This window comes from Streptomyces sp. NPDC005752, assembly GCF_040630715.1.
GTDB lineage: Bacteria > Actinomycetota > Actinomycetes > Streptomycetales > Streptomycetaceae > Streptomyces.
The window spans coordinates 57,672-98,122 of sequence record NZ_JBEXYB010000031.1; the positions used below are offsets into that span (position 1 = coordinate 57,672).

At 70.8% G+C, this 40,451-nt stretch carries 38 protein-coding genes (1 of these 38 only partly in view); 15 read left to right on the forward strand and 23 right to left on the reverse strand.

The window, feature by feature from the left end; genetic code table 11:
* The 4 genes from ABZ441_RS24750 to ABZ441_RS24765 all read right to left on the reverse strand — a co-directional run.
* Positions 1-488, reverse strand: partial view of an ATP-binding cassette domain-containing protein gene (locus ABZ441_RS24750; protein WP_358977953.1) — the 5' portion only. The gene continues 373 nt to the left of window position 1, outside the view; the window shows 488 of its 861 coding nt (coding positions 1-488); it begins with the start codon at positions 486-488; its stop codon lies beyond the left edge, outside the window.
* Positions 485-1,534 carry an ABC transporter permease gene (locus ABZ441_RS24755; protein ID WP_358977956.1) on the reverse strand — a complete coding sequence of 350 codons (1,050 nt, stop codon included), beginning with the start codon at positions 1,532-1,534 and terminating at the stop codon, positions 485-487. Before ABZ441_RS24755 ends, ABZ441_RS24750 begins: the two co-directional genes overlap by 4 nt.
* Entirely contained in the window at positions 1,531-2,514 is a 984-nt protein-coding gene (locus tag ABZ441_RS24760; RefSeq protein WP_358977958.1) for a sugar ABC transporter substrate-binding protein, read from the reverse strand. Before ABZ441_RS24760 ends, ABZ441_RS24755 begins: the two co-directional genes overlap by 4 nt.
* Before the next feature lie 235 nt (positions 2,515-2,749).
* Entirely contained in the window at positions 2,750-3,511 is a 762-nt protein-coding gene (locus tag ABZ441_RS24765; RefSeq protein ID WP_358977960.1) for a GntR family transcriptional regulator, read from the reverse strand.
* A gap of 93 nt (positions 3,512-3,604) precedes the next feature.
* On the opposite strand from ABZ441_RS24765, the gene ABZ441_RS24770 reads away from it, so the two are divergent.
* Positions 3,605-4,609 carry a Gfo/Idh/MocA family oxidoreductase gene (locus ABZ441_RS24770; RefSeq protein ID WP_358977962.1) on the forward strand — a complete coding sequence of 335 codons (1,005 nt, stop codon included), beginning with the start codon at positions 3,605-3,607 and terminating at the stop codon, positions 4,607-4,609.
* Positions 4,610-4,634: 25 nt separating this feature from the next.
* Here ABZ441_RS24770 and ABZ441_RS24775 read toward each other — a convergent pair whose 3' ends face one another.
* From ABZ441_RS24775 to ABZ441_RS24785, 3 genes are all read right to left on the reverse strand, one after another.
* The gene (locus tag ABZ441_RS24775) at positions 4,635-5,054 is read right to left on the reverse strand and encodes a PaaI family thioesterase (protein WP_358977964.1); all 420 of its coding nucleotides are present in this window, start codon (positions 5,052-5,054) and stop codon (positions 4,635-4,637) included.
* Positions 5,055-5,150: 96 nt separating this feature from the next.
* A complete protein-coding gene (locus ABZ441_RS24780; protein WP_358977966.1) occupies positions 5,151-5,891 on the reverse strand; it encodes a response regulator transcription factor in 741 nt (246 codons plus the stop codon).
* Positions 5,888-7,105 (reverse strand): histidine kinase, encoded by a 1,218-nt coding sequence (locus ABZ441_RS24785; RefSeq protein WP_358977968.1) that lies wholly within the window; start codon positions 7,103-7,105, stop codon positions 5,888-5,890. The genes ABZ441_RS24780 and ABZ441_RS24785 overlap by 4 nt, the downstream gene beginning before the upstream one ends.
* Positions 7,106-7,249: 144 nt before the next feature.
* On the opposite strand from ABZ441_RS24785, the gene ABZ441_RS24790 reads away from it, so the two are divergent.
* A complete protein-coding gene (locus ABZ441_RS24790) occupies positions 7,250-7,453 on the forward strand; it encodes a hypothetical protein (protein WP_358977970.1) in 204 nt (67 codons plus the stop codon).
* Here ABZ441_RS24790 and ABZ441_RS24795 read toward each other — a convergent pair.
* Positions 7,443-8,363 (reverse strand): DMT family transporter, encoded by a 921-nt coding sequence (locus ABZ441_RS24795; protein WP_358977972.1) that lies wholly within the window; start codon positions 8,361-8,363, stop codon positions 7,443-7,445. The genes ABZ441_RS24790 and ABZ441_RS24795 overlap by 11 nt on opposite strands.
* Positions 8,364-8,586: 223 nt before the next feature.
* Here ABZ441_RS24795 and ABZ441_RS24800 point away from each other — a divergent pair, with 223 nt between their 5' ends.
* Positions 8,587-9,231 (forward strand): TetR/AcrR family transcriptional regulator, encoded by a 645-nt coding sequence (locus tag ABZ441_RS24800; protein WP_358977974.1) that lies wholly within the window; start codon positions 8,587-8,589, stop codon positions 9,229-9,231.
* A 12-nt stretch (positions 9,232-9,243) separates the two neighbouring features.
* Here ABZ441_RS24800 and ABZ441_RS24805 read toward each other — a convergent pair whose 3' ends face one another.
* Complete coding sequence (locus tag ABZ441_RS24805; RefSeq protein ID WP_358977976.1) at positions 9,244-9,867, reverse strand: dihydrofolate reductase family protein; 624 nt, start codon at positions 9,865-9,867, stop codon at positions 9,244-9,246.
* Positions 9,868-10,048: 181 nt separating this feature from the next.
* Between ABZ441_RS24805 and ABZ441_RS24810 the strand changes: the two genes are divergently transcribed.
* Positions 10,049-10,885 carry an aldo/keto reductase gene (locus tag ABZ441_RS24810; RefSeq protein WP_358977978.1) on the forward strand — a complete coding sequence of 279 codons (837 nt, stop codon included), beginning with the start codon at positions 10,049-10,051 and terminating at the stop codon, positions 10,883-10,885.
* 44 nt (positions 10,886-10,929) lie between these two features.
* Here the strand turns inward: ABZ441_RS24810 and ABZ441_RS24815 are convergent, their stop codons facing one another.
* The 3 genes from ABZ441_RS24815 to allB form a co-directional block, all read right to left on the reverse strand.
* On the reverse strand, positions 10,930-11,259 hold the full coding sequence (locus ABZ441_RS24815) for a putative quinol monooxygenase (protein ID WP_358977980.1): 330 nt from the start codon (positions 11,257-11,259) through the stop codon (positions 10,930-10,932).
* Between the two features lie 105 nt (positions 11,260-11,364).
* Positions 11,365-12,480, reverse strand: a complete 1,116-nt coding sequence (gene alc / locus ABZ441_RS24820) for an allantoicase (protein WP_358977982.1) — start codon at positions 12,478-12,480, stop codon at positions 11,365-11,367.
* Between the two features lie 2 nt (positions 12,481-12,482).
* Positions 12,483-13,826: an allantoinase AllB gene (gene allB, locus ABZ441_RS24825; protein ID WP_358977985.1), complete on the reverse strand. Its 1,344-nt coding sequence runs from the start codon at positions 13,824-13,826 to the stop codon at positions 12,483-12,485.
* A gap of 335 nt (positions 13,827-14,161) precedes the next feature.
* Here allB and ABZ441_RS24830 point away from each other — a divergent pair, with 335 nt between their 5' ends.
* Positions 14,162-14,962: an IclR family transcriptional regulator gene (locus ABZ441_RS24830; RefSeq protein ID WP_358977987.1), complete on the forward strand. Its 801-nt coding sequence runs from the start codon at positions 14,162-14,164 to the stop codon at positions 14,960-14,962.
* Positions 14,963-15,086: 124 nt separating this feature from the next.
* On the opposite strand, the gene ABZ441_RS24835 is transcribed toward ABZ441_RS24830, so the two are convergent.
* Together ABZ441_RS24835 and ABZ441_RS24840 are read right to left on the reverse strand one after the other, a co-directional pair.
* Entirely contained in the window at positions 15,087-15,767 is a 681-nt protein-coding gene (locus ABZ441_RS24835) for an ABC transporter ATP-binding protein (RefSeq protein WP_358977989.1), read from the reverse strand.
* Positions 15,764-16,840 (reverse strand): ABC transporter permease, encoded by a 1,077-nt coding sequence (locus ABZ441_RS24840; protein ID WP_358977992.1) that lies wholly within the window; start codon positions 16,838-16,840, stop codon positions 15,764-15,766. Before ABZ441_RS24840 ends, ABZ441_RS24835 begins: the two co-directional genes overlap by 4 nt.
* Before the next feature lie 110 nt (positions 16,841-16,950).
* Between ABZ441_RS24840 and ABZ441_RS24845 the strand changes: the two genes are divergently transcribed.
* Both ABZ441_RS24845 and ABZ441_RS24850 read left to right on the forward strand, forming a co-directional pair.
* Positions 16,951-18,144, forward strand: coding sequence for a sensor histidine kinase (locus ABZ441_RS24845; protein ID WP_358977994.1), 1,194 nt, complete (start codon positions 16,951-16,953; stop codon positions 18,142-18,144).
* Positions 18,141-18,773 carry a response regulator transcription factor gene (locus ABZ441_RS24850; RefSeq protein ID WP_358977996.1) on the forward strand — a complete coding sequence of 211 codons (633 nt, stop codon included), beginning with the start codon at positions 18,141-18,143 and terminating at the stop codon, positions 18,771-18,773. Before ABZ441_RS24845 ends, ABZ441_RS24850 begins: the two co-directional genes overlap by 4 nt.
* A gap of 2 nt (positions 18,774-18,775) precedes the next feature.
* On the opposite strand, the gene ABZ441_RS24855 is transcribed toward ABZ441_RS24850, so the two are convergent.
* The gene (locus ABZ441_RS24855) at positions 18,776-19,093 is read right to left on the reverse strand and encodes a DUF5955 family protein (RefSeq protein ID WP_358977999.1); all 318 of its coding nucleotides are present in this window, start codon (positions 19,091-19,093) and stop codon (positions 18,776-18,778) included.
* 190 nt (positions 19,094-19,283) lie between these two features.
* Here ABZ441_RS24855 and ABZ441_RS24860 point away from each other — a divergent pair, with 190 nt between their 5' ends.
* The 3 genes from ABZ441_RS24860 to ABZ441_RS24870 all read left to right on the forward strand — a co-directional run bounded on the left by ABZ441_RS24860 (position 19,284) and on the right by ABZ441_RS24870 (position 25,178).
* Positions 19,284-19,889 carry a nucleotidyltransferase family protein gene (locus ABZ441_RS24860; RefSeq protein WP_358978001.1) on the forward strand — a complete coding sequence of 202 codons (606 nt, stop codon included), beginning with the start codon at positions 19,284-19,286 and terminating at the stop codon, positions 19,887-19,889.
* 254 nt (positions 19,890-20,143) lie between these two features.
* On the forward strand, positions 20,144-21,763 hold the full coding sequence (gene aceB / locus ABZ441_RS24865) for a malate synthase A (protein WP_358978003.1): 1,620 nt from the start codon (positions 20,144-20,146) through the stop codon (positions 21,761-21,763).
* A gap of 136 nt (positions 21,764-21,899) precedes the next feature.
* A complete protein-coding gene (locus ABZ441_RS24870) occupies positions 21,900-25,178 on the forward strand; it encodes a BTAD domain-containing putative transcriptional regulator (protein WP_358978005.1) in 3,279 nt (1,092 codons plus the stop codon).
* Between the two features lie 22 nt (positions 25,179-25,200).
* Here the strand turns inward: ABZ441_RS24870 and ABZ441_RS24875 are convergent, their stop codons facing one another.
* From ABZ441_RS24875 to ABZ441_RS24885, 3 genes are all read right to left on the reverse strand, one after another.
* Positions 25,201-26,067 carry an ABC transporter permease gene (locus ABZ441_RS24875; protein WP_358978008.1) on the reverse strand — a complete coding sequence of 289 codons (867 nt, stop codon included), beginning with the start codon at positions 26,065-26,067 and terminating at the stop codon, positions 25,201-25,203.
* Positions 26,064-27,104: an ATP-binding cassette domain-containing protein gene (locus ABZ441_RS24880; protein WP_358978010.1), complete on the reverse strand. Its 1,041-nt coding sequence runs from the start codon at positions 27,102-27,104 to the stop codon at positions 26,064-26,066. The genes ABZ441_RS24875 and ABZ441_RS24880 overlap by 4 nt, the downstream gene beginning before the upstream one ends.
* Before the next feature lie 108 nt (positions 27,105-27,212).
* Entirely contained in the window at positions 27,213-28,049 is an 837-nt protein-coding gene (locus tag ABZ441_RS24885) for a ThiF family adenylyltransferase (RefSeq protein WP_358978012.1), read from the reverse strand.
* A 138-nt stretch (positions 28,050-28,187) separates the two neighbouring features.
* Here ABZ441_RS24885 and ABZ441_RS24890 point away from each other — a divergent pair, with 138 nt between their 5' ends.
* Entirely contained in the window at positions 28,188-28,946 is a 759-nt protein-coding gene (locus ABZ441_RS24890) for an alpha/beta fold hydrolase (protein ID WP_358978014.1), read from the forward strand.
* Positions 28,947-29,090: 144 nt separating this feature from the next.
* On the opposite strand, the gene ABZ441_RS24895 is transcribed toward ABZ441_RS24890, so the two are convergent.
* Both ABZ441_RS24895 and ABZ441_RS24900 read right to left on the reverse strand, forming a co-directional pair.
* Positions 29,091-29,309 carry a DUF5988 family protein gene (locus ABZ441_RS24895; RefSeq protein WP_205021172.1) on the reverse strand — a complete coding sequence of 73 codons (219 nt, stop codon included), beginning with the start codon at positions 29,307-29,309 and terminating at the stop codon, positions 29,091-29,093.
* A complete protein-coding gene (locus ABZ441_RS24900) occupies positions 29,306-30,031 on the reverse strand; it encodes a 4'-phosphopantetheinyl transferase superfamily protein (RefSeq protein ID WP_358978017.1) in 726 nt (241 codons plus the stop codon). Before ABZ441_RS24900 ends, ABZ441_RS24895 begins: the two co-directional genes overlap by 4 nt.
* A 225-nt stretch (positions 30,032-30,256) precedes the next feature.
* Between ABZ441_RS24900 and ABZ441_RS24905 the strand changes: the two genes are divergently transcribed.
* Together ABZ441_RS24905 and ABZ441_RS24910 are read left to right on the forward strand one after the other, a co-directional pair.
* Positions 30,257-31,324, forward strand: coding sequence for a 3-dehydroquinate synthase family protein (locus ABZ441_RS24905; RefSeq protein ID WP_358978019.1), 1,068 nt, complete (start codon positions 30,257-30,259; stop codon positions 31,322-31,324).
* Complete coding sequence (locus ABZ441_RS24910) at positions 31,321-31,755, forward strand: type II 3-dehydroquinate dehydratase (protein WP_358978021.1); 435 nt, start codon at positions 31,321-31,323, stop codon at positions 31,753-31,755. Before ABZ441_RS24905 ends, ABZ441_RS24910 begins: the two co-directional genes overlap by 4 nt.
* Before the next feature lie 97 nt (positions 31,756-31,852).
* On the opposite strand, the gene ABZ441_RS24915 is transcribed toward ABZ441_RS24910, so the two are convergent.
* Positions 31,853-32,560: a VC0807 family protein gene (locus ABZ441_RS24915; RefSeq protein WP_358978023.1), complete on the reverse strand. Its 708-nt coding sequence runs from the start codon at positions 32,558-32,560 to the stop codon at positions 31,853-31,855.
* A gap of 182 nt (positions 32,561-32,742) precedes the next feature.
* Here ABZ441_RS24915 and ABZ441_RS24920 point away from each other — a divergent pair, with 182 nt between their 5' ends.
* A complete protein-coding gene (locus tag ABZ441_RS24920; RefSeq protein ID WP_358978025.1) occupies positions 32,743-34,629 on the forward strand; it encodes a histidine kinase in 1,887 nt (628 codons plus the stop codon).
* On the forward strand, positions 34,581-35,240 hold the full coding sequence (locus ABZ441_RS24925) for a response regulator transcription factor (protein ID WP_358978027.1): 660 nt from the start codon (positions 34,581-34,583) through the stop codon (positions 35,238-35,240). Before ABZ441_RS24920 ends, ABZ441_RS24925 begins: the two co-directional genes overlap by 49 nt.
* 58 nt (positions 35,241-35,298) lie before the next feature.
* On the opposite strand, the gene ABZ441_RS24930 is transcribed toward ABZ441_RS24925, so the two are convergent.
* Together ABZ441_RS24930 and ABZ441_RS24935 are read right to left on the reverse strand one after the other, a co-directional pair.
* Positions 35,299-38,100 carry an AAA family ATPase gene (locus ABZ441_RS24930; RefSeq protein WP_358978029.1) on the reverse strand — a complete coding sequence of 934 codons (2,802 nt, stop codon included), beginning with the start codon at positions 38,098-38,100 and terminating at the stop codon, positions 35,299-35,301.
* Between the two features lie 877 nt (positions 38,101-38,977).
* A complete protein-coding gene (locus tag ABZ441_RS24935) occupies positions 38,978-40,162 on the reverse strand; it encodes a 3-deoxy-7-phosphoheptulonate synthase (protein ID WP_358978031.1) in 1,185 nt (394 codons plus the stop codon).
* Between the last annotated feature and the right edge of the window lie 289 nt (positions 40,163-40,451).

Consider the following 40,451-nt stretch of genomic DNA (forward strand, 5'->3'; position numbering starts at 1 on the left):
TCGCCGCCCGACAGGGTGCCGATGGGCTGGTCGACGTCCCTCAGGTCGATGCCCATGCGCAGCAGTTCCGTGCGGGTCGTCTCGCGCATCCGCCGTACGTCGAGGCGTTTGAAGGGGCCGGAGCCCTTCGTCGGCTCGGAGCCGAGGAAGAAGTTGCGCCAGACCGGCATGAGCGGAACGACGGCCAGGTCCTGGTAGACGGTGGCGATGCCCCGGTCCAGGGCGTCGCGCGGGTTGGCGAGCGTGGTCTCCTCGCCCTCGATCAGGAACGTCCCGGCGTCGTGCCGGTGCAGTCCCGCGATGATCTTGATGAGGGTGGACTTGCCCGCGCCGTTGTCACCGAGGACACAGGAGATCTCTCCGGCGCGCACCTCCAGCGAGACGTTCTCCAGGGCCTTGATGTTGCCGTAGTACTTGCTCACACCGTCGAGCTCGACGAGCGCCGGGCCGGCCGTGTCCCGGGGATCCGGAGCCTGGGTGGCCGTCATTTCGTCGCCTCCGCGCGCTTGCGAACCCATGCGTTGAGCAGGGTGGCCAGGAGCAGCATCGCCCCCAGGAAGAACTTGAACCAGTCGGGGTTCCACTCCGCGTACACGATGCCCTTGCTGGTCATGCCGAAGATGATCGCGCCGATCGCGGACCCGATCGCGGAGCCGTAACCGCCGGTGATCAGGCAGCCGCCGATGACGGCGGCGATGATGTAGATCAGCTCGTTGCCGACGCCCTCCCCGGACTGCACCACGTCGTAGGAGAACAGGAGGTGCTGACCGGAGACCCAGGCGGCGAAGGCGACACCCAGGTAGAGCCCGATGCGGGTCCGGATCACCGGGACGCCGACCGCGCGGGCGGCGTCCGCCTCGCCGCCGACGGCGAAGATCCAGTTGCCGAAGCGGGTGCGGATCAGGATCCAGGTGGCGATCGCGACGAGTGCGGCCCACCACAGGATGGTGACCTTCAGCTCGACGTCTCCGATGGTCAGGTAGGACGCGAAGACTTTACGGGCGGACTCGAAGCCCTCCATGTTCCCGATGGTCTTGGTCGACACGGTGCCGCTGATCAGCTTGGTGAAGCCGAGATTCAGGCCGGTCAGCATCAGGAACGTGCCGAGCGTGATGATGAAGCTCGGGAGCTTGGTGCGGGTCAGCATGAAGCCGTTGAACGCGCCGAAGCCCAGGGTGACCAGCAGCGACACGAACACGCCCACCCAGACGTTGGCGGTCATCTGGTAGCTGAACATCGAGGAGATCAGCGCGGAGCTGGTCACCATCACACCGGCGGAGAGGTCGAACTCTCCGCCGATCATCAGGAGCGCCACGGGGGCCGCCATGATCCCGATGGTGGAGGCGGCGTACAACACCGTGCCCAGGCTGGAGGCCTGGAGGAAGCTGTCGGCGACGATCGCGAAGAAGAGGAAGACGGCCACGGCCCCGACGACCGAGCCGAGCTCGGGCCGGCCGAGCAGCTTACGCAGCGGGGAGGTCCGCAGCAGGCGTTCGTCGGTGCGGGGCGCCGCCGGTTGGCCGGTCGCCGTCATCGGGTTCCCCGATCCGTGTACTCCGCCAGCGCGTCGGCGTCGTCGCGGGTGATGACCTGGGGGCCGGTCAGGACGGGCTGGCCCCCGCCGAGCACGTTCTGGTTGTAGCGGTAGAGCCAGAGCAGGTCGACGGCCTCGTAGCCCTGGAGGTAGGGCTGCTGGTCGACGGCGAAGCCGAGGGTCTTGTCCTGGAGTGCGGTGGCGACGCTCGCGTTGAGGTCGAAGGTGTCGATCTCGGCCTGGCTGCCCGCGGTCCGCTTCGCCTTGACGGCGGCGGCGGCGAAGGGCGCGCCGAGGGTGACGACCGCGTCGATGCTCTTGTCCGAGTCGAGCTTGGCCTCGATGGACGCCTGGACGTCGGGCATGTTGGTGCCGTCGACGTAGAGGTTCTGCATCGTCCCGTCGAAGGTCTTCTTCGCTCCCGCGCAGCGCTGCTCGTGGCCGACGTTGCCCTGCTCGTGCAGGACGCACAGCACCTTCTTGCGCTTGCGCTCGTTGAGCTCGTCGCCGACGGCCTCGCCCGCGATGGACTCGTCCTGGCCGATGTGGGTGAGCGCGCCGAAGGCCTTGGACTCGGCGGATCCCGAGTTCACCGTGATGACGGGGATGCCGGCCTTGACGGCCTTGGCCACGACGGTCTTCATCGAGTCGGGCTTGGCCAGCGAGACGATCAGGCCGTCGACCTTCTTGTCGATCGCGGTCTGGACGAGCTCGGCCTGCTGCTGCCCCTCGTCGTTGTGCGAGTACAGGAAGTTGATGTTGTCCTTCTTGGCCGCCTGCTTGGCCCCCTTCTGGACGATGTCCCAGAAGGTGTCGCCATCACCCGAGTGGGTGACCATGGCGAACGTCCAGCGGGGCGTGTTCACCGCGGACCGGCCCTCGGCGGCCTGCTGGGCGGCGCGTTCCTCCGCCCGCTTGCCGCCGGTGCTGCTGCATCCCGCGAGGGAGGCCGCCAGTACCGTTGCCAGCACGGCGCCCATCGCGCGTACCCCTGTCCGAACCCTTGCCACGACGCCGTGCCCTTCTAGTGCTGCTCGCTGTGCTGCCTGAGCCGGGGACGGCGGACTCGCCGCCCGGCGGGCCAAGTATCCCCGAGGCCTGACCGGCATGGCCCGGCAGGGGCGCGGGCCGCGCCCACACGCCGTTCTAACGACACTGCATGACCGCGTCAACATTTGTGTCCGAACAATCCGACCCGGGCCTCGAGGGAGCGGTTCAGGGACGGACCAGCAGCTGGAACTCGAAGGCGTACCGCGAGGCCCGGTAGACGTGCGAGCCGAATTCGACCGGCCGTCCGCCGTCGTCGAAGGTGGTGCGCTCCATCGTCAGCAGCGGGGCCCCGGAGGGCTCGGCGAGCAGTTCCCCCTCCTCCGCGGTGGCGGCGCGGGCACCCACGGTCTGCCGGGCGCTGTGCAGGGTGATCCCTGAGGCACGCATCATCCGGTACAGGCCTGTCGACTCCAGCCGCTCGGTGCCGAGGTCGAGCAGCCGCACGGGCAGGTGGTTGCGCAGGAGTGCCATGGGCTCGTCGTGCGCGTACCGCACCCGCTCGACGAGATGGACGTCGCCGCCCTCCTCCACGCCGAGTGCGGCGGCGACCTTGGGGGTCGCCGGCTCGACCGTGTTGCGCAGGACCCGGGTCGCCGGCTTCCGGCCGGCGGTTTCCAGGTCGTCGTAGAGACTGCTCAGTTCGAGCGGACGCTTGATGCGGCTGTGCACGACCTGGGTGCCGACACCGCGCCGGCGCACCATCAGGCCCTTGTCGACGAGTGACTGGATGGCCTGGCGGACGGTGGGCCGGGACAGTCCGAGCCGTGCGGCGAGCTCGAGTTCGTTGCCCAGGAGACTGCCAGGTGCGAGCCGTCCCTGCTCGATGGCCGCCTCCAGCTGCAGGGCCAGCTGGTGGTAGAGGGGGACGGGGCTGCCGCGGTCCACGCCCAGCCCCAGGGCAGCGGAGTCGGCGGTGGATTTGGGCACGGCACGGAGCGTACCCCGTACCGTCGCGCCACACCCTTCTATTTGTCAGGACATATAGTTGACAGTGCGCCTGGCGGGCGGCACGTTGGGTCCATGCGCATCGGACTCATCGGCACGGGCCGGATCGGTTCCTTCCACGCGGCCGTCCTGGCACGGCATCCCGCTGTCGCCTCGCTGGTGGTGACGGATCCCGACTCCACCCGGGCCTCGGAGGTCGCGGTGCGGACGGGGGCCACCCCGGTCGCCGGCGCCGAGGAGTTGTTCGGCGCGCGGGTGGACGCGGTGGTGATCGCCTCGGCCACCTCGGCGCACGCGGATCTCATCGGCCGGGCGGCCCGGGCGGGGCTGCCCGTCTTCTGCGAGAAGCCGATCGCGCTCGACCTGGCGGGGACTTTGGGCGCCCTGCGCGAGGTGGAGCGCGCGGGGAGTGTGCTCCAGCTGGGTTTCATGCGCCGGTTCGACGTGGGCTACGCCGCCGCGCGCACCGCGGTGCGCGGCGGGGCCCTGGGCCGGCTGCACACCGTCCGGGCGACGACCTCCGACCCCGCTCCCCCGCCCGCCGCCTATCTGCCGCTCTCCGGGGGCCTGTTCAGGGACTGCCTGGTGCACGACTTCGACATCCTGCGCTGGGTGACGGGCCGCGAGGTGACGGAGGTGTACGCGACGGGCTCGGACGCGGGCCCGGCGATGTTCCGGGAGTCGGGCGACGTGGACACGGCGGCGGCGCTGCTGACCCTGGACGACGGCACGCTCGCGACGGCGACGGCGACCCGGTGCAACGGGGCCGGTTACGACGTACGCATGGAACTGGCGGGCGAGCGGGACCAGATCGCGGTCGGGCTCGACGACCGTGCGCCGGTCACGTCCGTCGAGCCGCAGGGCCCGCCCGCCCCGGCCAAGCCGTGGCCGGGGTTCCTCGAGCGGTTCGCCCCGGCGTACGAGGCCGAGCTGGACGCCTTCCTCGGTGTCGTACGCGGTGAGCTGGCGAACCCCTGCGACGGCCGGGAGGCGCTGCACGCGCTGCGCATCGCCGAGGCGTGCGAGCTGTCGCGCCGGCAGCACCGGCCCGTACGCATGACGGAGATCGCCGAGTCCTGACGGCGGAGTCCGCACCGGCTCGGCGTCAGGCCGGCCGGGCCGGGAGCACCGTCCCCTGGGCCACCGCACACAGGGTCTCCGCCCCCTCGTCGTCCAGGGTGAAGAGGTCGCAGCGCACGACGGCCTGCCTGCGGCCGGTGTGGACCACCTGTGCGCGGGCGGCCAGGGTGCGGCCGCCCGCCGGACGGACGTACTGGATGGAGAAGCCACCGGTCAGTACGGCGGGGCCGAGCGTGGTCCCGGCTGCGAAGGTGAGTGCGTTGTCGGCCGCGTAGGACAGCACCCCACCGTGCAGGAACCCGTTCTGCTGGGTGAGCTCCTCGCGCACGTCGATCTCGAGGACGGCCGCGCCGTCCCCGAACTCGGTGATCCTCGCGCCGACGAGCCCGCTGAACGGCTGGCTGTCGAGAATCTGCTGTGCCGTGTCCGCCGAAAGTTCGGTCATGGCCCCCATCCCACATCACGGGCCCACCGGGAGACGACGCACCCCCGGACCGGCGCCGCCGGCATCGCTCACCCCAGCTTTCCCGGCGCGGCCGTTTCAGGCCGGGCCGGTGCCCCGCGCCTCGCCGTCGTCCCCGGCCTCGTGGAGGAGTCCCGCGTCGTGCACCAACAGGGCAATCTGTACGCGGTTGTTGAGGTCCAGCCTGGCGAGGATCCGGGAGACGTGCGTCTTGACGGTGGCGATGCTCAGATGGAGCTCGGCGGCGATCTGGGCGTTGGAGCTGCCGCGTCCGACGGCCGACGCCACGTCCTGCTCGCGCTCCCCCAGTCCGGCGAACCGTCGCCGGGCGCGGGCCCGGCGGTCCCGGCCGTCGTCCGCCGGGTCCCCTGCCGCGCGGGCCATGAGCCGGCGGGTGACGGCGGGTGAGAGGACGGGCTCGCCGGCGGCGACCCTCAGGACCGCATCGACGATCTGTGCCGGCGGGGTGTCCTTCAGGACGAAGCCCGCCGCCCCCGCGCGGATGGCCCGCAGCACCTGCTCGTCGGCGTGGAAGGTCGTCAGGACGATGACCTCCGGGGCGCCGGGCAGGCGGCGCAGCGCCTCGGTCGCGGCCAGCCCGTCCATGCCGGGCATCCGGATGTCCATGAGCACGACGTCGGGGTGCGACCGTTCGACGAGGGCGGCGACCTCGGTGCCGTCCGAACCCTCCCCGACGATGTCGATGTTCCCGGCACCGCCCAGCATCAGGGTGAGGCCGGCCCGGACGAGCGGGTCGTCGTCGACGATGACCAGCCGGACCGGTCGTGCCTCCGGCGACGGCGGCGTAGCAGTGCTCATGCCGGCCACGGTAGCCGGGCACTGACCGTGAATCCGCCGTCGGACCGGGGCCCGTGCTCCAGGCTGCCGCCGGCCAGGCTCGCGCGTTCGCTGAGGCCGATGAGCCCCTGACCGGATCCCGGGACCGGTTCGAAGGGTCCGTCGGGTGCCGGGTTGACGATCTCGATGCTCAGCCCGTCGCCCGGTCCGCCGGCCACCGTGACCCCCACGGGGGCTCCGGGTGCGTGCTTGCGGGCGTTGGTCAGCGCTTCCTGGGCGATGCGGTAGACCGTTCGCCCGGTGGCCGGCGGCGCCTGGGCCGGGTCGGCGACGGAGTTGTCGAGGATGACCTCCATGCCGGCCGAGCGGGACTCGTCGATCAGGGCGTCCAGCGTGACGAGGGTGGGCTGCGGCCGGTTGCCCTCGTCGCCGTCGCCGGGGGCACGCAGCACGCCGATGATCTCGCGGAGGTCCTGGAGTGCCTCGTGGGCGCTGTCCCGGATGACTCCGGCTGCCCTGCCGACCTCGGCCGGGGGCGCGTCGGGCCGGAACTCGAGGGCGCCGGCATGGACGCTGAGCAGGGTCAGCCGGTGTGCGAGGACGTCGTGCATCTCGCGGGCGATGGCCTCCCGCGCCAGCCGCTGGGCCTGCTCGGCCCGGAGCGCGGCCTCGGTCTCCGCCCGCCGTGCCCGCTCGCGCAGGGTGACGACCACCTGTCGCCGTGACCGTACGACCATGCCCCAGCTGAGCACGAGGAGGATGAGCAGGACGCCGATGACGGTGGAGACGACGAAGGAGGCCGCTGGATCCGGGCGCAGCATGGGCTGTACGGGGGCGACGACGAGGGCACCGGCACCGACGAACGCCACCGGTTTGAAGGGCCGGTGCACGGCCAGGCTGAACATGCCGATCAGCATGGCTCCCGCCGCGACGGGCTCGACGAGGCTGACGACCGTGAGGATCACGGCTACCCCGACCGGCCACCTCCGCCGGACCCAGATTCCGCAGCACGCCGCCGCGCCGGCCAGTGAGTCCAGGAGGACGACCCCGCCGGAGGTCGTGGGGTCGGCTTCGATCGCGGTGAGGGCGGCCACCCCGAATCCGGCGGCGCAGAGGAAGAGCGTGATGTCGACGGCCCAGTCCCGTACGGTCCGGCGTGGTCTGCCCGGGTGGCCGGGCGGCTCGTGATCGGCCAGTGCCGAGGGCAGCAGCCAGGGGTATTCCGTACGGGTCATACCGACAACGTACGCAGCCCGTGGACGGCCCCGGCGCTTTCGTCCCGGGGGCGATACCTAAGTCGCGCGATCCGATACTTCCGTCGGCCGCCCGCAGACCGAAGCCCGACGCGGGCGCCGGGCGGCCGGCTCCAGGCTCGGCCCATGAAGAAATTCGTGGAGACCGCGGGGTTCATCGTGTTCGCGCAGGGTGCCGCCGGGCTCCTCTACGAGTGGACGGGCTGGTTCCGTCTCTGGGCGGTGGTGGCGAGGCTGGACTTCCTGGACGGCTACGGGCTCTTCGTCAGCATCGTGCTGGTCGTGACGGGCACGGCCGTGATGGTCGCGGCGGACTCGATCAGGACGTGACGTCGGCGCGGCGGCGCCCCCAGGCGGTGCCGGCCAGCACGAGCACCCCTCCGATCACTCCCGCGGCGCCGAGGCGTTCGCCCCCGATCGCGATGCCGACGGCCGCGGCCCACAGGGGTTCCGTACCGAGCAGCAGGCTGACGCGTGACGGAGAGGTACGGCGTACCGACCACATCTGCACGAAGAACGCGAACAGCGTGCAGAACACGGACAGGAAGAGCAGCCCCGCCCATTCGGCGGCGCCGAAGTCCGCCGCGACGGTCCAGGGCGCCGCCCCGGTCCCGGGGACGGCGGCCAGGACGGCGAAGACCGCGACGGCGCTGCCGAGCTGCACGGTGGTCAGGGACAGCGAGTCGGCGTCCTGGACCGCCTTGATCCGCGCCATCGCCAGGACGTGGACCGTGCGGGCGAGGGCGGCGAGCAGCATCAGGAGATCACCCGCCGAGGGGCTGGTGAAGCCGCCGCCCTGCGTCAGCAGCACCACACCGGCGACCGAGAGGCCGGCCGCCGCGAGGAAGGCCGACGGCGGCCGGACCCGGGTCACCGCCGCCTCGGCCAGCGGGGTGAAGATCATCGTGAGGCTGATGATGAGACCCGCGTTGGTCGCCGACGTGTGCACGACGCCGTAGGTCTCGAGCAGGAAGATCACGCTGAGTACGAGTCCCAGCAGGCCCGCGCCACGCCACTGCGCGCCGCTCAGCGCCCGCAGTCCGCGCCACCCGGCGAGCGCCAGGGCGGGCAGCACGATCGCGAAGCGGAGCACGAGCACGGCGATGACGGTGTGCGTCGTGGTGATGCCCTTGGCCGCGAGGTAGCTGGCCCCCCAGACGGCGGCGACGACGAGGAGCGGCAGGTCGGTGACCCACGCGCGGCGGGTCGGGGCGAGCACGGGCAGGACGGCAGAGGACACCTGGTTCTCCTGGTTCTCCACAGCGGGAACGATGTGGAGACCTCTCCGGCTCACACGGGGAGCAGTCACCGTATCGAACGGCCGGCCCCCTCGGGAACCTCCGTCCGGAGGGTGACTCGGCCACGTGTTCGCAGGGGTCGTCACTCCTGGAAGCGGCCACGCGGTTGTGCCGGCTCCTCCTAGAATGTCGGTCTTGGGACGCTCGGACACACGGAGTTGGCACATGGGTGGAGCGCGGCTGGACGGACGGGTCGAGCGGGGGAACCAGACCAGGCAACTGGTACTGGGGCGCGCGGTCCACGTCGCCTCGACCGAGGGACTGGAGGGCCTGTCGCTCGGCCGGCTGGCCACGGAGCTGAGGCTGAGCAAGAGCGGCGTGTTCGCCCTCTTCGGTTCCAAGGAGGAGCTGCAGCTCGCAACCGTGCGTGCCGCCGTGGCGGTCTTCGTCGAGCACGTGCTGACACCGACCAGGGCCGCCCAGCCCGGCCTGGGCCGCGTCTGGCGGATGTGCGAGAGCTGGCTCTCCTACTCTCAGCGCCGGGTGTTCAGCGGCGGCTGCTTCTTCTACGCGACCATCGCGGAGTTCGACTCCAGGCAGGGCAAGGTGCACGACGCGCTGGCCTCCACGCAGACCGGCTGGGTCACCTTCGTGGAGGAGACCGTCGAGGGGGCCAGGGTGCGGGGCGAACTGGCGGCGGACACGGATGTCTCCCAGCTGGCCTTCGAGCTCATCGCATTCATGGAGCTCGCCAACGCGGAATCCGTACTGCACAACAACAACCCCGGCTACACCAAGGCCGCGCGGGCCATCCTGGGGCGGCTCCGCGCGGCGGCCACGGACCGTTCGGCGCTGCCTCCGGCCCCCTGACGCCGGTTCCTCTCACGCGCCGGGGTCGAAGCTCCCGAACCGCGCCCGCCCCATCGGCCGGTAGGTGTGGATCGCGACGCCGCTGCCCGTGGTCCGCGCTTCGGTCAGCTCGAAGGCCGTCGGCTTCCCGCCGTCGGGGAAGAGCCGCCTGCCGCTGCCCAGGTAGACGGGGTGGACGAGCAGGTTGACCTCGTCGATCAGGTCATGCGCCATGAGGAACTGTGCCAGGGTGCCGCTGCCGTGGATCTGCAGCTCTCCCTCCTCCGTGCGTTCCTTCAGGCGGGCGACCACGGCCGGCACGTCGCCCGGGACGACGGTGGTGTTCTCCCAGTCCGGGTCCTTCAGGGTCGTGGAGACGACGTGCTTGGGCAGGGTGTTGAGCCGGGACGCGATCGGGTCCTCCGGGTCGGTGACCCTGGGCCAGTAGGAGGCGAAGATGTCATACGTACGCCGCCCGAGCAGGTATGCACCCGAGCGGTCGAAGACCTCGTTGACGAAGGCACCCAGTTCGTCGTCCGCGAAGGGCACCATCCAGCCGCCGTAACCGAACCCACCGGTGGTGTCCTCGTCGGGCCCGCCGGGGGCCTGCATCACGCCGTCGAGGGACACGAACGTCGTGAGAGTCAGTTCGGCCATGGTCCCGCTCCTTCGTCGTCGTCGCCGTGGATGCCGGCAGCCGCGGTCGCCTCCACGCGTACAGACCCCACTGTCGGACGGAACTCACCGGTACGCCCGGTGGAGACCCTGGTGCCGCCCGGCCGCGTCGCGCGCCCCGCCCTACGCTGGCGGGGACCGTACGCGACCGGAAGGCAAGACGATGAGCCGGACACCGACCCCCGTCCGCAACCTCCACGACGGCAGCGCCGTCCCCGCGGTGGGCCTCGGTACCTGGCCGCTCGACGACGAGGCGGCCGAGAAGGCCGTCGCCGGTGCGCTGCGGCTCGGCTACCGGCTCGTGGACACCGCGCTGAACTACGGGAACGAGACCGGCACCGGCCGCGGAATCGCCCGGTCCGGGGTGCCCAGGCAGGAGCTCTTCGTCACCACCAAGGTCCCCGGCCGCCACCACGGCTACGCGCAGACGCTGGCATCCTTCGAGGAGTCGCGGGGCAATCTGGGGCTGGAGTACGTCGACCTGTACCTCATCCACTGGCCGCTGCCGCGGGTGGACAAGTACGTCGACACCTGGAAGGCGATGATCAAGCTCCGCGAGGATGGCCTCGTACGCTCCATCGGCGTATCCAACTTCACGGCGGAACACCTGGACCGGCTGGAGCGGGAGACGGGTGTGCTGCCCGTGGTGAACCAGGTCGAGATGCACCCGCTGCTCCCGCAGGAGGAGCTGCGGGCGGTGCACGCCGCGAAGGGCATCGTCACGGAGAGCTGGAGCCCTCTGGCCCGGGGACGCCAGGTGCTGGAGACCCCGGAGGTGATCGCCGCCGCCGAGGCCCATGGGGTGACACCGGGCCAGGTCGTGCTGCGGTGGCACACCCAGTTGGGGGCGGTACCGATCCCGAAGTCCGCCGATCCCGGGCGCCGGCGGGAGAATCTCGACCTGTTCGGCTTCGAGCTGACCCAGCAGGAGCTGGACCGGATCGGCGCCCGGCCGTCGCGGCGCTTCGGTGGCGACCCCGAGGCGCACGAGGAGTTCTGACGGCGCCGGTCGCGGGAGCGGTCACCGGTCGACGAGGATCAGGGTCACCGGTTGCGCGGGGTGACCTCCGACATCCGGGACCAGTCGTCACCGGGCACCTCGACGTTGACGATCTCGGGGACCTCGCTGACGAGCTCAGACATGGTGTCGATCGCCGTCTTGAAGTGCTCGGAGTTGACGTGCGCCTCGCCCGCCTCCTGCGAGGCGAACGCCTCCAGCAGGACGAACTGGTCCGGGTTCTCGACGCTGTAGGACCAGTCGAAGAAGAGGTTGCCCGGCTCCTGACGGGTCGCGAGGGTGAACTCCTCGACTGCCGGGAGCCAGTTGTCCCGCTCGGCGGTACGCACGGTGAACTTGACGGCGATGAAGATCATGGCGACTCCTGGTAGGGACGGCGGCGTCCGCCCAGCGTCCCATATCCCCTCGGGGCGGGTGTGAACCGGCACACCCGCCCGTGGACCGTGCGCAGCACAGGGGGACTACCCGCCGAGCTCCTCGTGCCGGGCGGCCAGCCGTGCCGCTCCTGTCTCGGTCAGCGTGCCGAAGAGCCGTAGCCGGGAGATCCCTCCGTCCGGGAAGATGTCGATCCGGACATGCGTGCCGCGTACGGGCTCGGGCAGGACGAAACGGTGGTTCGTGTCGGGCTGGAGCCTGGTGCGGGGCAGGACCTCCCTACGCTCCCCCTCCTCGCCGTCGCTGACCGAAATCGCGGCCCAGCCTGCCGCGTTGCCCTTGAGGTAGGCGGTGTCGATCTCGACGGCGCGGATCTCCGACTGCTCGGCCAGCCGGTAGCGGATCCAGTCGTTGCCCCGGTCGCGCCGGCGGCGGGTCTCCCAGCCGTCGTCCATCTTGCGGGAGCGGCCCGGCGCGATGGTGTTGGTGGCCGGGGAGTAGAAGCGGTCGGAGGCGTCCTGGACCTCGCCACCGTTCTCCAGGGCGACCAGGTCGAACGTCCCGAGGGCGGCCAGCCACGCCGGGTCGGGAGCCACTTCGCCGTGGACGCGCAGACGGGCTATGCCTCCGTCGGGGTGCTGGTTGACCCGCAGATGGGTGAAGCGCTGTTCCTCGGCGACCTCGAAGCCGTTGGCCGCGTGGCCGCCGACTGCCGTACGGGGGACGAGCGTTGTCCACTTCACGTCGGGCGCGAGGAGGTCCTCGGGGGACGGGGAGCCTGGCAGCGAGGTCGCCTCGACGGAGACCGACTGCGGGTAGTTGCCGCGGAAGTGCGCGGTGTCGACGACCAGCCCGCGCACCACGCCGGGTGCACCGAGGCGTACGAGCGCCCAGTCGTGGTCCTCGTCGGTGGGGTGCGGCTCGGTGGCACCCGTACCACGCCGTCGGCGGGTCTCCCAGCCGTCCATGATCTTGCCCTTGTGCCCGAAGCGCTCAGGGTCGAACGCCGCGGGTTCCGGCTTCAGCAGGTTCTCGCGCTCTGCGAAGAACTCGTCGTTGGCGGCGATGACGCCGCCGCCCAGGCGCCGGTCGGCGAGGTCCACGAGATGGGTGAACGGGAAGTCGGCGGTCCGGTAGTCGGCGTACGGGTCGCCTCCCCCGTACGGGCTCGCGTCGCCGGTGAAGTGAGGTGTCGCCGTCATGGTCAGTGGTCCCTTTCGAGGAGGCGGCCGGTGGGTTCGGCGAGTACGCCGTCGGACACGATCCGCGTGCCGCGCAGCCAGGTGGACTTGACGACGCCGTGCAGGGTCTTCCCCGCGTAGGCGGTGACCTGGTTGCGGTGGAAGAGCCGGACCGGGTCGACGGTGAACGTCTCGTCGGGGGCGAGGACCGCGAAGTCCGCGTCCCGTCCGGCCTCGATGGCGCCCTTCCGGGTGAGTCCGGCGAGTTCGGCGGGTCCGGCGGACATCCAGCGGGCCACGTCGTCCAGGGTGTGGCCGCGCCGGCGCGCCTCGGTCCAGATGGCGGGCAGGCCCAGCTGCAGTGAGGAGATCCCGCCCCAGGCGGAGGCGAAGTCAGGGGTCTTGAGGTCGGTGGTGCAGGGCGAATGGTCGGAGACGACACAGTCGATCGTGCCGTCGGCGAGCCCGGCCCAGAGCGCATCCTGGTTGGCGGCCTCCCGGATGGGCGGGCAGCACTTGAACTCCGTTGCGCCGTCCGGGACTTCCTCGGCGGTCAGGGTGAGGAAGTGCGGGCAGGACTCGACGGTGACGCGTACGCCCTCCCTCTTGGCCGCGGCGATCAGCGGCAGCGCGTCGCAGGAGGACAGGTGCAGGACGTGGACGCGGGCGTTCAGGCGTCCGGCGTGGGCGATGAGGCCTTCGATCGCGGCGTTCTCGGCGTCACGCGGACGGGAGGCGAGGAAGTCGGCATACTTCCCACCGCTCCTTCGAGGTGCGTCGGCCAGGTGGTGCGGATCCTCGGCGTGCACGATCAGCAGGCCGCCGAATCCGGCGATCTCGGCCATGGCGCGGGCCAGTTGCTCCTGGTCCAGCTCGGGGAACTCCTCGACGCCGGAGGGCGAGAGGAAGCACTTGAATCCGAACACCCCCGCCTCGTGCAGCGGACGCAGGTCCTTCGTGTTGGACGGGATCGCACCGCCCCAGAAGCCGGTGTCGATGTGCGCCTTGGGGGCGGCCACCCGCCGTTTCACCCCGAGGTGCTCGACCGTGGTGGTCGGCGGGAGGGAGTTGAGCGGCATGTCGAGCAGGCTCGTGATGCCGCCCGCCGCCGCTGCGCGGGTGGCGGTGTGGAACCCCTCCCACTCGGTGCGGCCGGGGTCGTTCACGTGGACATGGGTGTCGACGAGCCCCGGCAGCAGGACGTCGTCGCCGAAGTCCTCGACGCGGGCCCCGCCCGGCACCTCGGCGTCGTACGGCAGGACCGCTTCGATCTCCCCGCCGGCGACGAGGACCGCTGCCGCACGGGTTCCCTCGGGGGTGACGACGCGGGTCGAGCGGAGTACCAGCTTCACGTCCGCATCGGACACCTGTGCTCCTCACGCAGAATTCAACGATTTGTTGAAGGAGTCTTCACTCGGGAAAGCGGCCCGTCAAGACCCTCCCGTCCGCCGCACCGGCCGGCGGGCCACACGTCGCAGCTTCGATTAGAGGTTTCCACGAAGTAAAAGTTCATTTTCGACAGGCGGAACGTAGAATGAGCCAGGAGCAGCATCACCGTGCTTCGGGCCGAACGCGGGCCGGACCGCCGACACCGGGACAAAACAGGTCCTGACCGGCAAGGACGCCGCACCGGGAGCAGTGGGCCGATCGGGAGCGGCCCGGTAGGCTGCTGCCTTGCCTCCGCTTCGAAAGGACCGTTGACGTGCCGCCGTCCCACGCCAGCACATCCGACTCCAAGCCCGCCGGTCCCAGCGGCGGCGTGCAGTCCCTCGAGCGCGCCTTCGACCTGCTGGAGCGCATGGCGGATGCCGGGGGCGAGGTCGGGCTCAGCGAACTCTCCGCCAGCAGCGGGCTCCCGCTCCCCACCATCCACCGGCTGATGCGCACCCTGGTCGTGTGCGGCTACGTGCGCCAGCAGCCCAACCGGCGTTACGCGCTGGGCCCGCGGCTGATCCGCCTCGGCGAGTCCGCGTCCCGGCTGCTGGGCACCTGGGCGCGGCCGTACCTGCAGCGCCTGGTCGAGGAGACCGGCGAGACGGCGAACATGGCGCTGCTCGACGGCGACGAGATCGTCTACGTCGCCCAGGTGCCGTCGAAGCACTCGATGCGGATGTTCACCGAGGTGGGCCGGCGGGTGCTCCCCCACTCCACCGGTGTCGGCAAGGCGCTGCTCGCGCACACGCCGGCGGACGAGGTGCGGGCGCTGCTGGCCCGTACCGGCATGCCGGCCGCCACCGAGAAGACGATCACCACACCGGAGGGCTTCCTCGACGCGCTGGAACTGGTGCGGCGCGCGGGCTACGCGGTGGACGACAACGAGCAGGAGATCGGCGTCCGCTGCCTCGCGGTATCGGTGCCGGACTCCCCCACCTCGGCCGCCATCTCCATCTCCGGGCCCGCGGGCCGGGTGACGGAGACCGCGACCGAGCGGATCGTGCCGATCCTTCAGGAGATCGCGAAGGAGCTCTCCGTGGCCCTGGCGAGCAGCGGGCCGACTGCCTGAGGCGGAGGTGTCCGGCCGGATGCGCTCGACCCCGCAACCGATCCGGGCCCGGCGCCGGGCCCGGATCGGTTGCGGGGTTCAGGTACGGCTCCGGGGCACAGGTCCGGGGAGTCGGTCCGCGTCTTCAGACCGGCGCTGATGCGGTCAGGTGGCCGTCCTCCATCGTCACCGCCCCGTCCACCCGGTCCAGATGCGCCCGGTCGTGGGTGACCAGGACGGTGGCCGTCGACCGTTCGCGGGTCAGCCCCGCCAGCAGGTCCAGGACAGCGGCGCCCCTCTCGTGGTCGAGCGCGCTGGTCGGTTCGTCGACGAGCAGCACCGCGGGCTCGTTCATCAGGGCCCGTGCGATGTTGATCCGCTGGCGCTGGCCGCCCGACAACTGGTGCGGCCTGCGGTCCGCCTTGTCGGCCAGGCCGACCGCGTCCAGGAGGTCCAGCGCGCGTACCCGGGCGGCACGCAGCGACCCGCCGGACAGGTGGGTCATCACCTGCACCTGCTCGACCGCGGTCAGGGACGGCAGCAGGTTCGGCTGCTGGAACACGATGCCGATGCGCTCCCTGCGCAGTACGGCCTTCTCCGCGCGGCTGAGTCCGGCGGTGTCCGTGCCCGCCACGACGACCCGCCCGCCGTCCGGGGTGACCAGCGTGGCCGCGACGGCGAGCAGGCTCGATTTGCCGGAACCCGACGGCCCGACGACCGCGGTGAGTGTGCCCGCGGGGACGTCCAGGGAGATCCGGTCGAGGGCGGTGAGCCGGGTGTCGCCGTCGGGGTAGGTGAGGGTGACGTCGGTGAGGGTGAGGGTCATCGGGCGCTCCCGAGTGCGGTGAGGGGGTCGACGGCGGTGATCCGCCGGATGGACAGTGCGGCCCCGAGCGCGCCGAGGATGATCATGACGGCGGCCGGCACGAGGACGGTCGAGGCGTCGAGGACGAACGGCACTGCGCCGTCTCCTCCCCCGACGAACGCGCCGATGCCCGTGGCGAGCGCGGTGCCCGTGCCCGTCCCGGCGGCGAGCATCACGACGGCCTGCCCCAGGGCGTCCCGCAGCAGGTACGGGGTGGAGGCGCCGAGTGCCTTGAGCACGGCGACGTCGCCGCTGCGCTGGATGGTCCAGACGGTGAAGAAGGCCCCGATGACCAGCGCGGAGATGGCGAAGAGGAAGCCCCGCATCAGCTGGAGCGAACCGTTCTCGGCCTGGTAGGAGCCGATCGCGGTGAGGGATTCGTCCAGGGTGAGTGTGCGGGTGCCCGCCGCCTCGTCACCGGCCGCGAGGTCCGCACCGTGCGTCGTCAGGGCGATCACGGTGGCCTGCCGCCCGGTGCCGCTGATGCGCTGCCAGTCGTCGAGCGACGCCCACACCACCGGGGTGTGGCTGTAGGAGGCGTCTCCCGCGACCGCGTCGACGGTCACCTCGGCGGCGCCCAGCCGGACGGTGTCGCCCGCTCCGGCACCGAGGTCGTCGGCGGCCTGCCGGGCGAGCACCACCCGGCCTGCTCCGACCGTCCCGGGTGCGAGCTCCCCGTCCGGCCGGACGCCGAACGCCGAGACGGCGGTCGTGCGGTCCCCGTCGCCGGTGGCGGCGTTCAGGGTCCGGATCCCGAGGGGCTCGGCGGCGGTCACCCCGGGCAGCGCGGCCCAGGTGTGCCAGGCCCTCTCCTCCACGACGGAGTCGTTGAACGCCGCCGACCGGCCGTCCGGCGGGGCCGCGAACGCGAGGCGGTCGGCGTGCAGCCCCGTGACGGCCGAGGTGTTCTCCCTGGCCAGCCCGGCCGTCAGACCGGACAGCAGCCCGACGAGCAGCGTGATCAGCACCACGACCGTGCCCATGAGCGCGAACCGGCCCCTGGCGAATCTCAGATCTCTCCATGCAACGAACATGAATCCAGGCTCGGGCCCAGGGCCCTCGCTCACATCGCGCGCCGGACGGGGCGGACATCAACCTTTCGGTTGACCGGCTCCGCGGTTGTCGCCTCTACGCTGGAACGACCATGGATCCGCGTGCGCACACTCCCGTCACCACCACACTGCGGTTCTGTCTGCACGCGCTGCTGGTGGGCCTGCTGGCACTCGCCGCGACCCGGGCGACGGACGACACCGCGGTGGTCGTCCTGGCGGGAGTGATGGCCACGCTGTACGGCGCGGGCGCGCTGGCCCCCGTCGTACAGCCGCACACCCGGGCCGCCGCCGTGTGGCTGGGCGCGCTGGGCGCGGTCTGGCTGGCCCTGCTGGCCCTGTCGCCCGACGCACTGTGGGTGGCCTTCCCGCTGTACTTCCTGCAGCTGCACCTGCTCCCGGTGCGGTGGGGACTGCCCGCCGTGGTGGTCACCGCGGCCGCCGCCATCACCAGCTTCGTGCTGCACGGCCGGCAGATCACGCCGGGTACGTTCATCGGCCCGCTGCTCGGGGCGGCGGTCGCCGTGGCGACCGTACTCGGATACGACGCGCTGTTCCGGGAGAGCGAACGGCGGCGCGAGCTCATCGAGGAGCTGGTCTCCACCCGGGCGGAGCTCGCCGAAGCGGAGCGTACCGCGGGCACGCTCGCCGAGCGGGAACGGCTGGCCCGCGAGATCCACGACACCCTCGCGCAGGGCCTGTCCAGCATCCAGCTCCTGCTGCGGGCCGCCGAACACACACTCCCGGCCGACGCGCCGGCCACCGCCCATGTGCGCCGGGCCCGCGAGGCGGCCCAGGACAACCTGGCCGAGGCCCGCCGCTTCGTACGGGCGCTGAGTCCGCCCGACCTGGAGCACGGCTCACTGGCGGCGGCCCTGTCCCGGCTGTCGTCCCGCACCTCGGCACCGGATCTCACCGTGCACTTCGCGGTCAGCGGCACGCCGGTGGAGCTGCCGACCCCGTACGAGGTGGCGTTGCTCCGTACCGCTCAGTCGGCGCTGGCCAACACGGTGCGGCACTCGGGGGCGCGGCACGCCGAGATCACCCTCAGTTTCATGGAGACGTCGGTGTCGCTGGACGTCGTGGACGACGGGTGCGGTTTCGACCCCGGGTCATCGGACGGGATGCGGCACGGCCCGGACAGCGGGGGCTTCGGCCTGCCCGCGATGCGCTCGCGGGCCCGTTCGCTGGGCGGCACGCTGAGTGTGGAGTCGGCGCCGGGACAGGGCACGGCGCTGGCGGTCACCCTGCCACTGCCCCTCGCGGACGGAGAGGACACCACCCCATGACCGGCCCGATCAGGCTGCTGCTCGCCGACGACCACCCGGTGGTCCGGGCGGGCCTGCGTGCCGTCCTCGACACCGAACCGGACTTCGAGGTCGTCGCCGAGGCCGCCACCGCCGAGCGGGCGGTCGCCCTCGCCGCGACCGGCGCCTTCGACGTCGTCCTGATGGACCTGCAGTTCGGCGCGGGGATGCACGGATCTGAAGCCACCGCCGCGATCACGGCGGCGGCCGGCGCGCCCCGGGTGCTGATCCTCACCACCTACGAGTCGGACGCGGACATCCTGGCCGCCGTCGAGGCGGGGGCCGGGGGCTACCTGCTCAAGGACGCACCTCCCGAGGAGCTGGCGGCTGCGGTACGCACGGCGGCGGCGGGCCGGTCGGCCCTCGCCCCGGCGGTCGCCCACCGTCTGATGGACCGCATGCGGACCCCCGCCCGGTCCCTGACCAAACGTGAGCTGGAGGTCCTCCAGCTGGTCGGCGACGGGTTGTCGAACCAGCAGATCAGCAAGCGGCTGTTCCTGAGCCAGGCGACGGTGAAGTCCCATCTGGTGCACATCTACGCCAAGCTGGGCGTCGACTCACGCACCTCGGCGGTCGCCGCGGCGACCGCACGCCGGCTGATCCGCCGCTGACCTCACGGGCGGTGCCGCGGCTCCCCGAAGAGGTCCACGGCGATCCGTACGTCACGCAGGCGGGGCGCCAGCGCGCTGACCGAACCGATCGCCCCCGCGACCAGCAGCAGCGAGCGGCGCAGCCGGGGGATCTCGGGCCTGCCGCTGACGGCCATGGCGTCCAGTGCGGCCAGCTCGTCCTCGGCTATACCCCGGTCCGGGAACTCGGCGGGGTGTCCGGCGAGTTCGCGGCGGAGCCGCGAGACGGCCGTACGCAGCTCAGTCACCCTCGGGTCCTCGGTGCTTCCGGTCGACCGCTCCTGCCCCACGCTTCGCAACAAGGCACTCCCCCTCGCACATCCGTCCGCCGATGTGTCGACCCGCCCGGAGCAGAGCTCAAGTGCCCCGACCCATGGCCGAGTCGACGCCGGCGGAGGTGGCGTGAGCCATTGCGCCGACAAGGAAGGAGGGTACCCCCGAGGGGTGGCGACCATTCCGCCGATCCGAACGCCGCAGTGGTATTCAGGGCACATGTCTCACACACAACGGATCCCTGTCGTCGCCGGGGTGCTGCTCGCCGCCGGTGGCGGCCGTCGTCTCGGCGGACGGCCGAAGGCGCTGCTGGAGCATCGCGGCCATCCCCTCGTGGAGCACGGGGTGCGGGCCCTGCGCAACGGCGGGTGCGGTCCCGTGTGCGTCGTGCTGGGGGCCTCGGCCGGAGAGGTGCGGGCCCAGGCGGACCTCTCGGCGTGCATGGTGACGGAGAACCCCTCGTGGGAGGAGGGCATGGGCTCCTCGCTCCGGGCGGGGCTGGCCGCTCTCACCGGCTCGGACGTGGACGCCGCCCTCGTGCTGCTGGTCGACCAGCCGGGAATCGGGGCGGAGGCCGTGGCCCGGGTCCGCTCGGCGTACCGGTCCCGGACGACGCTGGCTGCCGCCGCGTACGACGGGGGGCGCGGCCACCCCGTGCTGTTCGGGGCCGACCGGTGGGAGGGCGTCGCGGCGGGTGCGGTCGGCGACCAGGGCGCTCGGGCGTACCTGCGGGCACACCGCGATGCGATCACACTCGTCGAGTGTTCCGACGTGGCCCGGGCCCACGACATCGACACGGTGGAGGACCTCAGGCATCTGGAGTGAACGGGCCGTGCCGGACTGGCACGCCGCGCCACCGTGGCGGCGCGTCTGTCGAGCCGGAGAATCTCGACATCAACAAACCATTGAACTTCCACCATGAGGAAACTAATATCCACTGATCAGAAGCACATGGTTCCGCTTCCGGTCCTCGGCGGCGCCCATGGCCGTACCTCGGAGCCCTGGCACCCCGTGCCGTCACGGGCGACCCGGCGGCCGTGGGATGCCGCCGCACCACCCCGCTGAAGGAGTGACAGCTCATGTCCGCACCAGCGCCGTCCCCGCTGGCCATCGTCGATGCCGAGCCCCTGCCGAGGCAGGACGAGGTCCTGACCGATGCGGCCCTCGCGTTCGTGGCCGAGCTGCACCGGCGGTTCACACCCCGGCGTGACGAGCTGCTCGCCCGGCGTGGCGAGCGCCGCGCCGAGATCGCCCGCACCTCCACGCTGGACTTCCTGCCGGAGACGGAAGCGGTCCGCGTGGACGACACCTGGAAGGTCGCCCCGGCCCCGGCCGCGCTGGACGACCGCCGGGTGGAGATCACCGGCCCGACCGACCGCAAGATGACCGTCAACGCCCTGAACTCCGGCGCCAGGATCTGGCTCGCCGACTTCGAGGACGCGTCCGCCCCCACGTGGGAGAACGTGGTCACCGGCCAGCTCAACCTGATCGACGCCTACACCCGGAACATCGACTTCACCGACCCGAAGTCGGGCAAGTCGTACGCCCTCAAGCCCGCGGAGGAGCTCGCGACCGTCGTCACGCGCCCGCGCGGCTGGCACCTGGACGAGCGCCACCTCCAGCTCGACGGCACCCCGGTGCCGGGCGCGCTGGTCGACTTCGGCCTCTACTTCTTCCACAACGCGCAGCGCCTGATCGACCTCGGCAAGGGCCCGTACTTCTACCTGCCGAAGACGGAGTCGTACCTGGAGGCCCGTCTCTGGAACGAGATCTTCGTGTTCGCCCAGGACTACGTCGGCATCCCGCAGGGCACGGTCCGCGCGACGGTGCTGATCGAGACGATCACCGCCGCGTACGAGATGGAGGAGATCCTCTACGAGCTCCGCGACCACGCCTCAGGGCTGAACGCGGGCCGCTGGGACTACCTCTTCTCCATCGTCAAGAACTTCCGTGACGGCGGCTCGAAGTTCGTCCTGCCAGACCGCAACCTGGTGACGATGACCGCCCCGTTCATGCGGGCGTACACCGAACTCCTGGTCCGCACCTGCCACAAGCGCGGGGCGCACGCGATCGGCGGCATGGCGGCCTTCATCCCCTCGCGGCGCGACGCCGAGGTCAACAAGGTGGCCTTCGAGAAGGTCAAGGCCGACAAGGACCGCGAGGCCGGCGACGGTTTCGACGGCTCCTGGGTGGCCCACCCCGACCTGGTCCCGATCGCGATGGCCTCCTTCGACGCGGTCCTCGGCGACAGGCCGAACCAGAAGGACCGCCTGCGCGAGGACGTCTCGGTCGCGGCGGGCGACCTGATCGCCGTCGACACACTCGACGCGAAGCCCTCGTACGACGGCCTGCGCAACGCCGTCGCGGTCGGCATCCGCTACATCGAGGCGTGGCTGCGGGGCATGGGCGCGGTCGCCATCTTCAACCTGATGGAGGACGCGGCCACCGCCGAGATCTCGCGCTCGCAGATCTGGCAGTGGATCAACGCGGACGTCGTCTTCGAGAACGGCGAGCACGCGACGGCGGACCTGGCCCGCAAGGTCGCCGCCGAGGAACTGACCTCGATCCGCGCGGAGATCGGCGACGAGGCCTTCGAGACCGGCAAGTGGCAGCAGGCCCACGACCTGCTGCTCCAGGTCTCCCTGGACCAGGACTACGCGGACTTCCTGACGCTGCCGGCGTACGAGCAGCTGCGCTGATCCCCGCATGACGGAGCGCCGCACCCCACGCGTCCTACGCCGGGGTGCGGCGCTTCCGGCTGCCACCACGGACCCGCCTGACCCGGCAACGGATCCCTCGCGCACCCCGGACACGCGCATCCGGGAGAATGGACGCGTGCGCTACCAGATCCTCGGCCCCGCCCGAGCCTTCCGCGAGGACGGAACCCCTGTCGCCGTCGGCGGGGCCCGGCTGCGCGCGCTGCTCACGGCCCTCGCCCTGCGGCCGGGGCACAGCATCCCGGTGTCGCTCCTCGTCGACGCGGTGTGGGTGGACGAACCACCCGCCGACTCGGCCGGCGCCCTCCACGCACTGGTCGGGCGGCTGCGCAGAGCGCTCGGCCCCGGGACGGTGACCTCGGCCGACGGCGGGTACGCGCTGTCCGCCGCCCCGGCGGACGTCGACGCCCACCGTTTCGAGCAGGTGGCCCGCGACGGCACCCGCGCCCTGGCCGCGGGCAACGCGTCCGCCGCCCTCACACTCCTCGACGAGGCCCTGGCGCTGTGGCAGGGCGGGCCCGCCCTCGCCGACCTGCCCGAGCACAGCACCGAGGCCGGCCGGCTGGACACACGGCTGTTCGCGGCCCGTCGTGAACGGCTGAGTGCGCTGCTGGTGCTCGGACGGGCCGAGGAGGCGCTGCCCGAACTCATGTCCCTGTGCGAGGAGCACCCGCTGGACGAACCCTTGCAGGCTCTGCGGCTGCGTGCTCTGCGGGCGACCGGCCGTACGGCTGAGGCACTCGACGCGTACGAGGCGCTGCGCCGTGACCTCGCCGACCGCCTGGGCACCGATCCGGGCGACGAACTGCGCTCGCTGCATGGCGAGTTGCTCGCTCCGCCCGGTCAAGAAGCGGCTGTCGAGGAACACGCGGGCCCCAGGGGCAGGCTCCGGGCGCGCCTGACCAGCTTCGTCGGCCGGCAGGACGACATCGCGTCCATCGGGGCCGACCTCGGGCGCGCACGGCTGGTCACCCTGCTCGGACCCGGAGGTGCCGGCAAGACGCGTCTGTCCATGGAGGCAGCAGAGGCGGCCGACGCCGACCGCCGCTGGCCGGACGGTGTCTGGCTGGCGGAACTCGCGCCTGTGGAGGACCCGGCGACGGTCCCCGAGGTCGTACTCACCGCCCTCGGGGCCCGTCAGACCGTGCTGCCCGGCGCGAAGACGGAGGAGCTGCGCGCCGTCGACCGCGGCAGTGGAGACGCGCCGCTGGTCAGGCTGACCGAGCACTGCGGCGGACGCAGGATGCTCCTGCTGCTCGACAACTGCGAGCACGTCGTGGACGCGGCGGCCCGGCTCACCGAGGAGGTACTGGCCCGCTGCCCCGGGGTCACCGTCCTGGCCACCAGTCGTGAACCCCTCGGGGTTCCGGGTGAGGTCCTGCGCCCGGTCGAGCCGCTGCCCGTCCCGATGGCCCTGCGGCTCTTCACCGAACGCGGCGTCGCCGCCCGCCCCGGTTTCCGGCCCGAGGACGATCCGGAGGCCGCTGCCGAGATCTGCCGTCGGCTGGACGGTCTTCCCCTCGCCATCGAACTGGCCGCCGCCCGGCTGCGGATACTCACGCCCCGGCAGATCGCGGACCGGCTCGACGACCGGTTCCTGCTCCTCACCGGCGGGTCCAGGACCGTACTCCCCCGGCAGCAGACCCTGCGTGCGGTCGTCGACTGGTCCTGGGACCTGCTCGGCGACGAGGAGCGCGCGGTCCTGTGCGCACTGTCCGTGTTCGCGGGCGACTGCGACCTGCCGGCGGTCGAAGCGGTGTGCGGAGCCGGCGCCCTCGACCTGCTCGGCTCACTCGTCGACAAGTCGCTGGTGGTGGCGACCGCGCCGACCGCCTCCGGGACGGGCATGCGCTACCGGTTGCTGGAGACGATCGGCGAATACGCCGCCGAACGGCTGGACGAGTCCGGGAGGCGGGCCGGGGCGGAGCGCAGCCACCTGGTCCACTTCCGGGAACTGGCCCGGCGCACCAACCCGTTGCTGCGCGGGGACGGGCAGCAGGCGGCTGTCGCGGTCTTCCAGAACGAGTACGAGAACCTGCGGGCGGCCCTGCGCCGGGCGGTGGCCGCGCGGGACGAACACGAGGCGCTCTGTCTTGTCCACACCCTCGCGTGGTACTGGCAGATCCGCGATCTGCGGGCCGACGCCAGACACTGGTCCGGAGCCGTCGCGGCGCTCGGCCCCGACCCGTTCGCCGCCCCGGCGGCGCCCGCTCCTCCGCTGTACGAGCGGTGCACCGACGCCCCGCCGCCGATGGCTCCGGATCTGCTCGTCGAGGCGCGGCGCGGCGTGCGGCTCATCCATCTCGCCTCCATGAGCCACGAGCTCGACAGGTGGACCATGCCCGAGGCGGTGGAGTACTGCGGCCGGATCGTCGAGGTCTACTCGCCCGGAGTGCCGCAGACCTGCCGTACGCCGGGGGTGCTGTGGATCCACGCCGTCATGCTGACCGGTGATCCGGGCCGCCTGCTGCAGCTCGTCAACCAGGCCGTCGAAGCCTGTCGCGCGCTGGGTGACGACTGGGATCTGGCCTCCGCGCTGCAACTGCGGGCGAACATGCTGGCCAACCGGGGTGACAAGACCGGTGAGGCGGCCCGGGACGCCGACGAGAGCCTGGCGTTGTTCACCCGGCTCGGCGATTCCTGGGGTGCGGCGGAGGCACTGTCCGTCCGGGGCGAGTCCTATGAGCGCGTCGGTGACAACGCCGGTGCGGCACAGGACTTCCGGGCCGCGATCCGGCACGCCCAGCGGCTGGGCGCCCTGTCCCAGGTCGCTGTGCTGAAGACCCGGCTGGCGGGCGTCCTGACGGAGCCGGAGCAGGACGCGGAGGCCGAGGCGGTGCTGCGTGAGGTTCTCGCCGAGGCCGACCGGCACAGTCACATGGTGGAGCCCGCCGCGCGGATGACCCTGGCCGTCCGGCTGAACCGCACCGGCCGCACCGACGAGGCGCGAGCCGAACTGGAGCGGCTGCTGGGTACGTTCAGGTACTCCAGCCTGGCGACGTTCGAAGGACTCGTACACGGACTGCTGGCCTGGACGGCCAACCTGGACGGCCGTTACGCCGACGCGCTCGACCGCGCACGGGAGGCGCTGGACCGGGCCCGGGACCCGCTGGGCGCGCTGGTCGCACCGCAGATGCCTGCCGTGCACCTGATGACCATGGCCCGTGCGCTGGCCGGGCTGGGGGGCACGGTCCGGGTCGCGAACGCGGCCCGGCTGCTGGGGGCGGCCGACGCCCTGCTGCCCCCCGGGTACTCCCCCGCGATTCAGGAGCGCACCTCGCACGAGAACGCCGAGGCAGCGATCCGCGCCGGCCTGACCGACGCCGCCTTCGAGCTGCTGTACGCCGAAGGAGGCCGCCTCACCGTGGAGGAGGCGGCCTCTCTTTCGGCTGTCTGAACCGTCCGGTCCGGGGCCGGTCTCAGGTGCTGCGGCGGAACTTGGACACGGCGAGCGGTGCGGTGATCAGGGTGATCGCCCCCGCCCAGGCCAGGGTCATGCCGGCGGAGTGGGCGACCGGCCCGCCGCTGATCAGGCCGCGAGCCGCGTCCGCGAGGTTGGACAGCGGGTTGTAGTCCGTGAACGCCTGCAGCCAGCCCGGCATCGAGGAGGGCGGGGCGAAGATGGAGGATCCGAACTGCAGCGGCATGAGCACCATCATCGCCATGCCCTGGACGGCCTGCGTGGTCTTCATCGTGAGCCCGAGCAGAATGAAGATCCACATCAGTGACGAGCCGAACGCCGCGGCCAGCCCGACGGACGCGAGCAGCGCGAGCACCGAGGTCTTGATCTCCAGGCCGAGCGCGAAACCCACACCCAGCAGGATGGTGATGGCGATCAGCATCCTGCCGAGTTCCACCACGATCTTGGCGATCAGTACCGAGGACCGGGCGACCGGCATCGTCCGGAACCGGTCCATGCTTCCCGTGCGGAAGTCGTCGTTGACGCCGCTGCCGACCGCCATGGCGACGTTCATGCCCAGCATCGCCATGAGCCCCGGCACCACGTAGTTGACGTACGAGTCGCTGTCGCCTCCCAGCGCCTGGCCGACCGATCCACCGAAGACGAACACGAACAGGAGGGTGAAGACGACCGGCATCAGTACGACGTCCAGCATCGACTCGGGGTCCTGCTTGATCTGCATGATGTTGCGCCGGGTGAAGGCGCCGATGTGCCTGAGGTTCGCCCGCAGGCCGATCCGGTGCCGGCCTGCGGAGTCGTGGCCGGCCGGATTGGGCTGCGAGGGCGGAGCGGTGGACGAAGACGGGGAATACGTCGCTGTGCTCATGCCGCGACCTCCTCGGGAAGGGTGTCGGACGCGCGGTCCGCGGGCTTGTCGGACAGGGCGGAGGTGGACTTCTGTCCGGTGATCGCCAGGAACACCTCGTCCAGGCTCGGCAGGTGGGTGCCGATGTGCGAGATGCCGAAGCCGTGGGTGCCCAACAGGTTGATCACCGACGTCAGATGCTCGTCGTGGAGGATCGGGACGTAGAGGAGGGACTCCTCCACAGCGGCGTGCGCCCCGGCAATCCCTTCGAGACCGGACTGGGCGACCGCCCGCTGCATGGCGGGGAGTTGCGCCGGGTCGGACGGCCTGATCTTGAGCGTCCGGCCGCCGACCTTGGCCTTCAACTCGTCCACCCCGCCGGTGGCGACGACCTTGCCCCGGTCGATGACCGCAAGCTCGCTCGCGAGTTTCTCCGCCTCCTCCATGTACTGGGTGGTGAGCAGGACGGTGACGCCCTCGCCCACCATCCGCTGGACCTCCGCCCACACCTCCTTGCGCGTGCGCGGGTCGAGGCCGGTGGTCGGTTCGTCCAGGTAGAGGACCGCGGGCTGCCCGATCATGGAGGCCGCGAGGTCCAGCCGGCGCCGCATGCCTCCGGAGTACTGCATGGCGGGCCGCTTCGCGGCTTCGGTCAGCGAGAATCGCTCCAGCATCTCCTCGGCACGGCGCCGGGCGTCCTTGCGGGACAGATCGAGCAGCCGCCCGATCATGTAGAGGTTCTCCCACCCGGACAGCTTCCCGTCCACCGAGGCGTACTGTCCGGTCAGGCCGATGATGCGGCGCAGCCGGCGGGGGTCGTTCACCACGTCGCACCCGGCCACCAGCGCGGTGCCCGCGTCGGGCAGCTCCAGAGTGGACAGGCAACGGACCAGCGTCGTCTTGCCGGCACCGTTGGGGCCCAGGACTCCGAGGACGGTGCCTTCGCGGACATCCAGATCGACGCCGTCCAGTGCTTTGGTCTCGCCGTAGTGCTTGACCAGTCCCCGCACCCGGATGGCGGGCCGGCCGGCCTCGGGGCTCGTGTCGATTCGCGTCATGCCGCCATGGGACCAAGCGCCACCGACATGCGTCCGACAGGATTCCGACAGACGGCCGACGGCAGGGCCCGAGGGAACGTCACGGCAGACGGGAGCCGGTACGGCGGTTCACCGCCTCTGCGGCTCGTCGAGCCGGAAGAAGGTCCGGTAGAGGTCGAGTTGGTGGTCGAGCATGTGGGCGCCGTGCAGGATGGGATGGCCGTGCGCGGCGGCTGCCTTCAGCAGGGCGGTCTCGCTCGGCTTCATGATCACGTCCGCTACGACGCATCGCGGGGCCAGTGCCCGCACCGGGAACGGCTGCGGATCGTCGGCGCGCATGCCCAGCGGGGTTGCGTTGACCACGATGTCCGCGTGCCCGAGGGCGGGGTCCGCCTCGCCCGTCGCGCGGCCGGGCCAGTGTTCCTCCAGGCGTGCGACGAGGTCGCGGAGCTTGGCCGCGTCCGGGTCGCAGACCGTCAGATGAGCGGCGCCGGCCGCGAGGAGAGCTGCCGCTATCGCGCTGCCCGCGCCACCGGCGCCCATCACGACGATCCGCTTGCCGTCGGGAAAGTGGCCTGCTCCGGTCAGTCCGCGTACGAAGCCCGTGCCGTCGAAGTTCTCTCCCCTCCACCGGCCGTCCGGCTCGCGGCGCACGGCGTTGACGGCTCCGGCCGCTGCGGCTGCCGGGCTCACCTCGTCCGCGAGGCGCAGGGCTGCCGCCTTGTGCGGGATGGTGACGAGGAGACCGTCCAGGTTCTTCATCCGTGTGAGCCCGTGGAGGACCCCCGCGAAGGCCTCGGGGTCCACGTGCACGGGGAAGAGCACCGCGTCGATGCCGAGCCGGGCGAAGAGCGGGTTCAGGAGCGACGGTGCCCTGACCTGTTCGACGGGCGCCCCGAGGACGGCGTAGAGGCGCGTGCTGCCGGAGATCTGCGGCGCGGAGACGCCGGGAACTGCTGGTTCCATTTCTTGCCTTCTGTGAAGAGTTGGTCGACCCCTAGCCGGAGGTTAGGGGTTGTGCCCGATCACCGGCGGCCGGAAGGGTGATGGGGGCATTCGGCCGGCCGCGATCTCGCTCCGGCCCGTGACTCGAAAGGACGTCAGGTGACCGCGCATCTCACCGACCCCGCCCTGTGGATCCGGCGGTTCCACCCCTCCGAGAACGCCAGGGCCAGGCTTGTGTGCCTCCCGCACGCCGGAGGGTCCGCGCCGTTCTACTTCCCTGTGTCCAAAGCACTGTCGCCCGGTGTCGACGTGCTCGCCGTGCAGTATCCGGGGCGACAGGAACGGCGCGCGGAGCCGTGCATCGAGAATCTGCCGGAGCTGGCCGACGCGGTGGTCGACCAGGTGCTCGCCTGGGCGGACCGGCCGCTGGCACTGTTCGGGCACAGCATGGGAGCCACGCTCGGCTTCGAGGTCGCGCTGCGGCTGGAACAGAAGGGCGTGATGCCACTCGTGCTGTTCGCCTCCGGACGGCGGGCGCCCTGCCGGCACCGGGACGAGTCCGTTCATCTCCGTGACGACGACGGCATGATCGAGGAACTGCGGTCGCTCAACGGCACCGGGGCCCAGGTGTTCGGCGACGAGGAGCTGATGCGTATGGTGCTGCCGGCGATCCGGAGCGACTACAAGGCGGCGGAGACCTACCGTTACACCGATGGGCCGCGCCTCGCGGCACCGGTTCACGCGCACACGGGTACCGACGACCCCAAGGCGAGCGTGGACGAGGTCGGTTCGTGGGCCGAGCACACCGCGGGAGGGTTCGAGCTGAACACCTACAGCGGGGGCCACTTCTACCTCAACGACCACGCGCCGCAGGTCATCGCCTCGGTCTCCCGGACGATCACGTCGCTGCTTCCCTGACGCCGGCACGGACGGGCGGGGCCTCGTCCCCGTAGGCGGCAAGCGGCCCGGACACGGGCGAGCACTTCCTCGCCGTCGGCTCCGACGGCGAGGAAGCACCGCACCTTCGGCCCGTGCCGAACTCACCTCGTAGGCACCCGGGTCCTACTCCGCGAACTGCGTCGCCCCGGTCCAGGTGAAGACCCGCAGGGCGACTCCTTCGTGCACTTCACTCTCGGCCGTGGGCTCGAAGTGCTCGTACCGGTTGCCCCGGGGGAGCTTCAGCTTCTCGTCCAGGCGCTCCACGTGGCGAATGCGCTGCTCCTCGGAGAGATAGGGGGAAGGGCCACCCCGGAGAATTACGTTGGGCTCGACGATACTCATGCGGTACCTACTCCTCGGTGGATGTCAGGGGTTCGGTCGGGGTTCAGGTCGAGAGGTCGCTCGGCGGCCGTCACAGAAATCGCTGTGACCACGAGCCCTTTTCCGGCGGTCCAGCGGCCGGTGAATCCCTCAGGGGCATTACGGATTCCACGTGCACCCTGCGGAAGAATGCGTACGGAGAACGTGCCGCCAACCGGGTCGATCTCGATGAGAGCATCCTCGAATCCAAGAGGCCGGCGGGTGATCGGAAACCAGGTCTTATAAACGCTTTCCTTGGCACTGAAAAGCATTCTGTCCCAGCGCACGCCGGGAAAGCTGCGGAGAAGTTCTTTCGTCCTGGCCTCTTCCTCGGGAAGGGCCACGGCCTCGAGGACTCCGTCAGGCAGTGGCTGGTCGGGCTCCGCGTCGATGCCGACGGAGGCGATCTCCGAGGCTCGGGCCACCACGGCGGCCCGGTATCCGCGGCAGTGCGTGATGCTCCCCCGCACCTGGTCCGGCCAGAGGGGCTCCCCTCTGGGACCCGAGAGGATGGGCCGGTCCGAGACGACATCGAGGCGCGCAAGCGCCATGCGGGCACAATGACGTCCCGTGGTGAATTCGCGGCGCCGTGACTCCACGGAATCGCGAACAAGTGCCTCCTCCTCGGAAAGAAGGGTGACCCCCGGCGGATCCTCGAACGCTTCGTACGATGCGACTTCCGCTGCGAGCAACTGCTCAATCATCGCTCTCACCCGTTCCAGGCCGGTGGCTGTTCGACAACCACAGGTAAGGATTTTGTGAATCGTATTTCTCCGCCGTCGGAGGCGACACCCCTATGTTGGATCTCTCACCCCTATTCACGTGTCGAGCCCCCTGCATTCATGCGAACCTGGGCTGCGGGCGCGACCGCGTGGTCCATGCTGCGGCCGTGGCGGCCTGCGTAGCGACGGACGACGAGGAGCAAGGACATGCCCCAGGAATTCCGGCGGATCGAGGTGCCGCTGGGTGAGCGGTCGTACTCCGTGCGGATCGGCCCCGGCGTGCGTCACACCCTGCCCGAGGTGGTGGCCGAACTCGGCGCGGCACGGGTCGTCATCGTGTCCGCGAGGCCCCGTGACTGGGTCCCGGACCCGGGTGTGCCGGCGCTGGCGCTGGAGGCGAAGGACGGCGAGGCCGACAAGACGCTGGCGACGGTGGAGGAACTCTGCCGCCGGTTCGCCGAGTTCGGGCTGACCAGGACGGACGCGGTGGTCTCCTGCGGAGGCGGGACGACCACCGATTCGGTGGGCCTGGCGGCGGCGCTCTACCACCGCGGTGTTCCGGTGATCCATCTGCCGACATCGCTCCTGGCCCAGGTCGACGCGAGCGTCGGCGGGAAGACCGCGGTGAACCTGCCGCAGGGGAAGAACCTGGTCGGGGCGTACTGGCAGCCGAAGGCCGTGCTGTGCGACACCGACTACCTGGAGACGTTGCCGCCCCGGGAGTGGCTGAACGGCTACGGCGAGATCGCCAGGTGCCACTTCATCGGAGCGGGTGACCTGCGCGGCCTGTCCACCCACGAGCAGATCGCCGCGAGTGTCGCCCTGAAGGCGTCCGTCGTCGCCGCCGACGAACGGGACTCGGGGAAGCGGCACATCCTCAACTACGGCCACACGCTGGGACACGCCCTGGAGCGGGCGACCGACTACGCCGTCCGGCACGGCGAGGGTGTCGCGATCGGCACCGTGTTCGCCGGACGGCTGGCCGGCGCGCTGGGCCGTATCGACGAGGCCCGGGTCGCGGAACACCGCGCGGTCGTGGCGAGTTACTCGCTGCCCACCGAGCTGCCTGCCGGGCCGTCACCGGACACCCTCGTCGCTCTGATGAGGCTGGACAAGAAGGCCACCACCGGCCTGTCGTTCGTCCTGGACGGACCGCGGGGACCGGAGCTGGTGCACGACGTCCCGGAGCGCGCAGTCGTCGAGACACTCGCCGGCATGAGTCCCGCCCCTCGGGACGACCTCACATCTACCGCCGACACGAAGGGTGCCTCATGAGCACACTGCTACTTCTCAACGGTCCCAACCTGGGCATTCTCGGCCGTCGCGAACCGGAGGTCTACGGGAAGGCGACCCTGGCGGACATAGAGCGCTCCGTGGCCCAGGAGGTGGAGGAGCGGGGCTGGGACGTGGTCTCGGTCCAGCGTGAATCGGAGGGCGAGCTGATCCATGCGATCCAGGACAACTACGACTCGGTCGGCGCGATCGTCAACCCCGGCGCACTGATGATCGCGGGTTGGAGTCTGCGGGACGCCCTGGCCAACTACCCCCGGCCGTGGATAGAGGTGCACCTCTCCAATGTGTGGGCGCGTGAGCAGTTCCGGCACGAGTCGGTCATCGCGCCCCTGGCGGGAGGGGTCATCGTCGGCATGGGTGCGCTGGGCTACCAGCTGGCGGCACGAGCCCTGCTGTCGCTGACACAGGAGTGAGTGGCCCGTCCGGGCGGGAGGGCCCACGGTCCCTTGGGGGGGGAAGGGACCGGGGCCGCTCCTGACCGCCCGGACGGGGGTAGGGGGTGAATCGCGGTCAGCTTTCGGCCGGCCTGCCGAGGCGGGCCGAGAGGCGCTTGGCGTACGACTTGCTGAACTGCACGATCACGATGAGCAGGACCGTGAGCAGACCGGCGCCCAGCAGCGGGACGCTGTCGACGGGCAGGGTGTAGGCCATGACCACCCGGGCCACCGCGTCGATCATGAAGGCCGTTCCCCAGGCGACGGTCAGCACCCTCATGGCCCGCCGGAATTCGGGCACCTCGTCCCAGTCCTTACGCCAGGCCGCGGCGGTGGCCTCCGGGAGCAGCGGCATGGTCGCCTGATAGATGAAGGGCCGCGAGGCCAGCAGGGTGCTGAGCATCCAGAGTCCGACCAGGGCTGTCAGATAGCTCTCCCGGGCCAGGACCAGCCGGGGGTCTCCCGTCAGCAGCGACACCAGTGTGGCGCTGAGCATGATGCTCAGGGAGAACAGCGTGGGCCGCTCGACCCGACGGTCCTTGACCGCCCGGTAGACCAGCCGCACCAGAGGGAGCGCGCTGCTGAGTACGAGTGCGAGCCACTGGTTCACACCCATGAGTCGGAGCCCGTAGAAGAGCAGGAGCGGCAGCGCGACGTCCAGTGCCGCCGCCTCGACGAGCATGGTCCGTGGGCTGCGCCCTGTTCGTTCCGGTTGCTTGTCGTTCCCCGCGAGCGTGGTGGATTCCGGTTCCGGCCCTTCCTGAACCTGAGGTGCTGGTTTCACGACGGCCTCCTCTCCTGGCTGCTCTTGTCCGGGTCCTGCCGCTGTGTTCACCGATGACGCTACGCACCGACGGAGGTCCGCGGAATGCAGTCCGGAACACAGTCGGGGTGCAGAAAACTGCACCTGCCCGCGGGCCTGCGTGCATGTCAGACTGTTGATCACACGAGCTGCCGGGAGGTGCGATGACCGACGGAACACGGCCTTGCGGCACTTCATGGCGGCGCGCCCTCCGTCTCGCCCCGGTGCGCGGGGTGGCGCTGGCCGCGCTCGGTGCGGCCGGGCTGCTGCTCGTCGTACCGATGGCTGTGGCCCTCCTGTCCGGCGCGGTGGGAACGGTGCTCCGCATACGCCGGCTGCCCGCGATGCGCCGCCGCCTGGCGGCCTCGTGGTCGCGGGTGGACATCCCCGATCCCTACGTTCCCCATCTCTCGGAGGCCCGTGCCCGGGAAGGCGGGCTGTACCGGTACGGCAGACGCCTGTACGCCTCCGGCAGTACGGCCCGGCGCAAGCGCGGCGCCTGGAAGATCACCCGGGACCCCGCGACCGCCCGCGACCTGTGGTGGCTGCTGTTGGACCCGTTCGTCGGGGCCCCGGTGGCCGTGCTGCCCGCGGCCCTGATCGGTGCCGGTCTCGCGGGAGTCTCCTCGCCCCTGTGGCACGGAGGGCACGGCTCGGTGTTCGTGGTGGGGCTGGGCATCGCCTCGGTGTCGGCGGGCGTCGCGGCGGGGCCGTCGTTGATCCTGCTGCACGGGTACTGGACGAGGCTCCTCCTGGGCGCCGGCGTCCCCGCGCCAGGAGGCGGGACCCGGTGGTGGATCCGTCTGTGGCGACAGGTCCAGACGGCGGGAGCCGCCTGCCTGCTGTGCGCGCTCGCGGTGTGCGGGCTCGTACTGGCCGTGCTCCAGCTGGTCGCCGCCGTGTTCTCCCTGGTCCTCGGGCTCGTCCCGGTCTTCACCCAGGTGGTCCTGGTGAGCCGCAAGCTGGTGAACCTGTGGCGGGAGCTCCTGCGCCACGGTGGGCTGGCGGACATCACGGAGCCGTACCGGCAGCAGCCGTCGGCACCTGTCCAGGGCGCCGACGGGCACTACGTGTACGGCCGCACGCTGCACCCCGGACCGCTGCTCCCCACCTGGCTCGCCGCCCGCCGGTGGGTTCTCACCGACCCCGCGACCTGGCGCGACCTCCTTTGGCTCCTGACGAATCCGGTGGTGACGGCGGTTCTGCTGCTCGGGCCGACGGCGTCGGTCCTCGCCGTCGGGCTGTGGTGGTCCGGCCCGGCCGGCTTCGCGGCGGCACTGCTCGCGGCGGGGGTCGTCCTCTGGGGCACCCCGTACACGTTGCGGGCCCAGGCCCGCTGGTGTGCCCTGCTGTTGGCGCCCACCGACCGGTCCGTGCTCGCGCGGCGCGTGCAGCAGCTGACCACGACGCGGGCAGAGGCGACGGGTGTGCAGGCGGCGGAGCTGCTGCGGATCGAACGCGATCTGCACGACGGGGCGCAGACCAGGCTCGTCGCCATCGGAATGAGCCTGCGCGCCATCGAGCGGCGCCTCGGCAGTGAGCAGCCCGAACTCCGGGCGATGGCCGCCGAGGCGCGGGAGAACTCCTCCGCCGCGCTCCGTGAGCTGCGCAGCCTGGTACGCGGCGTGCATCCGCCGGTCCTGGCCGAGCGGGGGCTCGTCGACGCCGTGCGCACGCTGGCGCTGGCCCATCCGCTGACGGTCGAGGTGACCGCCGACCTCCAGGGGCGGGCGCAGATGCCGGTGGCCGCATGTGCGTACTTCTCCGTGAGCGAGGCGCTCACCAACACCGCGAAGCACTCCGGCGCCCAGCGCGTCGTGATCGACCTCCGCCACCGGGCGGGGGCGCTGCGGATCACCGTGACCGATGACGGATGCGGCGGCGCCGATCCCGCCCGCGGCAGCGGTATCCGGGGGATCCAGCGGCGTCTGGCCACTTTTGACGGTCTGCTCGACGTGGCCTCGCCTCCCGGCGGCCCGACCACTTTGACAATGGAGCTCCCGTGCGTGTTGTCCTCGGCGAGGACCAGTACCTCCTCAGGAAAGGACTGACCCATCTGCTGGAGGACCACGGCTTCGAACTCGCGGCCGTGGTCGAGACCGGCCCCGATTTGCTCGACGCCCTGCTGCTGCACCGGCCGGACGTGGCTCTGGTCGACGTACGGCTCCCGCCGACCTTCACGGACGAGGGGCTCCAGGCGGCGCTGACCGCCCGCCGGACGGTTCCCGGACTCCCTGTGCTGGTGCTGTCCCAGCACGTGGAGCAGTTGTACGCCCGGGAGTTGCTGGCGGACGGACGAGGCGGAATCGGCTATCTGCTCAAGGACCGTGTCTTCGACGACGACTCGTTCATCGACTCGGTGCGCCGCGTTGCTTCCGGGGGCACGGCCATGGACCCTGAAGTGATCAGTCAGTTGTTCCAGGCGATGGGGCCGGCGCGGGCGGAGCCGCTGGCCACGCTGACGGCGCGGGAGAGGGAGGTGCTGGCGCTCATGGCGGAGGGCAGGTCGAACGCGGCCATCTCGGAGCGGATGTCGCTCAGCGACAGCGCCGTGAGCAAGCACGCGGCCAGCATCTTCGCCAAGCTGGACCTGGTGCAGTCCACCAGTGACAACAGGCGAGTGCTGGCCGTGATCGCGTACCTCAACAGCTCACGTGCGTAGGAGAAGTGGGGAGAGGAGAAAGGGGAGGGGGGTGAACGGGGACGTGTGGTGCCGGAGGTCAGCAGGCCGGGTTGGCGACGTGGTATTCGAGCTCGACCGGGAGGTCCGTCCTGCGCTTGACCCGCAGCTTCCTGAAGACCTTGGTGAGGTGCTGCTCCACCGTGCTGACGGTGATGTGCAGCTTGCAGGAGATCTCACGGTTCGTGTAGCCGAGGGAGGCGAGTGCGGCGACCCGGCGCTCGGAGAGGGTCAGCACGTCCGCGGCCGACGTGGTCTCGTCCACCGGCCGGGACCAGGAGTCGTTCTGCGCGGAGTGCAGCATCGTCGGCTCCTCCGGGCGGGCGAGTGCCGGATCCTGCATCCGCTGCATCCCGCCCTCCTTGGCCAGCCGCCCCGCGCGACGCGAGATCATCTGGGCCTTGCCGAACTCCCCCATGCCCTCGTGGGCGCAGCTCAGGTCGAACAGCGCCTGGGTGAGGGTCAGCCGGTCACCGCTCGCCTGGAGGATCTCGACGGACTCCTTGAGGAGACTCAGCCGGCCACGGTGACTCGCCGTACCCGCCAGGACACGCAACGAGGCGCCGTACGTGCGCGAGGCACGCGAGCCGATCTGCGCCATCTGTTCCTTGGTGAGATCACGCGCCCGCTCGTGGTCCCCCAGCCGGAGGAGTACCTGGGCGGCATCGGTTCGCCAGGGTACGAACGTCGGCGAATCGAGCTGCCACGACCTCATCAGCTCACCGCAGTAGCTGAAGTCCGCGAGCGCTGCCTGCAGCCGGTCGGTCGCCAGGTAGTAGTGGCCCCGGGCGCGCAGATACGTCAGCCCGTACCGGGTCTGGAACATGGCCGCGGGCACCGTCTCCCGCAGGTACTTACGGGCGCTCTCGAAGTCGCCCCGGGCCGTGACGGCTTCGAGGAGGGTGCCCAGTGTGGCCCCGACCGCGACGCCCCAGCCCGCGACGCCGATCAGCGTGAGTGCCTTGAGCGCGTACCGCTCGGCCTGCACCAGATCGCCTTCCCGCAGCGCGATCTCCGCGCGCAGCCCCGACAGGGCCGCCTGCCACGTCACCACGCCTCGGCTGCCGGCTTCGGTGAGCAGCGCGTCGCACCAGCGCCCCGCCAGGAGCGGCTGCTCCGCGTAGATGAGCGTCTGCAGGGCAGAACAGACGGACTCGAGCATCGTGTCGCTCAACTGGCTGCTCTGCAGTATCTGTTCGGCAACCCTGATGCACCGCTCGTCCCCGCCCGCAGTCTGCCCGAGGACCGAGCTGAGCACGGCCGACGCCTGTGCCTGCTGCCCCGGCGGCGTGGTCGCGTTGTCGAAGAGGTGGTTCTCCACGCCGGATCTGTCCGGGATGAACTGCGGATAGGCGTGTCTGAGCAGGTTGTGGACGCCGGCCAGGACGGCGTTCGGTGTTTCGTTCGCGGACGGCGTGATGCGGGTCAGGTGCGTGATGAGTTCCCTGGCCTCCTGGATGCGCCCGTGCCACATGAGCACACGCAGCAGGTATGCCGTCTGCTCGACGTCGAGGTGGCCGTCGCGCTGCGCCTGGAACAGCGGGGTGAGGTGACGGACGGCGCCCTCCGGGTCACTGCGCCACTTGATCTGGACGAGCATCATCCGCAACAGAGCCCGCTGCCGCTCTCCTTCACACACGGAGAGCGCGAACTCGATGTAGCGGATCGCCGGTTCCTCGTCGTCGGCGGCCAGCGACTCCTCCGCGGCCCTCTGCAGCACCGCGATGGCCCAGTCCGCGCCCACGTGTTTCGCCGCCACCAGATGGTCCGCGACGTCGGTGACGCTGCCGCCGCCGTCGCTCAGCAGTTGCGCGGCACGCGTGTGCAGTTCCGCCAGCATCTGCGGGGCGAGGTCGTCGTAGACGGCTGCGCGTGTCAGCCTGTGCCGGAACCGGCCGTCGTGGATGATTCCCAGCGTCTGGAGTGACTGCAGGGCCCGGCGGAGGGCTTCCTGGCCATGGCCGAGGAACTCGGCGATCCGGTGCGTCGAACCGGTTGCGTCGAGTACGGCCATACCCCTGGCCGCCTCGAGTTCATCCGGTCCGCTGCGGCGCAGGCAGGTCAGGACGGCCTGCCGGAAGCTCTCACCGAGCGACGAGCAGCCCGCCCGGCCCGGCAACTCGCCGGACTCGGCCTGGTCCTCTATGAGGGCCCGAACCAGAAGCCGGTTACCGCCGGTCATCCGGTGCGCTTCGGCCGCATGGTCTGCGGTGTCCTGGCCGAGGTGCTGCGAGCACATCTCACTGACGCCGTCCACCGTCAGGGGTGCCAGCCTGATCCGGTGGAACTGGGTCTGGCGGACCAGTTCGATCCGGAAGGCGGGGTGCACCGACCAGTCACCCGACGACTCGGCCAGTACGAGCAGGATGCGGGAGGATCGCAGTCGGTTGACCAGGCGCATCACGCAGTCCATCGACGGTTCGTCCGCATGGTGCACGTCGTCGACGACGACGACGAGCGGTGCCCGTTCGGACAGTTCGAGCAGCGTGGCCGCCGCCGTACGGGAGACCTCGGACGCGACGCCCGAGCCGATGATCTCCGCGACGGGTCCCGCGTGCGCCGGCAGACAGTCGAGCAGCTGACGCAGTACGGCGAAGGGCAGGGTTCGGTCAGCCCTCGTCGCGGTTGCGTTCAGGAGCAGGGCTCCCTCGTCGGCGCACTGGTCTGCGAAGGAGCGCAGCAGCTCGGTCTTGCCACTTGCCACCGCCCCGCTGACAAGTCCTATCTTTCCGTGCCCCTTGAAAGTGGCAGTCAAAAGGTTACTGAGCAGTTTCAGGTCATGCTCACGTTCCACGAGTGCCACTGGCACCATCATCCCCCATTGTGACCATTTCCATGACATCGAGGAGCGGTGGCTGCATCACCAAAGGCTCAAAACCATGCCTTACTCCGCGACTACCCCGTCCGGCATGACTGACACTTGACGCCACACCGGCTATCGCCAGGGACCAAAAACAGTCGCTGGAATCCCTCTCCAATTGGAACACTAGCTCCACCCCCCTCCCCCTGCAAACCCCTACCCAAAGTACACAACGTGCCTTTGCGTGGGTTCCGCTTTCTGCCGCCGCAGGCAGGCTTCCACCACCTGGCTGTCCGTCAAATCTTAGGCAGGAAGCTCAAGTTCACCTCAGATGACGAACCCAGGGCGGCCTCGACCCCCTCAATCCATCCCCTCTGGACATAGGGGTATCGCTCACGCGACATAGGGGATCGGCCTCCACATTCGCCCTCGCCGCCACCGGCGCCCCCACGTGGGAGTAAGGGCGAGCTCAGGATTCGAATGGCCTTGCCGGTACGGACCAAGGCACGCAGTGGCCGGTCAGGCACCCATGCCGCGCCGCGGCGGGTGAGGTGCGGGTGAGGCGGACGCCGAGCCCGGATGGCGATATTCCGCCGTCCGGCCTCCCCGAGCGGATACCGATCTTGTTGCATGTTCAGGACGAGGCTGACACGCAGAGGTCACAGTGCGGCCGCCCGCCCGGGCCCTGTGGGGTCAGAGGCCCTCGACCGCCCACGGCGCACCTGCCGGACCAGGGGGAACGGCGGGGCCGGGGAGGGGTCTTGACGACGCACCCTCCGCGCTCCCGGTACTGCCCGCCCGGGCTCCGTACGCGTGGGGACGGGAATGCGGCGGGACGGGTGGCGCCAATGGTTGGACCAATGCAAGTGAGCGGGAAACCCGAGCGTGGACGCCTGTGCAGAACTTTCAGTTCCAGAAATCAGCCGCGGAGCATCTCTGCCATAAGAAAAGCCAACTCCACGGATTGTTGTTCATTCAACCGGGGGCCGCATTCAGTCCCGTATCCGCCGACTGGTTCCGTGTCGGACATATCCCGTGCGCCCGATGTCTCGAAATGCAATCCGCCCAAATGGGTACCCAGAGCCCGATGTACATCGATGTATCCCCGGATCTCTTCGACTACGCGCGAGAAGGAACACGCGGTGCCGTCCCTGGCCGGCCCGTGAGGGGAGCCGTGCATCGGGTCGCAGCTCCACGCCACCTGGTGGCCGGACGCAGTCACCTTCTCGACGATGGGCGGGAGTACGTCACGGACCCGGTCGCCGCCCATCCGGCTGATCAGCGTGACCCGGCCGGGCCGTACGTGCGGATCGAGTCTCCGCACGTACTCCACGGCCTCCTCGGGAGCCGTCGCCGGCCCGATCGTGAGGCATATCGGGTTGGCCAGCAGCTCTGCGAGCGCGATGTGGGAGTCGTCGGGCCGCAGGGCCCGCTCGCCGATCCTGAACTGGTGCGCGGACAGCGCCCACAGTTGCTGCTCGTACCTTCCGGAGTCCTCCCGGAGCAGGTGGGGCACCTCGTGGTCGAGCAGCAGCGGCTCATGGCTCGCGAACACCTTCGTGGTCCGCAGTGGGCGGTCGTCGGCCCCCCAGGCGGCCATGAACCGCAGGCAGCGGTCGATCTCGGCGGAGAAGGCACCGAACCGGCTCCCCCCTGCCGTGTCGCGTACGAACTCCCGGTTCCAGTCCTGCACCTGACGCACGTCCGCGATGCCGTACTCACCGCTCATCGCCCGGATCATGTTCATCGTCACCGCGGCGTTCGCGTGGGCCACGCCGGAGCCGGGCCCCGCGTGCCGGGAGGCCAGCCGGGCGATCTTGACCACGGGCATCCTGGCGGCGTGGGACAGGACGACGGACATCTGCAGCAGCGTACGGACGAGGCCTCCCACACGGCGGCCGCTGAAGGGCTCCGCGCATGTGCTGCCCTGGAGGACGAAGGCCTCTCCACGGGCGGCCGCGGCCATGAGGCCGCTGAGGTCGTCCACCTCGGACGGCAGGACGAGCGGGGCCGCGCCGGTGAGCGCTGTCCGCACACGGCCCGGCCCGATCAGCGGCGTGGCACCCGGTTCGGGTCTGGGGAGGTCGGACGGCTCGTTCGTCATGGTCCCTCGTGGTCCTTGTTCACTGGGGCTGCACAGTGGCCGTTGCTCCTCGAACGCCGTACGACCCGCATCGGCGTGCGGATTCACGTTCAGGGATCGAGGGGGACGGATCCGACCGGCCGGACCTGTGGAGAGGGGCCCGTCCGGCGTTCGAGGGCATGCGCGCGCGGCGGCCGCCCGACCCGGGCTTCCGCTACTGCGGGGGGTTGCCGTGCTTGCGGGACGGCAGGTCCGCGTGCTTGTTACGGAGCATCGCGAGCGAGGCGATCAGTACCTCGCGCGTCTCGGC

Bases quoted from the DNA above. Each gene is read 5' to 3' on its own strand.
- ABZ441_RS24880 (WP_358978010.1), bottom strand. From the start codon at position 27,104: ATGACGCGAATCGACACGAGCCCCGAGGCCGGCCGGCCCGCCATCCGG.
- ABZ441_RS24930 (WP_358978029.1), bottom strand. From the start codon at position 38,100: ATGTCATGGAAATGGTCACAATGGGGGATGATGGTGCCAGTGGCACTC.
- ABZ441_RS24840 (WP_358977992.1), bottom strand. From the start codon at position 16,840: ATGTTCGTTGCATGGAGAGATCTGAGATTCGCCAGGGGCCGGTTCGCG.
- aceB (WP_358978003.1), top strand. From the start codon at position 20,144: ATGTCCGCACCAGCGCCGTCCCCGCTGGCCATCGTCGATGCCGAGCCC.
- ABZ441_RS24760 (WP_358977958.1), bottom strand. From the start codon at position 2,514: ATGGGCGCCGTGCTGGCAACGGTACTGGCGGCCTCCCTCGCGGGATGC.
- ABZ441_RS24900 (WP_358978017.1), bottom strand. From the start codon at position 30,031: ATGATTGAGCAGTTGCTCGCAGCGGAAGTCGCATCGTACGAAGCGTTC.
- ABZ441_RS24875 (WP_358978008.1), bottom strand. From the start codon at position 26,067: ATGAGCACAGCGACGTATTCCCCGTCTTCGTCCACCGCTCCGCCCTCG.
- ABZ441_RS24775 (WP_358977964.1), bottom strand. From the start codon at position 5,054: ATGACCGAACTTTCGGCGGACACGGCACAGCAGATTCTCGACAGCCAG.
- ABZ441_RS24790 (WP_358977970.1), top strand. From the start codon at position 7,250: ATGAAGAAATTCGTGGAGACCGCGGGGTTCATCGTGTTCGCGCAGGGT.
- ABZ441_RS24810 (WP_358977978.1), top strand. From the start codon at position 10,049: ATGAGCCGGACACCGACCCCCGTCCGCAACCTCCACGACGGCAGCGCC.
- ABZ441_RS24905 (WP_358978019.1), top strand. From the start codon at position 30,257: ATGCCCCAGGAATTCCGGCGGATCGAGGTGCCGCTGGGTGAGCGGTCG.
- ABZ441_RS24860 (WP_358978001.1), top strand. From the start codon at position 19,284: ATGTCTCACACACAACGGATCCCTGTCGTCGCCGGGGTGCTGCTCGCC.
- ABZ441_RS24800 (WP_358977974.1), top strand. From the start codon at position 8,587: ATGGGTGGAGCGCGGCTGGACGGACGGGTCGAGCGGGGGAACCAGACC.
- ABZ441_RS24910 (WP_358978021.1), top strand. From the start codon at position 31,321: ATGAGCACACTGCTACTTCTCAACGGTCCCAACCTGGGCATTCTCGGC.
- ABZ441_RS24770 (WP_358977962.1), top strand. From the start codon at position 3,605: ATGCGCATCGGACTCATCGGCACGGGCCGGATCGGTTCCTTCCACGCG.
- ABZ441_RS24935 (WP_358978031.1), bottom strand. From the start codon at position 40,162: ATGACGAACGAGCCGTCCGACCTCCCCAGACCCGAACCGGGTGCCACG.
- alc (WP_358977982.1), bottom strand. From the start codon at position 12,480: ATGACGGCGACACCTCACTTCACCGGCGACGCGAGCCCGTACGGGGGA.
- ABZ441_RS24805 (WP_358977976.1), bottom strand. From the start codon at position 9,867: ATGGCCGAACTGACTCTCACGACGTTCGTGTCCCTCGACGGCGTGATG.
- ABZ441_RS24835 (WP_358977989.1), bottom strand. From the start codon at position 15,767: ATGACCCTCACCCTCACCGACGTCACCCTCACCTACCCCGACGGCGAC.
- ABZ441_RS24785 (WP_358977968.1), bottom strand. From the start codon at position 7,105: ATGACCCGTACGGAATACCCCTGGCTGCTGCCCTCGGCACTGGCCGAT.
- ABZ441_RS24755 (WP_358977956.1), bottom strand. From the start codon at position 1,534: ATGACGGCGACCGGCCAACCGGCGGCGCCCCGCACCGACGAACGCCTG.
- ABZ441_RS24895 (WP_205021172.1), bottom strand. From the start codon at position 29,309: ATGAGTATCGTCGAGCCCAACGTAATTCTCCGGGGTGGCCCTTCCCCC.
- ABZ441_RS24815 (WP_358977980.1), bottom strand. From the start codon at position 11,259: ATGATCTTCATCGCCGTCAAGTTCACCGTGCGTACCGCCGAGCGGGAC.
- ABZ441_RS24885 (WP_358978012.1), bottom strand. From the start codon at position 28,049: ATGGAACCAGCAGTTCCCGGCGTCTCCGCGCCGCAGATCTCCGGCAGC.
- ABZ441_RS24780 (WP_358977966.1), bottom strand. From the start codon at position 5,891: ATGAGCACTGCTACGCCGCCGTCGCCGGAGGCACGACCGGTCCGGCTG.
- ABZ441_RS24920 (WP_358978025.1), top strand. From the start codon at position 32,743: ATGACCGACGGAACACGGCCTTGCGGCACTTCATGGCGGCGCGCCCTC.
- ABZ441_RS24850 (WP_358977996.1), top strand. From the start codon at position 18,141: ATGACCGGCCCGATCAGGCTGCTGCTCGCCGACGACCACCCGGTGGTC.
- ABZ441_RS24845 (WP_358977994.1), top strand. From the start codon at position 16,951: ATGGATCCGCGTGCGCACACTCCCGTCACCACCACACTGCGGTTCTGT.